At 58.6% G+C, this 42,012-nt stretch carries 40 protein-coding genes; 31 read left to right on the top strand and 9 right to left on the bottom strand.

All coding sequences use genetic code 11. The features are described from left to right. Positions 1 to 357 (bottom strand): zf-HC2 domain-containing protein (locus tag IIA05_10045; GenBank protein ID MCH9027445.1); only part of this gene is annotated, 357 nt, incomplete at its 3' end. Between the two features lie 89 nt (positions 358 to 446). Here IIA05_10045 and IIA05_10040 point away from each other — a divergent pair. The 18 genes from IIA05_10040 (at position 447) to IIA05_09955 (ending at position 14,672) form a co-directional block, all read left to right on the top strand. Then, entirely contained in the window at positions 447 to 950 is a 504-nt protein-coding gene (locus IIA05_10040; GenBank protein ID MCH9027444.1) for a sigma-70 family RNA polymerase sigma factor, read from the top strand. A gap of 3 nt (positions 951 to 953) precedes the next feature. Continuing rightward, positions 954 to 1,583 carry a hypothetical protein gene (locus IIA05_10035; GenBank protein MCH9027443.1) on the top strand — a complete coding sequence of 210 codons (630 nt, stop codon included), beginning with the start codon at positions 954 to 956 and terminating at the stop codon, positions 1,581 to 1,583. After that, a complete protein-coding gene (locus IIA05_10030; protein ID MCH9027442.1) occupies positions 1,580 to 2,557 on the top strand; it encodes a MucB/RseB C-terminal domain-containing protein in 978 nt (325 codons plus the stop codon). The genes IIA05_10035 and IIA05_10030 overlap by 4 nt, the downstream gene beginning before the upstream one ends. Then, a complete protein-coding gene (locus IIA05_10025) occupies positions 2,554 to 2,976 on the top strand; it encodes a SoxR reducing system RseC family protein (GenBank protein ID MCH9027441.1) in 423 nt (140 codons plus the stop codon). Before IIA05_10030 ends, IIA05_10025 begins: the two co-directional genes overlap by 4 nt. Before the next feature lie 31 nt (positions 2,977 to 3,007). Next, a complete protein-coding gene (locus IIA05_10020; GenBank protein ID MCH9027440.1) occupies positions 3,008 to 3,253 on the top strand; it encodes a glutaredoxin family protein in 246 nt (81 codons plus the stop codon). Between the two features lie 76 nt (positions 3,254 to 3,329). Then, positions 3,330 to 5,129, top strand: a complete 1,800-nt coding sequence (lepA, locus tag IIA05_10015; protein MCH9027439.1) for an elongation factor 4 — start codon at positions 3,330 to 3,332, stop codon at positions 5,127 to 5,129. Between the two features lie 36 nt (positions 5,130 to 5,165). Beyond that, positions 5,166 to 5,936 carry a signal peptidase I gene (gene lepB, locus IIA05_10010; protein MCH9027438.1) on the top strand — a complete coding sequence of 257 codons (771 nt, stop codon included), beginning with the start codon at positions 5,166 to 5,168 and terminating at the stop codon, positions 5,934 to 5,936. A 22-nt stretch (positions 5,937 to 5,958) separates the two neighbouring features. Further along, positions 5,959 to 6,327: a DUF4845 domain-containing protein gene (locus IIA05_10005; GenBank protein MCH9027437.1), complete on the top strand. Its 369-nt coding sequence runs from the start codon at positions 5,959 to 5,961 to the stop codon at positions 6,325 to 6,327. A 14-nt stretch (positions 6,328 to 6,341) separates the two neighbouring features. Next, positions 6,342 to 7,010 carry a ribonuclease III gene (gene rnc, locus IIA05_10000; protein ID MCH9027436.1) on the top strand — a complete coding sequence of 223 codons (669 nt, stop codon included), beginning with the start codon at positions 6,342 to 6,344 and terminating at the stop codon, positions 7,008 to 7,010. Beyond that, the gene (gene era, locus IIA05_09995) at positions 6,907 to 7,896 is read left to right on the top strand and encodes a GTPase Era (GenBank protein ID MCH9027435.1); all 990 of its coding nucleotides are present in this window, start codon (positions 6,907 to 6,909) and stop codon (positions 7,894 to 7,896) included. Before rnc ends, era begins: the two co-directional genes overlap by 104 nt. Further along, positions 7,896 to 8,612 (top strand): DNA repair protein RecO, encoded by a 717-nt coding sequence (gene recO, locus IIA05_09990; GenBank protein MCH9027434.1) that lies wholly within the window; start codon positions 7,896 to 7,898, stop codon positions 8,610 to 8,612. The genes era and recO overlap by 1 nt, the downstream gene beginning before the upstream one ends. Next, the gene (gene pdxJ / locus IIA05_09985; GenBank protein MCH9027433.1) at positions 8,606 to 9,361 is read left to right on the top strand and encodes a pyridoxine 5'-phosphate synthase; all 756 of its coding nucleotides are present in this window, start codon (positions 8,606 to 8,608) and stop codon (positions 9,359 to 9,361) included. The genes recO and pdxJ overlap by 7 nt, the downstream gene beginning before the upstream one ends. Then, positions 9,358 to 9,771: a holo-ACP synthase gene (acpS, locus tag IIA05_09980; GenBank protein ID MCH9027432.1), complete on the top strand. Its 414-nt coding sequence runs from the start codon at positions 9,358 to 9,360 to the stop codon at positions 9,769 to 9,771. The genes pdxJ and acpS overlap by 4 nt, the downstream gene beginning before the upstream one ends. After that, positions 9,764 to 10,552 (top strand): 3'-5' exonuclease, encoded by a 789-nt coding sequence (locus IIA05_09975; GenBank protein MCH9027431.1) that lies wholly within the window; start codon positions 9,764 to 9,766, stop codon positions 10,550 to 10,552. Before acpS ends, IIA05_09975 begins: the two co-directional genes overlap by 8 nt. Further along, positions 10,549 to 11,862 carry a 23S rRNA (uracil(1939)-C(5))-methyltransferase RlmD gene (gene rlmD, locus IIA05_09970; GenBank protein ID MCH9027430.1) on the top strand — a complete coding sequence of 438 codons (1,314 nt, stop codon included), beginning with the start codon at positions 10,549 to 10,551 and terminating at the stop codon, positions 11,860 to 11,862. The genes IIA05_09975 and rlmD overlap by 4 nt, the downstream gene beginning before the upstream one ends. A gap of 25 nt (positions 11,863 to 11,887) precedes the next feature. After that, complete coding sequence (gene nagZ / locus IIA05_09965; GenBank protein MCH9027429.1) at positions 11,888 to 12,931, top strand: beta-N-acetylhexosaminidase; 1,044 nt, start codon at positions 11,888 to 11,890, stop codon at positions 12,929 to 12,931. A gap of 48 nt (positions 12,932 to 12,979) precedes the next feature. Beyond that, a complete protein-coding gene (locus IIA05_09960; GenBank protein ID MCH9027428.1) occupies positions 12,980 to 13,714 on the top strand; it encodes an S-methyl-5'-thioinosine phosphorylase in 735 nt (244 codons plus the stop codon). Between the two features lie 28 nt (positions 13,715 to 13,742). After that, on the top strand, positions 13,743 to 14,672 hold the full coding sequence (locus tag IIA05_09955) for a diguanylate cyclase (GenBank protein MCH9027427.1): 930 nt from the start codon (positions 13,743 to 13,745) through the stop codon (positions 14,670 to 14,672). Here IIA05_09955 and IIA05_09950 read toward each other — a convergent pair. The 5 genes from IIA05_09950 to IIA05_09930 all read right to left on the bottom strand — a co-directional run bounded on the left by IIA05_09950 (position 14,662) and on the right by IIA05_09930 (position 21,494). After that, positions 14,662 to 15,513 carry a hypothetical protein gene (locus IIA05_09950; protein MCH9027426.1) on the bottom strand — a complete coding sequence of 284 codons (852 nt, stop codon included), beginning with the start codon at positions 15,511 to 15,513 and terminating at the stop codon, positions 14,662 to 14,664. The two genes, IIA05_09955 and IIA05_09950, sit on opposite strands and share 11 nt — an antisense overlap. A 133-nt stretch (positions 15,514 to 15,646) precedes the next feature. Beyond that, positions 15,647 to 19,126: a transcription-repair coupling factor gene (mfd, locus tag IIA05_09945; GenBank protein MCH9027425.1), complete on the bottom strand. Its 3,480-nt coding sequence runs from the start codon at positions 19,124 to 19,126 to the stop codon at positions 15,647 to 15,649. 65 nt (positions 19,127 to 19,191) lie between these two features. Then, the gene (locus tag IIA05_09940) at positions 19,192 to 20,088 is read right to left on the bottom strand and encodes a carbon-nitrogen hydrolase (GenBank protein MCH9027424.1); all 897 of its coding nucleotides are present in this window, start codon (positions 20,086 to 20,088) and stop codon (positions 19,192 to 19,194) included. After that, positions 20,085 to 21,158: an agmatine deiminase family protein gene (locus tag IIA05_09935; protein MCH9027423.1), complete on the bottom strand. Its 1,074-nt coding sequence runs from the start codon at positions 21,156 to 21,158 to the stop codon at positions 20,085 to 20,087. Before IIA05_09935 ends, IIA05_09940 begins: the two co-directional genes overlap by 4 nt. 54 nt (positions 21,159 to 21,212) lie before the next feature. Further along, the gene (locus IIA05_09930; protein MCH9027422.1) at positions 21,213 to 21,494 is read right to left on the bottom strand and encodes a hypothetical protein; all 282 of its coding nucleotides are present in this window, start codon (positions 21,492 to 21,494) and stop codon (positions 21,213 to 21,215) included. A gap of 227 nt (positions 21,495 to 21,721) precedes the next feature. On the opposite strand from IIA05_09930, the gene IIA05_09925 reads away from it, so the two are divergent. The 3 genes from IIA05_09925 to lolD are packed head-to-tail and all read left to right on the top strand — an operon-like array spanning position 21,722 to position 24,945. Next, entirely contained in the window at positions 21,722 to 22,975 is a 1,254-nt protein-coding gene (locus IIA05_09925) for a lipoprotein-releasing ABC transporter permease subunit (GenBank protein ID MCH9027421.1), read from the top strand. Continuing rightward, positions 22,968 to 24,236 carry a lipoprotein-releasing ABC transporter permease subunit gene (locus IIA05_09920; GenBank protein ID MCH9027420.1) on the top strand — a complete coding sequence of 423 codons (1,269 nt, stop codon included), beginning with the start codon at positions 22,968 to 22,970 and terminating at the stop codon, positions 24,234 to 24,236. Before IIA05_09925 ends, IIA05_09920 begins: the two co-directional genes overlap by 8 nt. Continuing rightward, positions 24,229 to 24,945 carry a lipoprotein-releasing ABC transporter ATP-binding protein LolD gene (gene lolD, locus IIA05_09915; GenBank protein ID MCH9027419.1) on the top strand — a complete coding sequence of 239 codons (717 nt, stop codon included), beginning with the start codon at positions 24,229 to 24,231 and terminating at the stop codon, positions 24,943 to 24,945. The genes IIA05_09920 and lolD overlap by 8 nt, the downstream gene beginning before the upstream one ends. Here the strand turns inward: lolD and IIA05_09910 are convergent, their stop codons facing one another. Further along, the gene (locus tag IIA05_09910) at positions 24,946 to 25,440 is read right to left on the bottom strand and encodes a DUF2062 domain-containing protein (protein MCH9027418.1); all 495 of its coding nucleotides are present in this window, start codon (positions 25,438 to 25,440) and stop codon (positions 24,946 to 24,948) included. Positions 25,441 to 25,519: 79 nt separating this feature from the next. On the opposite strand from IIA05_09910, the gene IIA05_09905 reads away from it, so the two are divergent. The 8 genes from IIA05_09905 to IIA05_09870 all read left to right on the top strand — a co-directional run bounded on the left by IIA05_09905 (position 25,520) and on the right by IIA05_09870 (position 35,562). Continuing rightward, entirely contained in the window at positions 25,520 to 27,880 is a 2,361-nt protein-coding gene (locus IIA05_09905; protein ID MCH9027417.1) for a DNA internalization-related competence protein ComEC/Rec2, read from the top strand. Positions 27,881 to 27,905: 25 nt separating this feature from the next. After that, positions 27,906 to 28,514: a MotA/TolQ/ExbB proton channel family protein gene (locus tag IIA05_09900; GenBank protein ID MCH9027416.1), complete on the top strand. Its 609-nt coding sequence runs from the start codon at positions 27,906 to 27,908 to the stop codon at positions 28,512 to 28,514. Next, positions 28,511 to 28,933, top strand: coding sequence for a biopolymer transporter ExbD (locus IIA05_09895; GenBank protein ID MCH9027415.1), 423 nt, complete (start codon positions 28,511 to 28,513; stop codon positions 28,931 to 28,933). Before IIA05_09900 ends, IIA05_09895 begins: the two co-directional genes overlap by 4 nt. Positions 28,934 to 28,938: 5 nt before the next feature. Beyond that, positions 28,939 to 30,693 carry a lipid A export permease/ATP-binding protein MsbA gene (gene msbA / locus IIA05_09890; GenBank protein MCH9027414.1) on the top strand — a complete coding sequence of 585 codons (1,755 nt, stop codon included), beginning with the start codon at positions 28,939 to 28,941 and terminating at the stop codon, positions 30,691 to 30,693. An 18-nt stretch (positions 30,694 to 30,711) separates the two neighbouring features. After that, complete coding sequence (locus IIA05_09885; protein MCH9027413.1) at positions 30,712 to 31,728, top strand: tetraacyldisaccharide 4'-kinase; 1,017 nt, start codon at positions 30,712 to 30,714, stop codon at positions 31,726 to 31,728. 2 nt (positions 31,729 to 31,730) lie between these two features. After that, positions 31,731 to 31,913, top strand: a complete 183-nt coding sequence (locus tag IIA05_09880; protein MCH9027412.1) for a Trm112 family protein — start codon at positions 31,731 to 31,733, stop codon at positions 31,911 to 31,913. Continuing rightward, complete coding sequence (gene kdsB, locus IIA05_09875) at positions 31,910 to 32,674, top strand: 3-deoxy-manno-octulosonate cytidylyltransferase (GenBank protein ID MCH9027411.1); 765 nt, start codon at positions 31,910 to 31,912, stop codon at positions 32,672 to 32,674. The genes IIA05_09880 and kdsB overlap by 4 nt, the downstream gene beginning before the upstream one ends. Positions 32,675 to 32,967: 293 nt before the next feature. After that, entirely contained in the window at positions 32,968 to 35,562 is a 2,595-nt protein-coding gene (locus IIA05_09870) for a TonB-dependent receptor (protein ID MCH9027410.1), read from the top strand. Between the two features lie 132 nt (positions 35,563 to 35,694). On the opposite strand, the gene IIA05_09865 is transcribed toward IIA05_09870, so the two are convergent. Then, on the bottom strand, positions 35,695 to 38,940 hold the full coding sequence (locus tag IIA05_09865; protein ID MCH9027409.1) for a cyclic nucleotide-binding domain-containing protein: 3,246 nt from the start codon (positions 38,938 to 38,940) through the stop codon (positions 35,695 to 35,697). A 333-nt stretch (positions 38,941 to 39,273) separates the two neighbouring features. On the opposite strand from IIA05_09865, the gene IIA05_09860 reads away from it, so the two are divergent. Together IIA05_09860 and IIA05_09855 are read left to right on the top strand one after the other, a co-directional pair. Next, positions 39,274 to 40,089, top strand: coding sequence for a hypothetical protein (locus IIA05_09860; GenBank protein ID MCH9027408.1), 816 nt, complete (start codon positions 39,274 to 39,276; stop codon positions 40,087 to 40,089). A gap of 458 nt (positions 40,090 to 40,547) precedes the next feature. Then, positions 40,548 to 41,039: a low molecular weight phosphotyrosine protein phosphatase gene (locus IIA05_09855; protein ID MCH9027407.1), complete on the top strand. Its 492-nt coding sequence runs from the start codon at positions 40,548 to 40,550 to the stop codon at positions 41,037 to 41,039. 62 nt (positions 41,040 to 41,101) lie between these two features. Here the strand turns inward: IIA05_09855 and IIA05_09850 are convergent. After that, the coding region (locus tag IIA05_09850; protein ID MCH9027406.1) for a hypothetical protein at positions 41,102 to 42,012 on the bottom strand (911 nt) is incomplete at its 5' end.

The raw sequence follows: 42,012 nt of genomic DNA, 5'->3' as shown, positions 1-42,012 counted from the left end.
GATCTGGCCTGCCTTCCAGGTCAGAGGCTGCGTATAGAACCAAAAGCTCACCATAATCACCAGCAACAGGGCTGCGGCCAGACCCATCCACTTGCGATAGGAGTGAGACAGTGATTGGAGCTCACCCCGGGCACTCTCGAGTGTTTTCGCGGCCAGATGGGGCGGGACTTCCACATTCCATCCCGCCTGGTGGATCCGTTTCACCAACATCCGTCGACCTTCCAATTTCCGAAGGCAGAGCGGGCAGTTGGAAAGATGTCGTTCCAGTGCAGATCGGGACTCCGAGCTGAGCTGTCCGTCCAGATAGAGATCGATGATCGACTCTAATTGTTTACACTCGTCCGTTTCCATTTTCATACTTCTCCTTAATAAAACTACTGCAAAATGACGTGAATTATTCCCGACCGACCTTGATCTTTCCCGACGAACGGTATTTATTGAAGATAATGACTGAAAGAAACTTCGAGAAGAAGGCTGCGCATTTTTTGAAAGACATCTACCGCTTCTTGTATCACCTTTGTGAAGACCCGCAAACGGCCGAGGATCTCACCCAGGAGACCTTTCTCCGCGCCTTTCGTTACCGCTCCTCATATAACCCTGATTTCTCGCTTAAGTCCTGGTTATTGAAAATAGCGCACAATCTCTATCGGGATTGGCTCAAAAAGAGCAGCTTGCGTTTTTCAATCGAGGACCCGGAATCGATCCCCAAAGAAGTCTCAACCCCTGCTTTCGAAGAGCGCCTGATGGAAAGAATCCCTGACAGGGAGGTTCTCCGAGCCATCACATCGCTCCCTGATGAATTCAGGGAGGTCGTCTTACTCCGAGACGTGGAAGGGATGAGTTACCAGGAGATCGCACAAACCATGGAGTGCCCGGTGGGCACGGTACGATCGAGGATATTCAGGGCCCGTGAGGCGATCGACAAGAAGATCAGGCCTTTGCTGGATTGAACAATGAACGAAAAACGGATCAAAAAAGACATGCAAACCAAGGAATTGGCCGGCGATCGATTGTCGGCGCTAATCGATGATGAACTGGCATCCCGGGAGCAGCCTTCGCTGCTTGCCCGGCTATGCCTCGATCCGGTCAGCCGCGGGAAATTCGGCCGTTACGCGCTGATCGGTAACGCGATGCGCGCGGGTAAACACGATTTGCTGGCGCTCGGCCTGGCCGACCGGGTAAACACTGAATTGGATGGCGAGGCTGCACACCAGGGCGGGCCGCGCATTGGCAATCACAAATTGATCCGGCCGCTGCTCGGTTTTGCGATCGCGGCCAGTGTTGCGGCGCTGGCGATCGTCAACCTGCCGGGTGCGGGTTGGTCGCAGGGGAATGGTTCGCCGGCTATCGCCGAGACGGCTGTGCCCAGTTACACGGTGCCGCCCGATTCCGGTTCGATCACCCGAGAGCCGCGCGTGTCGGCAAGGCTGGCGGGTTACCTGATGGATCACAGCGAGTTTTCGCCATCCCCGGTTCGGCGAAATGTCCTGTATGAGATCATCGGCCAGGAGGATGCTACCGCCGGTATTAACGAGCAGGCAGGCTCGGGGGCGGAGCCAAAGGATGAGAGTTCGGGTCGATGATCAGGATGCGCAGGATTCAATGGCTGGTATTGCTGTGTCTGTTGCCGTTTGCGGCGCCGGCCGAAGAAGCCGTTGACTGGCTGCGCAAAATGGATCACGCATTAAACACCCTGAATTATCAGGGCGTTTTCGTTCGCCTGCGTGACGGCAAGGTCGACCCGATGAAAGTCATCCACCGGGTACACGATGGCCATGCCGTAGAAAGGCTGATAGCACTGGATGGCATTGGCCGTGAAATTATTTCCAGTGGCGAAAAGGTCGTCTGTTTTTTCCCCGATTCGGAGTCGGTGGTCGTGGAGCAAAGAAGCGGGCACCAGCCATTGCTGGGTGCAATCCCTGCGCTCAGCGACGAGGTGTTGCAAAACTATTTGCTCAGCGTAAAAACCGGCAAGAGCGTGTTAAACCGTGCCGTCGTGATTGTCGATGTCAGCCCCAAGGATCATTTTCGATATGGGTACCGGTTGTGGCTGGACGAGCAGACCGGTCTGCCGCTGATCTCTCAGGTACGTGGTGGCCAGGGGCAGATTATCGAACAGATGAGGTTTGCCAGTATCGAGTTTCCGGATGAAATTCCGGAAGCTGCCGTGCAGTCCGGCATAGATGCCACCGGTTATCGCTGGAGCTATCCAGAGCGTCAGGAGAAGGAAACGCGGGGCGATGTGGTACAGGCCTGGCGGGCCGGCAATCTGCCCGCGGGCTTCGTCCTGGCAATGTATAGGCTGGACGCTCAGCCGCAGGCAAGCCAGCCGGTCGTCCACATGCTCTTTAGCGATGGCCTGGCGTCGGTTTCGGTCTTCGTGGAAAAGCCGGGGCCGGATGAGAAACCGCGCAGCGGACCATCCAGGCTGGGCGCAGCCAATGCGTACTCGTTGCTGGTCAAGGAGCACCTGGTAACCGCCATCGGCGAAGTCCCGCCGGTTACCGTTCGCGATATCGCCAGTTCGGTAGTAACAGGTTCGGCCATGAACCGATGATCAGGGAAAGCGGCTGCGTGGTGCGTATCGCCGGCCCGTTTGCCTGGGTCAGTTGTGAATCTCGTGCGGGGTGTGCACGCTGCGCCGAGGGTAAGGGTTGCGGAGGCGGCTTGCTCAGCAGGCTGCTTGGCGACCGGTTGTTTCAGTTGCGCGTACCGGTGTCCGCTGGTATCAGCGTGGGCGATCAGGTCCAGCTTGGCATTTCCGAGGGGGCGTTGCTTGGCGCCGCGTGCCTGATGTACTTGCTGCCATTGCTTGCCTTGATTGCCGGTGCGCTGATCGGCGATTTACTGGGCGGCGATGGTCCCGCGCTATTGCTCGGCGGTCTTGCCTTGCTCGCCAGTTTCGTCTTATTGCATGTCTTCAGGGAGCGGATCGCGCGCAGCCGCCGGTTTCAGCCGGTCATCCTGGAATCCTAGCTCGGCTTATTCATGAATAATCCGGGCTGACATGGGCGTGGAACTGGTCTTGTATAGCGGCAAGGCCTGCGGCCTTTGCGACCAGATGCTGGCTCGGCTGGAGCCGCTGTTACAGGCCCACCAAGCCAGCATCAGGGTCGTCGATATCGCCGGCGATGCCGAGTTGATGCACCGTTTTGGCACGCGTATACCGGTGTTGCTTTGCCACGGAGAAATCCTTTGCGAAGGGCATCTAGACCCGGACCTGGTCGCGCAAAGCCTGCGTCGCCACCGCTAAATAACGCGTATTCGAGCAGGTATGGCCACCAGCGTTTATAATCCCCGACTGTTGCCCTATTGGAGCGTTCTTCAGCATGGATCGCGAGCGCATCCGTAATTTTTCCATCATCGCGCATATTGACCACGGCAAGTCCACCCTCGCGGATCGGTTTATCCAGATCTGTGGCGCGCTCGATGACCGTGAAATGGCCGACCAGGTCCTGGATTCCATGGATCTGGAGCGGGAGCGCGGCATAACCATCAAGGCGCAGGCGGTTTCCCTGAATTACCTGGCCGACGATGGTCAGGAATACCTGCTGAATTTTATCGATACGCCCGGCCATGTGGATTTTTCCTATGAGGTCTCGCGATCGCTGTCGGCCTGTGAAGGCGCTTTGCTGGTGGTCGATGCTGCACAGGGTGTCGAGGCCCAGAGCGTCGCCAATTGTTATACCGCGGTAGAGCAGGGTCTTGAGGTCGTGCCGGTGCTCAACAAGCTGGATTTGCCATCGGCCGAACCGGAGCGGGTTATCCGGGAAATCGAGGAGATTATCGGCATCGAGGCCAGTGACGCGCTGCAAATCAGCGCAAAGACCGGTGCCGGCGTGCGCGAGGTGCTGGAACAATTGCTGGTGAGGGTGCCGCCACCCGGCGGCGACCCGGAAGCGCCATTGCAGGCGCTGATTATCGATTCCTGGTTCGATAATTATGTTGGCGTCGTCTCGCTGGTGCGCATCGTCAACGGCGTGTTGAGAAAAAAAGACAAGTTCAAGGTCATGTCGACCGGCAGAAGCCACCAGTTGGATCGAATCGGCCGGTTTACGCCGAAAATGTCGGACACCGACGAACTTGGACCGGGTGAAGTTGGCTATGTCATCGCCGGCATCAAGGAAGTGCACGGGGCTCCGGTCGGTGACACGCTGACGCTGGAGAAAAACCCCTGTGCGGAGCCGCTGGTGGGTTTCAAAAAGGTGCAGCCGCGGGTTTTTGCGGGCTTGTTCCCGATTTTATCAGACGATTACGGGAATTTTCGCGATGCGCTCGAAAAACTCGCCCTTAACGATTCCGCGCTGCATTACGAGCCGGAAAACTCAAGCGCCCTCGGGTTCGGTTTCCGTTGCGGGTTTCTCGGCATGCTGCATATGGAGATCATCCAGGAACGGCTGGAACGCGAATACGATCTGAGCCTGATAACGACCGCGCCTACAGTTATTTACGAAGTACTCACCAGCGCAGGGGAAACCTTGCGTATCGATAATCCGGCCCGCTTGCCTGAAAGTAACCTCGTCAGCGAGATTCGCGAACCGATTATTGAAGCAACCATACTGGTGCCGCCGGACCATGTCGGCGCGGTGATTAAACTTTGTATCGAAAAGCGGGGCGTACAGACCCGCATGCAATACCTCGGTAACCAGATTTCACTGGGTTACGAATTGCCGCTGGCTGAGGTGGTGCTGGATTTTTTCGATCGGCTGAAATCTGTCAGCCGGGGATATGCGTCGTTTGATTATCAGTTTGCGAGGTTTCAGGTTGCACCACTGGTCAAGCTGGACATCAAGATCAACAAGGAATGTGTCGATGCGCTGTCGGTTATCGTGCACCGCGATGCCGCCTATCGGCGAGGCCGGGCAGTGGTGGACAAGATGCGCAAACTTCTGCCTCGGCAAATGTTCGATTTCGCCGTGCAGGCATCGATCGGGAACAAGATAATCGCCAGTGCGTCGATCCGCGCGCTGAGAAAGAACGTGACCGCAAAATGCTACGGTGGAGACATCAGCCGCAAGCGTAAATTGCTGGAAAAACAGAAGGCCGGCAAGCGGAGAATGAAGCAGATCGGTTCGGTGGAAGTCCCGCAGGAAGCTTTTCTCGCAGTATTGCAGGTGGAGAAGAAATAGCCAATACTGCCCCGGAATCACGCAGAGGTTGCTTAGATGGTTTTTGATTTTGCCCTGATTTTGTCGATTGCCACGCTGTTTACCGGCGTCGTCTGGCTATTTGACGTGCTGGTTTTACGGTCCAGGCGGGCAGCCGTCGATGAGTCGGCGAACGAGCCGACACTGGTCGAATATTGCCGTACTTTTTTCCCGGTCATCCTTGTCGTCCTGCTGGTCCGGTCTTTCCTTTTCGAACCGTTCCGGATTCCTTCCGATTCGATGATGCCGACCTTGCTCGATGGCGATTTTATTTTTGTGAACAAGTACGCGTACGGCATACGTCTGCCAGTGATAAACAAGAAGATAGTCGAAATCGATGAACCCGAGCGTGGGGATGTGGTGGTATTCCGTCTGCCGGCGAAGCCAAATACGAATTACATCAAGCGCGTCGTTGGTCTGCCGGGCGATCGTATTGCGTATAGAGCAAACCGGCTGTATATCAACGGCGACCTGATGCCGACAAATATGCGTGGCGCCTACCGGGAATTTGGCTACCAGGCTAACCTGGTGGTGGAGTCGATTGGCGATATCGAGCATGAATTGCTCCTGGTGCCCCAACGATACAGCCGTGAAGGCGAATGGCAGGTTCCGGAGGGGCATTATTTTGTCATGGGAGACAATCGCAACAACAGCAGGGACAGCCGGTTTCCGGGTGTCGGCGCGATCCCCGAATCGCAGTTGGTCGGCAGGGCGGTCAGTATCTGGATGAACTGGAATTTCCCGGAGGATGGACCGCTTTGGCATCGCGTAGGCGAGAAAATAAAATAGTCGTTACCAACAGGAGAGAGTCATGCGTAACAAACAAAATGGAATGACCTTTCTTGGGTTCCTGGTGATTGGGATGCTGGCGGGCATGCTGGTTTTCGCAGGTCTCCGCCTGACGCCTGTGTACCTGGAATACATGAAAATCGTATCGGTCCTTGATGGCGCCAAGAAAGAATTCGATGGCACGTCGGTGGAACTGGGGATGTTGAGGCGTTCTATCCAGAGACGTTTTGACGTCGAAGCCGTATCGATTATTCGCGTTCAGGATATTCATCTGAGCAAGAGCGACACCGGTGGCTATATATTGCAGGTAAAATACGCGCACAAAGCGCCATATATTGCGAATATTAATTTTGTCGTGGATTTCAGCAAGACAGTAGAGATCGTGCGGTGATACAGGCGGCGGATCTGCCGGCCAAATGGTTAGCCCAGACATTCAATTACCGCTTTTCTGACGCCAGCCTGTTTCTGGCTGCGGTGACCCACCGCAGCGCGGGTGGTCACAACAATGAGCGGCTCGAGTATCTTGGCGATGCGATACTCGGTTTTTTGGTGGCAAAAAATCTCTATCATTTTTTTGCAGGGGCCAGTGAAGGAGAGCTGACGCGCCGGCGCGCGGCGTTGGTGCGCAGAGAAACGCTGGCTGAAATCGCCGTGGAACTGGATCTTGGCGCACAGCTCAGACTGGGCTCGGGCGAATTGAAATCAGGAGGTATAAGGCGGGATTCCATACTCGCAGACAGCCTGGAAGCTTTGTTTGGCGCAATATATCTCGATGGCGGGTTGGATGCGGTTGAAGAAATCGTCGATTCGCTTTTTTATCAGCGCATGGTGGATGGGTCGACCGGCGAACTAAAAGATCCCAAGACTCGCCTGCAGGAGTATTTGCAATCGAGAGGGTTGGCGTTGCCCGTTTACCAGATAACGGAGACAATGGGACAGGCGCACGAGCAGACTTTCCGGGTCAGTTGCAATGCTGCAGATCTCGGCCTGGCGGAATCTGGCACGGGTAGCAACAGGCGGCGCGCCGAACAGCGCGCGGCAGCGAATGTCCTGGAAAAAATCGATCATGGCTAAAGAATTTCGTTGTGGGTTCGTTGCGCTGGTAGGCCGGCCCAATGTCGGCAAGTCGACGTTGCTCAACCGCCTGGTCGGCCAAAAGATCAGCATCGTAACGCCGAAGGCGCAAACCACAAGGCACCGCATTTTGGGGATTGTCACCCGATCGGATGCGCAGTTGATCCTGGTCGACACGCCCGGTCTGCACCGCAACGACTCCAGCTATCTGAACCGGCTGATGAACCAAGCGGCGATAGCCGGGCTGGACGACGCTGACCTGGTTTTGTTCATGACCGAAGCTTTACGCTGGAATGAAAAGGATCAGCGGGTGCTGGAAATTCTGCAAAGCCGCGATCGGGACGTTATTCTGGTCATCAACAAGATCGACCAGGTTCGGGACAAGCGGCAGCTGCTGCCATTCATTGCGATGCTCAGCAAGAAAGCGGATTTCATCGCCATCGTACCAGTGTCGGCGAGGAAATCGATCGGCCTGGACAGCCTCAGCGCCGAAATTCTGCCAAGGCTGCCGATATCTCCAGCTTTGTTCGACAGTTCGCAGCTTACCGATCGCAGTCGCGAATTCCGGGCCGCGGAAATTATTCGCGAAAAGTTGATGCTGATGTTGCAGGAGGAAGTGCCCTACGGAACGACCGTGCAGATCGAGCGCTTTGAAAAAGGCGGCAAGGGATATGTAATTTCCGCCCTGGTCTGGGTAGCGCGGGCCGGACAGAAGAAAATAGTGATCGGGGCCAAAGGCAGTATGATGAAAAAAATCGGCGAAGCGGCACGCAAGGACCTGAAGCGCTTTGTCGGGGAACCGGTACACCTGGAACTGTGGGTCAAGGTCAAGGAAAAATGGGCGGACAATGAAATGGCGCTCAAAAGCATGGGGTATGAGTTGTAGTGAGTATTGGACGGCGCGGGCAACTGAATGCTGCGTTTGTACTACACCAAAGGCCATACCGGGACAGCAGTCGAATTGCCGATTTGCTGACCGCTGAATTTGGCCGGGTTAGCCTGGTCGCACGGGGTATCCGCTCCAGGCGCGGCGGTCAGGGGGCGTTGCTCCAGCCATTTCGGCCATTGCTGGTTTCCTGGTCCGGGCGCAGTGAAATGAAGACCTTGAATTCGGTAGAGGCTGCCGGCGAGGCCTTTGCATTAACCGGGTCAGTATTGTTTTCCGGCTATTACCTGAACGAACTTCTGCTCCGCCTTACCCAGAAACACGATCCTCACCCGGAATTGTTTGCGATATACCACGCCACGCTGGAGCGTCTGGACCAGGGTGAAAATCAATCCCGCGCCCTGAGAATATTCGAAAAAAGACTGTTGGAATGCCTGGGTTATGGCTTGAATCTGGAGCAGACCGCCGGTGACAGTCACCAGGTTGATGCGAGCCGCCAATACACATACCAGGTTGAGCGCGGGCCGCAACTTTCGGTGGCGGAAAATTCGGCCAGTTACGCTGGTCGTTCGTTGTTGTCACTGGCCAGAGAGGACCTCACGGATGCGCGCAGCCTGCAAGATGCAAGGCGCCTCCTGCGCCATACGCTGGATTATTACCTCGGTGATAAACCGCTGAAATCGAGGCAGATACTGTATTCTATGCGCTCATGGTAAGTACCAGTGACAAAAACCTGCGCGGCATTCTGCTTGGCGTCAATATCGATCATGTGGCGACTTTGCGCCAGGCGCGCGGCACCCGCTATCCAGACCCGGTTTATGCCGCGTTGATGGCGGAGCAGGCGGGGGCGGACAGCATTACTTTGCATTTGCGCGAAGACCGGCGGCATATCCAGGATCAGGACCTCGATAACCTCAAAGGCGTGCTGCAGACCCGCATGAACCTGGAAATGGCGGCGACCGAAGAAATGCTGGATATCGCCGAACGGACGAGGCCGGCCGACTGTTGCCTGGTGCCCGAGCGGCGCGAGGAACTGACCACGGAAGGGGGCCTTGATGTGTGCGCCCAAGTGGCATTGATCAAGGATGCGTGTGCGCGCCTGCGCGGTTATGGTATCAGGACCTCGCTGTTTATCGATCCTGATCAACGGCAGATAGAAGCGGCGCTGGAAGTCGGCGCTGAAGTCGTTGAGTTGCATACCGGGACCTACGCGGATAGCGGCGAAGAAGCCAGGCCCGGGGAGTTGCAACGACTGGTTACCGCGGCGGCGCAGGCGGCCAGTATGGGTCTGTCGGTGCATGCAGGTCACGGTCTGCATTATCACAATGTTGTGCCGGTAGCGGCGATCAAAGAACTTGCCGAATTGAATATCGGCCACTCGATAATTGCCCGGGCCGTTTTCGATGGTCTTGGCACTGCGGTTTCAGAAATGAAACACCTGATGATGGAAGCCCGCCACCGATGATTTTCGGTATCGGAACCGATTTGTTGAATACGCAACGGGTGGAGCATGTTTATCGCCGCTTCGGTGAACGCTTTGTCGATCGCCTGTTGTTGCCGGAAGAAAAAAAGCAGTTCCTCAAAGTCAAACGCAAGGCCCGTTTTCTGGCCATGCGTTTTGCCGGCAAGGAAGCGGTTGTCAAAGCGATGGGCACCGGTTTTTCCCATGGTGTATGGATACGCGATGTCGGCATCGTTCAGGATGCGCGGGGTAAGCCTGAGATTGTTTTTTCAGTGCGGGGTCTTGCGGTTTGCCGGCGCCTGGGTATAGGCGGTGGCTTTGTTTCCCTGAGCGATCAAGACGGCATGGTGCTGGCGATGGCGGTCCTGATGAAAGACCCGGATTACCAGGCGCCGGGAATCTCAAATGCTTGATTGCCTGGTGTTCGATATCGAGACTGTGCCGGACGTCGATCTGGGTCGCCGGCTATTCAGTCTCGATGGCCTGGGAGACGAAGAGATCGCGCAGGCGATGTTTCACCGGCAGGTGGAAAAATCCGGTAGTGAATTTTTGCCTCTGCATCAACACCGGGTCGTGGCCATTGCGGTCGCTATGCGCAACCGTTCGGGTTTCAGGGTATGGAGCCTGGGTGAAGAAGACTCAGACGAAAAAGAGATCATTACGCGTTTTTTCGACGGCATAGAACGATTCACACCGACAATCGTGTCATGGAATGGCGGTGGGTTCGATTTGCCGATCCTGCATTATCGCAGTTTGCTGCACGGCGTGAGTGCACCCAGGTACTGGGAAACCGGCGACGACGACCAGAGTTTCCGCTGGAATAATTACCAAAGCCGTTTTCATTGGCGGCATACCGATCTGATGGATGTCATTTCCGGGTACCAGCCCAGGGGCCGTGCCCCGTTGCAGGATATCGCGCTGATGCTAGGCTTTCCCGGTAAACTGGGGATGAGCGGGGACCAGGTCTGGCCATGTTTTGTCGATGGCGGGATCGTTAAAATCCGTCATTATTGTGAGGCCGATGTACTCAATACTTATCTCGTTTATCTGCAGTTTGAGATGATCAGGGGACGCATCGACGGCGCAAAGCTCGCCAGGGAGCACGAGTTGCTGGCAAAGGAACTGGCGGAATCCGGCCATCCGCATCTGAGCGAATTCCTGAGCGCCTGGCAAGCGAACGGCAAGCACCCATGAGCCGTGGTCTGGCGTCTCGTCCCGAGCAAACCGCTGATATTATTCGCCTCGACCACAAGGGGCGTGGTGTAGCCGATGTCCCTGGCCGGTCGGCCAGGGTGCACCATACGCTACCGGGCGAACGAGTCACTTTCAAGCGCCGGCGCCGCCGGCGCGGATTCGACGAAGCGGAAATTGTCGAACTGCTCAGACCTTCGGAGCACCGGGTCGAGCCGCGTTGCCCGCATTTCGGCAACTGCGGCGGTTGCACGATGCAGCATATAGACGCTCAGCAGCAGATCGTGCTCAAACAGGGCTGGTATCGTGAAATTCTCGCCGAACACGAGCTGGAGCCGGAACGCTGGCTTGAGCCTTTGTCCGGTCCACGGTGGGGTTACCGCCGTCGCGCCAGGCTGGGGGTCAAGAAAGTCGCCGGTAAGGGCAGGGTGCTGGTCGGCTTTCGCGAGGTCTACAAATCCTATGTCGCCGACATGGACGGCTGTGAAATTCTCGCGGGCAATGTCGGGCGGCTGATTGGCCCGCTGTGCCAGTTAATCGACGGGCTCAGCATCTGCGAGCGGATTCCGCAAATAGAAGTGGCGGTTGCGGATAATGCCACGGCGCTGGTTCTTCGTGTCCTCGATCCGCCAGAACCGGACGATCTCGAAGCACTGAGACAATTTGCCGAGCGCTACCAAGTGCGGTTTTACCTGCAGGAAGGTGGTCTCGACAGCGTGCAGGCCCTGATCGAGGGGCAAGACCCGTTGCGTTACCGCCTGCCGGCTTTCGACCTGGAACTGGAATTTTCGCCGGTCGATTTTATCCAGGTAAACGGGGCGCTCAACGAGAAAATGATCGAGCTGGCGCTCGAGTTGTTGTCGCCACGCGATAACGAGCAGGCGCTCGATCTTTTTTGCGGTCTTGGTAATTTCAGCCTGGCGCTGGCCCGGCACTGCGCCGGCGTAACCGGCATCGAAGGAGACATGGGCCTGGTCGAACGCGCCCACGGCAACGCGATCCGCAACCAGATCACTAATGCGGAATTTCTGCCGGCCGATTTGTTTTTTCCATCAGCCGAAGAGCCATGGATGACCGGCCAGTACCCTTGCGTGGTACTCGATCCGCCGCGCAGCGGAGCCGGTCAGATTATTCCGTTCCTGCCGTCTGTAGGGGCTCAGCGTATCGTCTATGTTTCGTGTAACCCCGCCAGCCTTGCGCGCGATGCCGCCAGCCTGGTGCAAATGGGATATGATTTCAAGGCGACAGGAATCATGGACATGTTTCCGCACACCAGTCATGCGGAGGCGATCGCGTTGTTTGTAAGGCGGTAGCAACCATTCCCGGGGAGAAAAAGCTGTGACGCTGGGCCCGCTGATGCTGGATATCGAAGGTCCCGAGTTGACCGCCGAGGATCGCGACCTGTTGGTCCATCCGCTGGTTGGCGGAGTAATTTTGTTCAGCCGGAATTACCTGGACCCCGATCAGTTGCAAATCCTGGGCGGTGACATTCACAGTTTGCGAACCCCGGCGTTGCTGATCGCAGTCGATCAGGAAGGCGGCCGGGTACAAAGGTTCCGCAAGGACTTGACTGGCTTGCCGGCCGCGCACCTGGTGGGCAGGCAATCCGATCTGGACCGGAAACAGGGGCTGTTGCTGGCAGAAAGTTGTGGCTGGGTTATGGCAGCCGAGCTCAGGGCCTGTGGCGTCGATCTTTCGTTTGCGCCGGTCCTCGATCTCGACTGGGGTCTGTCGGAGGTGATTGGCGACCGTTCGTTTCACAGCGACCCGAACCGCGTAGCCGAACTTGCCGGCGCCTATATGCGCGCGATGAAATCTGCGGGCATGGCGGCTGTGGGCAAACACTGGCCGGGTCACGGAGCGGTCAGCGCCGACTCGCACCTGGCATTGCCGCGGGACCGGCGCGAATATGGCGATGTACTCGAGGATATTCTTCCCTACCAAAAACTGACAGATCGCGGTCTGGCCGCGGTCATGACTGCGCATGTCGTGTATCCGCGGATGGATTTGCTGCCCGCGTCTTTTTCGAGCTACTGGATCAACGACGAACTCAGGGGGAAACTGCAATTTAACGGCGTCGTGTTTGCTGACGATCTATGCATGCAAGGCGCGGCCGGGGTTGGCGGTCTGCCAGATCGCGCGCGCGCCGCGTTGGCTGCCGGTGCGGACATGGTCCTGGTTTGTAACGATCGTCGCGGCGCAATTGGAGTTGTGGAAGAACTGTCAGTGTATGACAATCCCGTCAGCGCGTTGCGCCTGACCCGGTTGCACGGGCAAAACTGCGTGACCCGCGATGAGCTTTTTGCCAGCGAGCGCTGGCAGGAAGCGACAGCGATGATCAGCCGTACCGAGACTCAACCCGGGCTGAGGCTGGACGCCTGAGAAAAATACAGCGGGCAGCAACAACACATCGGACAGCCGGAGGATTTCGTGAGCGCCCTGGGCATTATTGGCAGTTCAGCGATGGACAATCTGCCGGGATTCGAGCGATCTCGTGCGAGCAGTGAAACGACCCCTTATGGTGAACCGTCGAATCGCCTGGTGCATGGGCAGCTTTTCGGCGAGCCGGTCATCTTCATGGCTCGCCACGGTAAGGGACAAAGCATCGCGCCTCACCTGATTAATTATCGAGCCAATCTCTGGGCTTTCCAGCATGCCGGGGTGGAGCGGGTACTCGCGGTCAATGCCGTCGGTGGCATCAGCGAGCGTTGCGTCAGCGGAAGCCTGATTATCCCGGACGACCTGATCGACTACACGCACGGGCGGGATCAGACCTTTTTCGATGGCGCCGGGCAGGATCTGCAGCATATAGAGTTTTCGCCGCCTTATGATGAGGAACTGAGACAGCGATTATGCGCCGCGGCATCGACTGCAGGCATAGGGATAATTCCCGATGGCATCCATGGCGTGGTGCAAGGTCCCCGGCTGGAAACGGCTGCGGAGATCAAAAGGCTCAAACGGGATGGTTGCGATATCGTCGGGATGACCGGCATGCCCGAGGCGGCGCTGGCCAGGGAAATCGGGGTCGCTTATGCTTGTTGCGGGATTGTCGTAAACCAGGCGGCGGGCATCGGCAGCGGGAGTATCCATATGGAAATCGAAGTGACAAAAGCCGAGGGAATGGCAATATTTATGCAACTTTTGCAGCAGTTTCTGGCGGGCTGATTTTGAACCTGAAGTCTGGAGCAGCCGGGTGAAGCAACTCACCGTTACCGCGCTGGAGGCAGTGATCGACGCCAGCGGCCAAGGCGTAATGGTTATCGATGTGAGCTCAGACGAGCGGCCGGTCGTATTTGTCAATGACGAACTAGCCAGGCTGACCGGCGTGCCAAAATCCGGTTTTCAGCACAACGGCCTGGATGAATTCGCCGGTATTTTCGCGGATACGGATATCGTTGCCGATTGTGAGCGTTGCCTGGGCAGCGATTCGTCGACCGATAAACTGATCAGCGGGGTCAGGCCGGATGGCCGCGCGATTCATGGCGCGATGCATATCAGTTGCATAGAGACCCGCAGTAACAAGGTTTCCCATATCGTGGTCTATATACGCGAGATCCACGATCCGGAGCTTGCCAGCGAGAACCTCGCGTCGGCCGATTTTGAATCGGCGATCCGTAACGACCGTTTGACCGGCTTGTATCAGCGTCGCTATTTTGAGCGCATCCTGAACCGTGAGTGGGGCAGCGCTATTCGGGACAAAGGGACGGTTGCGCTGTTTCTGATCCAGATTGACGAGTTTGGCGAGTACAGCAAGACCTTTGGCCGCCAGGCGGCCGATGCCTGCTTGCGGCAGATTGGCAGTGCCGTGAAAGCGGTCGCCAGGCGTTCAAGCGATCTGGCCGGCCGCTTCGAGAATGAAATTCTGGTCGCCATGGCCAGGAACATGGACGAGAGTCAGTGTGCGCAGCTTGGCCAGCGTTTTGTCGACCAGGTCAGTCGCTTGTGCATACACCACCCGCATTCGGCGGTTCACCATTATGTCAGTATCAGTGTCGGGGTGGTTAACGCATCGCCAGCCCCGGGGACTGTCCCCGGACAGGCGTTAGAAGAGGCCAGAGACGCGCTCGACGAGGCGATCTCCCGCGGAGGCAGACGCATATTGACCCGCCTGTTCAAGAACTAGCGACCGCCGCGGCATCGACCGGGTTACCGTCTTCATCCAGTTCCGGCTCGGCTTCTTCGACCCGGGTGATCAGCGCGACGACGCCAAACAGCGGGTGATCGAAATAATGGATAACGCCGCGCTGCATCAGGCGGCTTTCCCTGATCGAATACGGGGTCGGTCTTGCAATCAGGCCGGCAAGTCCCGGGTACAGTGCGAAACCCTCATTCATTTCCCGCGGCAACCAGTCGATTTCCACCAACAAATGCAAAAAACGGCTCAGGCTCAAAGTCGCAGTGCCCTCGAGCAAGCCCTCGTCATTGTTTAGGGTTGGCAATACGAAAGGCTCTGCTTCATCGAACAGGACGCCATCTTGCTGCCAGACTTGATAAGCCAATAGCTGGAAATCCCTCGAATTGTTGATGCGCTCGACGACATCTGCAAGTTGCCATTGTTCTTTATTTTCGATGATCTGCAGTTCTCTTCCAGGTTTCGGTTCTTCGGCTTCATCGAGGCCCGCCGCAAGCCTGCCGGATTTTCCGATTGCCAGATCTCCGCCGGTGAACCGTGCGTCGTCTTCATCGTTGCCGGGCGGAACCGACAGCGGGTCCGTAATGGCAGCGGGATCTGTCCAGGCGAAGCCATCAGGATCGCCGATCCCTGACAACAAGGCGTCGAGTTCAGCCAGCGAAGCGGTGGCAAACCGATCGTATGGCGGGGCGAATTGCTCGTTCCCTGGCGCCGGATCAAGCTGTCTGAAAACAACAAGCTCAACCTGGTACCGAGGTGGATATTCGATGGGTTCCGATGCCTGCGGATCGTTTTTTTGAGCCTGGCCGAACGCCAGGACGGGGATCGTCAAACATAAAGCCAGTGTGATCAGTGTTGGTGTGCGCGACCGATAGGACTTTGCATGCTGCATGCTGGTTATTATGGCCAAATCAGCCTTGAATCGATAGCCGAAGCGCGTGCAGCCACGATCGCGTGCGCAGCAATCAGGCTGCCAACAAAGACAAAATGGCTTCAAGCTCCGCAAAACGGCTTTCCTCGTCGGGCATGTCGACCGTGAAGCGCAGACGGTCCTGGCCGTCAAGACGATAACGGGATGGTTCCTTGCGGATTAGCTGGATCAGCGTCAGCGGCTCAACCGGCGTTTTGCCGGAAAACCAGAGACTGCCGCTTTTCGCGGTCGCTTCGAGTCTGCGAATCCCCAATGCCTGGGCGCGCAATTTGACTCTTGCCAGCCGGAACAGCGCTTTGCTTGGTGCTGGCAGCAGGCCGAAGCGATCGATCATTTCGACCTGAAGTTCCCGCAGAGCCTCCTCGCTGTCCGCGTTGGCGATGCGCTTGTAAAGGATCAGCCGCAAGTGGACATCGGGCAGGTAATCTTCGGGGATCAGCGCGGCCACGCGCAGTTCCGCTTCGATGCCCGGATTGGCATTCTCGTCCGCTGAAAGCGCTTGCCCGGAGCGCATCGCATGGACCGCTTTTTTCAGCATGTCCATGTATAGCGAAAAGCCCAGTTCGTGAATTTGTCCGCTTTGTTCCTCTCCGAGCAGTTCCCCGGCGCCCCGGATTTCCAGATCGTGGGTGGCCAGCGTGAAGCCGGCGCCCAGCTCTTCCAGCGATTCGATGGCTTCCAGCCGCCGCGCGGCATCACCGCTAATCGTCGAGAGGGGCGGGGCGATCAGGTAGGCGTAGGCACGATGATGGGAACGGCCCACGCGGCCCCGCAACTGGTGTAACTGGGCCAGGCCAAGCTTATCCGCGCGATTGATGACGATGGTGTTGGCGGCGGGCAAGTCGAGACCGCTTTCGATGATGGTCGTGCACAGCAACAGGCTGAAACGCTGGTGGTAGAAATCGAGCATGACCTGTTCCAGTTCTATTTCACGCATCTGGCCGTGGCCGATCCGAATGCTGAGATCGGGGAGCAGCCGGGCGAGCCTTGCCGCCATATTTTCAATCGTCCGGATTTCATTGTGGACAAAAAAGATCTGCCCGCCGCGGCGTACTTCTCGCATACAGGCTTCCTTGATCAGCGCGTCATCCCATTGACTGACAAAAGTCTTGATCGCGTGCCGCTCGGCGGGCGGTGTTGCGATCAGCGACATTTCCCGCAACCCGCCGATGGCCATGTTCAGCGTGCGCGGGATTGGCGTGGCAGTCAGGGTCAGCACATCGACTTCAGCGCGCAGGGACTTGAGCCGTTCCTTGTGGCGCACGCCGAAACGTTGTTCCTCATCGATAATGACCAGGCCCAGATTGGCAAAAGCGACTTCTGGCTGGAGCAGGCGATGCGTGCCGATCACGATATCGACGATGCCGCTTTTCAGTTCGGCGATGATTTCCCTGGCCTGCTTGCCTTTCCTGAATCGTGACAGCATTTCAACCTTGACCGGCCAGTCGGCAAAACGATCGCAAAAAGTCTGGTAGTGCTGTTGTGCAAGCAAGGTCGTCGGGACCAGCAAGGCGACCTGGCGGCCGCCGCTGATCGCGGCAAAAGTGGCGCGCAACGCGACCTCGGTCTTGCCAAAACCGACATCGCCGCAGACCACCCTGTCCATCGGTTTGCCATCGCGCAGGTCGCGCAGGACCTCGACGATCGCCTGCTCCTGGTCGGCGGTTTCCTCGAATGGGAATTCGGCGGAAAATGCGCGATAGTCGCGCTCATCGTATTCGCATCGATGGCCGGTTCGGGATTCGCGGGTCGCATAAAGTTCGAGCAGCTCGGCAGCGACATCGTGGATGCGCTCACGCGCCTTCTGGCGGATTCTTTGCCATTGGTTGCCGCCGAGCCGGTGCAAAGGGGCGGAATCCGGTGACCCGCCGGTATAACGGCTGATCAGTCGCAAGGCATGGACGGGGACGTAGAGTTTGTCGCCGCCGGCGTATTCGAGGACCAGCATTTCCAAGGGTGTCTGGTCGATGGTTTTTGTCACCAGCCCGAGATAGCGCCCGACACCGTAATCTTCGTGCACCACCGGGGACCCTGTCTGCAGATCGGTCAACTCGCGAATGATCTGTTCGGGATCGCGCGCGGCCCGTCGCCGGCGGCGGCTTTGCCGCACCCGTTCACCGAAAAGCTGGTCTTCGGCAATCAAAGCCAGTGCCGGCTGTTGAAGTTGCAGGCCCTGCTGGACCGGCGCCACCGTGACCGCCAGTTTCTGGCTGGAGGCGATGAATGCCTGCCAGTTCTCGCAAGCCGGCAGGCTGATGCCGTGGCCGGCGAGTATCTCGATCAAGGTTTCCCGCCTGCCCGCCGATTCGGCCGCGAACAGGATGCGCCCAGAGAAGGATGCGAGGTAGCGCTGCAATGCCGCGGCCGGCTCCACGGCCCTGGGGTCGAGGTTCAGCGCCGGTGGTTTGTTGCTCGCAAAATGCCAATTGCCCGGGTCTGCACCCGGCCATTCGAATGGTTGCCAGACGATACGTGGCATCGCCTGGAAAAGTTCCTGGAGTTCTTCCGGCGGGCAGCAGATTTCATCGGGTCTGAGGATGGGGCGCGCGGTATCGTGACGCCGCTGTTCGTATCTGTCGACGATTTCGCTCCACGCCGCGCCCAGCGCAGCGTCGAGATCCGCTGGCAGGATGGCCAGGGACCCGGCAGGCAGATAATTCAGCAGGGAACTCATTTGTTCGTGAAACAATGGCAAATAGTACTCGGTGCCGCCCGGCGCATTGCCCTTCGAAACTTCCTGATATAGCTGGCTGGCGCTGGGGTCGCCTTCGAACCGCTGCCGAAAACGTCGCCGAAAAAACCGTATGCCGTTTTCGTCCAGCGGAAATTCGCGCGCCGGCAACAACCGCACCCGGTTCACGCTTTCCGCGGATCGTTGCGTCTCTGCATTGAAGTAGCGCAAGGTGTCGATTTCGTCATCGAGCAGGTCTATCCGCAATGGAGAATGGCCGCCCATCGGAAACAGGTCGACCAGTGAACCGCGTATCGCAAACTCGCCGTGTTCGAATACCTGCGGCACGCGCCGGTAACCGGCCGCAACCAGCTCTTGTTGCAAGCTGCCGAGCTCCAGTTGCTGCCCCTTTTCGAGCAGCAAGGATCGCCCGCGTACCCACGCGGGTGTCGCCAGGCGCTGCATCAGCGTGGCGATGGGCACGACGATTACAGCGCGCTCCAGGCTGGGGATTTGCAGAAGCGTCGCGAGGCGTTCCGAAACAATGTCCTGGTGCGGCGAAAATACATCGTATGGCAGGGTTTCCCAGTCGGGGAACTGACTGACCGGCAAGTCCGGCGGGGCAAAAAACCGGAGCTCGTCACAGAGCTTCGCCGCTTCGGCCGCGCTATTGCAAACCACGATGACCGGTTTGCCGTGCTTATCGGCAGCGGCACTGATTGCCAGCGCCGGCGCCGCCCCATAAAGACGGCCCCAGCGAACTACCGAGGCAGGCAATGCCGGTAGTTGTGGGGAGAAAATATCGCTGTATGTCTTTCCATCGCTCACGGCAATGCGATCCAAACCAGTGCTGGGGCTGGCGATTATTGCACAGGCCGGGCAGGCCGAGCGGGGGAGTTTGATGGGCCCTACTTGTGTACCCGGCGGCGTTTCACAAGATCTCCGTACAAATCGGTTCGCCGGTCGCGGAAAAAGGGCCAGACGCGGTCGAGTTCTTCGTTGCGGCCGAGATCCACATTGGCCAACAGCACCTGATCGGCATTGGCTGCGCGGGCGAGCATCTCGCCCTGCGGACCGCAGACAAAACTGGAGCCCCAGAATTCGATGTTTGAACCCGAATCGTCTGCTGCCCATTCTGTACCCGGCCGGTTGCAGCAAAGGAGCGGCAACTGATTGGCTATCGCGTGGCCACGTTGAACCGTAACCCATGCTTCCAGCTGACGCTCTTTTTCGTCCGCTTGGTCACTGGCGTCCCAGCCGATCGCCGAGGGATAGAGCAGCAGTTGCGCTCCATCCAGCGCCATCAGCCTGGCCGCTTCCGGATACCACTGATCCCAGCACACCAGGACGCCAAGACGGCCCACTGGCGTTTCGATCGCGTGGATACCGAGATCGCCTGGCGTGAAATAGAATTTCTCTGCATACCCCGGGTCGTCCGGAATATGGGTTTTCCGGTAATTTCCAGCCAGTGTTCCATCGGGGTTCAAAACCACGGCAGTGTTGTGGAAAAGACCGGCTGCGCACTTTTCAAAGACCGAGCCGACGATGACGATGCCCAGTTCTTTGGCGAGGTTCCCCAGGAGGTCGCTGGTTGGGCCCGGCACAGTTTCAGCCATCTCAAAGACCCGGCTATCCACTGTCTGGCAAAAATAGACCGAGGTATGCAGTTCCTGCAACAGCACCAGCCTGGCGCCATCTGCCGCCGCCTGCCGGATACCGCGCTGACTGCGCTCAAGATTCTCTTCCCGGCTGGCGGTGCAGGCATGCTGGACCAGGCCGACCGGCAAATGTTTACCGTTATTCATTGCGGGTTCTCCGGCCGGTCTAGCAATCCGGCAGGCAATTGCATTGCTGCACAGTGCAATCCGCCACCTTCGATAATCAATGGCAGACAGTCGATGCTGACCGCCTGCCGGTCCGGGAAACAGCGAGAGATCAGTTCGCGCGCTTCCTGGTCAGCCGGACACCCGAATCCGGGGACCAGGACGTGCGTATCGGTGAGCAGAAAATTTGCATAACTGGCGGGCAGGCGGTTTCCGTGCGGCCCGGTTATTTTGCCTGGAAAGGGTAGCGGGTGCACAACAAAGGCTTGTCCGTCTTTACGACGCAGTTCTCGCAACTCGTTCCCCAGGGCTTGCAGGCTTTGATAATGAGGATCATCTGGCTGGTCGCAGGATTGGTACAGCAGGGTCTCCGCATCTGCGAACCGGACCAGCATATCCACATGGCCATCGCTGTCGTCGCCGTGTATTTCCCCATCCTGCAAGATAATAAAATGTTGAATATCAAAAAGTTGTGAGATAAATTTAATGTAATTCATTAAAAGTTGGCGGTCCGGGCAGCAACGCTGCAGCCAGCGCCGGGTGCTGATCAGGGTTCCCTCGCCGTCCGTCTCGATAGCGCCGCCTTCCAGCACCTGGTCCACGGTCAGCATTTCGGCGTTGCCAAAGCCACTGGCAGCGTGCACCACCTCGTTAATCGCGTTATCCTGGCTTGCCGGAAATTTTTTCCCCCAGCCGTCGAAACGAAAATTCAATAGCAGCGGGCGGCCCTGTTGAATAATGGTCACCGGGCCGTGATCCCTGGCCCAGATGTCATCGGCAGGCGCCTCGATGAAGTTGACTCTGCCGGCAGAGCCGCCGGCTTCGTCGATCAGGACGCTCAGCCGGGCTGCCATGCCCTGGTCTTCTATAATCAGCAGTACGCGTTTATGCCGGCTGGCAAGCGCCGCAATTTTCAGCAAAGAGACCTCGGCACCGCGCAACCGGTCGTTGCCGGCACGGGCAAAATCCCCGTCCTGACGTGGCCAGGTCAGCATGATGCCGGACTGCGGTTCCCATTCCGCTGGCAAACGGCCGGACAGGGCAACGCTCATCCCGCCGCGCCCGGCGGCGCAGCTTGCAGGCTCGAATGGCTGGTGTTCCGCGGCTCAGCCGGATTTTTTCTTCGAGACCGAATGGATGACGTAGCGGTACTCAAAATAAACCACAAAGTCTGCGTACTCCCAGCGGGTGATCGGCGGGTCGCCAACGGATGCGTATCGGTAGCTCGGTGTGCCGTAACGGGTTTCCACCTGTTCCATGCTCATGCCGCGGCCGGGACCGGTTGCAGACTGGGCGATAGTTTCTGCGGAAACCGCGGTGGCCATAATGAGCGGGCCGGCCATGCCAAGTCCAAGTAAAGTGGCGAGTACAATCGTCCGTTTGTTCATGGCGTCTCTCCTTGAGTCCCTGTGCGCGAATATAACACTGTGGCCAGAGAAAAAAAATGCGTGAAATATCATTGCTTTCCACCAGTTTTGAGGAGATTGACCGGTATCGGGCGGCAATCGCCGGGTGGCGGTTTCCTACAGTGGCGGAGGTGAGGAGGCGGCTCCGCGCCGGGCTATCGATGGGCCGCGTTATTCAGAACTGCGCCATTGTGATTTAATCGCGGGCCATGTTCCAACCATTGGAAATTTTCATTGGTCTGCGTTATTTGCGCACCAGGCAACAAAACAGCTTTGTTTCGTTTATCACGCTGGCCTCCCTGATCGGCGTAGCGCTTGGCGTCGCCGCCCTGATCGTCGTGCTGTCGATCATGAACGGATTCGAAAACGAGTTGCGCGGCCGCCTGTTGTCGATGACCTCTCATGCGACGGTGGCGGCCGCTCGCGGCGGTATCAGCGATTGGCGGGAACTCATCGCCAGCGCGCAGCAGCAGCAGAATGTGGTTGGCGCGGCTCCCTACGTGCAGTTGCAGGGGATGCTGGCAAATGGTTCGAAGCTGAACGGCGCGCTGGTGCGTGGGATAAACCCGCGGCTGGAAAAGACCGTGGACCGGATCGACAGCTTCATGCTGCGGGGATCCCTGGACAACCTGAATACTGCTGGCAACAACATCGTGCTTGGGCGCTTGCTGGCATTGCGCCTCGGCGTCGATGTCGGCGACCGGGTGAATTTGCTGGTGCCGCGAACCGGTCTCGCCGCAGGTGACATCAGGCCCAGAATAAGTCGTTTTACGGTCAGCGGGATTTTTGAAGCCGGCATCCAGGAACACGATGGATCACTGGCGCTGGTCAATATTGACGATGCGGCAAGGCTGGTCGGGCTCGGTGATTCGGTCACTGGCATACGGCTGCAATTTGACGATGTGTTTGCCGCACCGGCCGGGATAAAAACCTTCGCCGGCAGTCTGGCCAGCGCCGACCGCTACCGGTTCAGCGACTGGACCGTGGAGAACGCCAGTTACTTCCGCGCAATTCGCATCGAAAAAACCATGATGAGCATTATTTTGCTGCTGGTGGTCGCGGTTGCCGTTTTCAACATAGTCGCTACCTTGATGATGGTGGTGACCGACAAGCGAGCGGAGATCGCGATCCTGCGCACGCTGGGGCTGAGAGCCGAATCCGTGGTCAGGATTTTCATGATCCAGGGCCTGGTAATCGGTTGGGTCGGGGCGCTGAGCGGAGTCGCGCTCGGCGTAGTCCTGGCCCTCAATGTTGGCGTCATCATGCCAAGACTGGAGGCCTGGTTCGGTTTCCAGGTCATGCCCTCGGATGTTTACTACATCAGCCAGTTGCCATCCGATCTGCATACCGCCGATGTGCTGTTTATTGCCGCGGCCGCCCTGGTGTTGTCGACACTGGCAACCGTTTTCCCGGCCCGCCGCGCCGCCAGGGTCGAGCCAGCCGAGGCGTTGCGCTATGACTAGCTCGCGTCCCAAGCTCCAGCTCCGGTATGAGTATTTTATTGGTCTGCGGTATATCCGCTCGCACGGCGGCAACCGCTTTATTTCGTTTATCTCGATGATCTCCATGCTCGGGATCGCACTGGGAGTCGCGGTGCTGATCGTTGTGCTGTCGGTCATGAACGGCTTTGAGGAAGAGCTGCGCAGCCGCATTCTGTCGATGACGGCGCACGCGACCGTATCCGGCGGTGAGCAGGGACTCGATGACTGGGAGAGCGCCATTACCCTGGTCGAACAGGATCCGCGCGTGCGCTCGGCGGCGCCGTTCATAGAAGGCGAGGCGATGCTGGTCGGCGCTGACCAGGTCAGCGGCGTGCTGGTCAGGGGAATCGTGCCGGAGCGTGAGCGGGAAGTGTCCGCCGTGGCGAACTTGCTGGTGCAAGGAAGCCTGGACGACCTGCAGGCGGGCAGTTACCGGATCGTGCTCGGCAGCGATCTTGCGCGACACCTGGCAACCGAGGTGGGCGACCACGTGATCATGGTCATCCCCCGCGGCCGCGTGACACCGGCCGGCGTGATTCCGCCTGTGAGAAGATTCCGGGTCAGCGGAATTTTTCATGCCGGCATGTACGAGTACGACCGCAATCAGGCTTTCATCCACATGAGCGATGCGGCCCGGCTTTATCAACTGGGCGAACGGGTAAGCGGCGTCCGTCTCAGCATCATCGACCCGCTGATCGCGCCGGAGGTCGTCCGCGATGTGGCCCCGCGCCTCGATGGCGCCATGTACATTTCCGACTGGACCCGCAGCCATGCCAATTTTTTTCGCTCCATCCAGATTACCAAGTCGATGATGTTCGCGATCCTGCTCCTGATCATGGGCGTTGCCGCGTTCAACATCGTATCGACGCTGGTTATGGTGGTCAGGGACAAGCAAGGCGATATTTCCATTTTGCGGACCATGGGCGCACGATCGTTCAGTGTGATGAAGGTATTCATGGTGCAGGGCGTCCTGATCGGTGTTCTGGGTACCTTGGGCGGGCTGCTTCTTGGCATCCTGATCGCGGTCAACCTCGAATACCTGATCCAGGGTGTGGAAACCCTGCTGAAGACCGATCTGCTGGCCGCGGATGTGTATTTCATCGGTGATCTGCCCGCGCGCGTGCATGTAACCGACCTGATAAGGATTTGTACGACCGCTCTCGGCCTGTCATTTTTGTCGACCTTGTACCCGGCCTGGAGAGCGGCCCGGATTCAGCCCGCTGAGGTGTTGCGATATGAGTGAAGGCCGGTCGGAGACCGACAGCAGTACCCCGGTACTCGAATGCCGGGGCCTGGTAAAGAACTTCCGCCAGGGCCACAAGACAGTGGAAGTATTGCGCGGTATCGATTTCAAGGTGGCGGCGGGTGAGACGGTCGCGATCGTCGGCGCATCGGGTTCCGGCAAGACCACCCTGCTGCAATTACTCGGCGGGCTGGATGCGCCGAGTTCCGGCACCGTCAGCATTGCCGGCCACAATATGACCGAATTGAATGATGCCGAAAAAGGCGATCTGCGCAACGCTGCGGTCGGCTTCGTTTACCAGTTTCACCATTTGTTGCCGGAATTCAGTGCGCTGGAAAATGTGGCGATGCCGCTGCTGATACGCCGGGAGCCGCCGGCCAAAGCGCGCAACGCGGCGCGCGAACTCCTGCAGCGGGTTGGTCTCGGCGAGCGGCTGGACCATCGTCCTGGCGCGCTCTCCGGCGGTGAACGCCAGCGCGCGGCGGTTGCCAGGGCGCTGGTCAGCCGGCCGCGGATTCTGCTGGCGGACGAACCCACCGGGAACCTGGATGGGCGGACCGGCGAGCGGGTATTTTCCCTGCTGCTCGAGTTGAACCAGGAATTGATGACCAGCCTGGTCCTGGTCACCCACGACCTGGCCATAGCGCGTCGCATGAGCCGGGTCATGACCCTTCGCGACGGCCGCTTGCAAGAAGGGCTCAGCGAATAATCAGGTTGCTTTGCGGCGCCGTTTCAAACGCGAGGCCATCGACCAGCGCCAGAACGCGTTCAGGCCAAAATAGCTCAGCAACGCCAGCAGCGACCCCAGGCACAGCAGGCCGGCCAACATTGGCCACAGGCCTTCAGCAATCAGGACCTGCCAGTCCGTGGTTGCCGGCGGCGGCTGGCCAAGCAAAAACGACCCCAGCACATAACCAGAATAGTATATCGGCGCGATCGTCAGCGGGTTATTGATCCAGACTACAACCAGGGCGATCGGCAGGTTCACCCGCATCAAAATGGCGCCGCCAGCCGTGAGCAGCGGGTGTATGGGCAGAGGAATGAACGCCACGAAAATGCCCAGCGCCACCGCCGGGACCACGGCCTTTCGATGGGTGGCCCAAAGCGCCGGGTCATGGATCAGTGCCTGGAAAGGGCGCAGGTACCACGCTTCCTTGATGTCTTTGTATTTCGGTGAAATTCGTTTGAAAAACCGGCGTGGCATAGCAGAAATGGCTCATGCGTTGGCAAAGATGCCTGATTAAGATCAGGGCTCTCGGGATTATCTCCGTTCCAGGACGCCGTTGACAGTGCTGCTGGTCGCATTTTCCTTACTGGCCGGCAACCTGCTCGGCCTGATGGTGCTTTGGCCTGGGTCCGCGGTTTTCCCGTTGCTGTCCGGGTTGCTCGTTGGTGTCTGGGTTTTTCAGCGCCAGGCCGTTTTCGTTTTTGCGCTGGGATTCGCGTTGGCAATTGCGGCGGTCGACCAGCGGCTGGACGACCGCCTGGCCCCCTCCACGGACCGCGGGACCACGGTGGTCACCGGCGTGGTTGACAGCATGCCGATGAAGCTGCCCGGCGCATATCGCTTCGAATTCCGGCCTTTGTCCGCGGCCCGGAAAGTACCGGAGCGCCTGGTGGTGTCCTGGTATCGAAGCGAGTTCGCGCCGGCGCCGGGCGAGATCTGGCAGTTGGGGTTGCGCCTGCGACCGCCAAGAGGCGGCGTCAATCCCGGCGGGTTCGACTATGAAGGGTGGCTATTCAGAAAAAATATCGGCGCGACCGCCTATGTCGACAACAAGGCGGACAACCGCAAGCTGGCGGATGACGGTAGTGCGTCCAGCCGTTGGCTGGCGTTCAGGTTCCGGCTCGCGCATAAATTGAAACAGTACCCGGTGGCAGCGGAATGGCACGGACTGGTCAATGGGCTTGCGCTCGGGGACCGGCGCGACATCAGTGAACGCCAATGGCAGGTGTTGCGAGCCACCGGCACCGTGCACCTGATGGCGATTTCCGGTCTGCATATCGGTATCGCGGCCGCGGTCGGCGGCTTCGGCGGCGCGGCTTTGTGGATGCTGATACCGATGCTGAGCCGGCGGCTTGCCCGCCGCGACATGAGCTTGATGACAGGGTTCGCAATTGCTGTGGTTTATGCGTTGCTGGCCGGCTTGAGCCTGCCGACCCAGCGCGCATTGATCATGCTGCTATCGATCGGGCTATCCTTGTGGTGGCGACGCTCGACGAGCGTGGGGCAGGGCATGGCGCTCGCCCTGATCGTTATTCTGCTGCTCGATCCGCTGGCCGCGATCGAGCCGGGGTTCTGGCTTTCTTTCGGTGCCGTTGCCAGTTTGTTGCTGGTGTTGTCGGGCCGCGCGTCAAAAACGGCCTGGTGGCGTGGCTTGCTGCGGGCTCAGGCCGCGGTGTTTGTCGGGCTGCTGCCGGTGGGCCTGGCTGTTTTCGCTTTGTCGGCGCCGGCGGGGCTCGTTGCCAACTTGGTATTCATACCGTTGTTCACGGTTTGCCTGGTCCCGCTGATCCTGCTTTCGGTTGCCGCCGCGCTCGCCGGTCTCGACAGTCTGGCGGCAGTCGTGCTGAAACTCGTCGGTGAAATTTTTGCGTTTTCCTGGCCATGGCTGGAATGGCTGGCGGCCAACATTCCACCGCTGACATTTCCTGCCAGCCAGCCCCAGTTTTTGCTGTTGGCGGCGCTGGGAACGGTTTACCTGCTGGCGCCGGGCTGGCCGGGCCGTTGGCTGGGGTTGTTCATGCTTTTACCGATCTTGCTGCCGGTGACAGAAAGGCTGCCGGCGGGCGCTGCCCGGATCGTGTTTCTCGATGTCGGCCAGGGACTGTCGGTCATCGTCGAGACGTCGAGCCATCTGCTGGTTTACGACCCGGGGCCGCGTTATGGATCCGGCGCCGATGCCGGAAGCCGGACGGTCATCCCGTACCTGGTCAGCCGCGGGCAGCGCACGGTGGACCTGATCATGGTCAGTCATGGCGATGCCGATCACAGCGGCGGGCTCGACTCGTTGCGAGACGCGTACCCCGAGGCGCGGATCCTGGCCGGTGGCGGCGACCGGCGACCGGCCGCGACCGAGCCGTGCATGCTCGGCCAACGCTGGCAATGGGACGGTGTCGATTTTCAGGTCCTCCACCCGGATAGCCCAGCCTGGCAAGGCAATGATGCATCCTGTGTGCTGCTGATACGCACCGCCGCTGGCAGCGCATTGCTCGCCGGAGACATACAGGCGCCAGCCGAAAAATACCTGCTGGACATGGTCGGGCGGACCGATGTGGTGCTGGTAACCCACCACGGCAGTTCAGGCTCATCCACCGCGGCCTGGGTGTCTGCCCTGTGTGCAAAGCTGGCTGTGGTTTCGAGCGGTTATCGTAATCGTTGGGGGTTTCCAAAACCGGATGTAGTCAGCCGCTGGCGCAACGCGGGGGCCGAGGTGCTGGACACCGGCCATTCCGGAGCGATCAGCCTGCTCCTGCCAGCAGCCGGCAGTTTTCTGCGCATACGCAGAGCGCGCGCAGACAGCCTGCCGGTGTGGCGAATCGCAGAAGAGGAATTGTACCCGGCCGACCGTGGCAACGCGGGTATCGAGGTTTCCGGCTCCGCTTCGGGTGCGGTATCATGCCGCGAATTCGAGCCAAGCTGATACAGCGCGACCAACACGAGGGACTATGTTTGAAATCGTGAAGTCGGGCGGGTTGCTGATGATCCCGATACTGGGTTGTTCGGTAGTCGCCGCCGCCATCATCATTGAGCGTTTGTGGACGTTGCAGCAGAAAAGAGTGTTGCCGGACAATCTTTCCCGCACGGTCTGGAAATGGGTCGACAAGAAACAGCTCAACGAAAAAAACATCAAGGCGCTTGACGAAAGTTCGCCACTGGGAGCGATATTGGCTGCCGGCTTGATGAACAGGGATCGTGATCGCATAGTGATGAAGGAGCGTATCGAAGATATCGGACGGCATGTCATCCATGATCTCGAGCGCTTCCTCAATTCGCTGGGAACCATTGCCGCGATCACGCCATTGCTCGGCTTGCTCGGTACCGTTATCGGTATGATCAAGGTATTCGCCGCGATCACCACGCATGGGGTCGGTGATCCATCCGTGCTTGCACAGGGCATTTCCGAGGCGCTGATCACGACCGGCGCCGGCCTGTCGGTCGCCATACCGGCGCTGATCGGTTACCGCTACCTGAGCAGCCGGGTCGATAGCCTCGTCATCCAGATGGAAAAAGAGGCGATGCGGTTGGTTGACACGCTGGAAGGTAACCACAAGTGAACCTTCGACGGCAGCTGACCGATGAGCCCGAGGTCAACCTGACATCGCTGATCGATGTGGTGCTGTTGTTGCTGGTGTTTTTTATGGTTTCCACAAGTTTCGTGCGCCAGGCACAGTTGAAGGTGCGTTTGCCGGCAGCGAGCAGCGAAGTCGAACCGGCCCAGATGATACCGTTGCTGGAAATTATCATTACCGCGGATGGCGATTTTTGGGTGAACGACCGGCAACTGATCAACAACGACCCGAAGACGCTGCGCATTGCGTTGGCCGAAATCGCGGGCAAAGACCGAGAACTGCCGGTGACGATCAGGGCCGATGCCCGTGCTACCCATCAGGATGTCGTTACTGCGATGGACGTGATCGCACGCTTGGGATTCAGCCAGGTCAACATCGCCACGAGTAACGAGCAGGAACCATAGTTTCCATGCAGCAAAATACCCTGGGCAGCGGGGGTTGGGCGGTCTACAAGCGGCTGTTTTCCTACGCGGCGGGTTATTGGCCGATGTTTATTCTGGCCGGCATCGGCATGGTGGCGTACGCGCTCTCCGAAGCGGCTTTCGCCGCGCTGATGAAACCCTTGCTCGATGGCGGCTTTGTCGAGCGTGACTCCGCGGTCATCCGCTGGTTGCCCTGGGCGATCGTCGCGATTTTCATGATCCGTGGCTTTGCCGGTTTTGCCTCGGGTTACTGCCTGGGCTGGATAGGGCGCCAGGCCATCAAGAATCTGCGTCAGCAATTGTTTGTTCATTACCTGAACATGCCAACTGCCTATTACGATCAGAGTGCGTCCGGCGTGTTGCTGTCAAAAATCACTTTCAACATCGAGCAGATCGCGAATTCAACGACCGATGTCGTCAAGACGCTGGTCCAGGACACGCTGACCATCCTGGCCCTGCTTGGACTGATGTTTTATTACAACCCTTTCCTGACCCTGTTCATGGTGGTTATCGCCCCGCTGATAGCTGTCCTGATGCGCTATTTGAGTCACAAGTTCAGGTCCTACAGCAGCCGCATACAAAATTCCATGGGGGAGGTCACCCGGGTTGCAGACGAGGCCGTGGACGGACATCGAGTCATCAAAGTATTCAATGGCCAGGAATACGAGCGCGACCGGTTCGAAGTGGCTAACGAGTACAACCGGCGGATGAACATGAAACTGATTACCGCCCGCACCGGTAGCATGCCGGTCGTCCAGCTTCTCGCGGCGTGCGGGATCGCGGGGGTGGTCTATGTTGCGATTTCCGATATCCTGAGCGAGCCGATCGAGGTTGGCACCTTTGTCTCGTTTCTCGGTGCTGTCCTGTTGTTGATGGCGCCGCTGAAACGGCTGACCAATATCAACGCGCCCTTGCAACAGGGTATTGCGGCCGGGCAGAGCATATTCGAGGTCCTGGACCAGCCGGTGGAGGATTGCGGTGGCGATGTGCCGCTGGGGAAAGCCCGTGGGGAGCTGGAGTTCGTCGAGGTCACGTTCAGATACCCATCGAGCCGGGAGAAGGTCCTCGATCGGTTGTCGCTGACCATCAGCGCCGGCGAAACGCTGGCCATAGTGGGCAGATCAGGCAGCGGGAAATCGACCCTGGTCAGCCTATTGCCGCGTTTCTACGATCCCGATGATGGCAGCGTCAGGCTGGATGGTTTCGATATTCGCGACTACGCGTTGTCGGATTTGCGCGCCCAGATCAGCCTGGTCAGCCAGGATGTGGTGTTGTTCAACGACACCATCGCAAACAATATTGCCTATGGCGCGCTTGGCGTTGCCAGTGAGGGGCAGATACGCCAGGCGGCCGCGGCCGCGCATGTGATGGAGTTTGTCGACGACATGCCGGCTGGCCTCGATACCATGGTCGGCGACAAGGGCGTGTTGTTGTCGGGCGGCCAGCGGCAGAGAATTGCGATCGCGCGCGCCTTGTTGCGCAACGCACCCGTGTTGCTCCTGGATGAGGCGACCTCGGCGCTGGACACGGAGTCGGAAAGAAAAATTCAACAAGCGCTGGACCAGCTCATGCACGACAGGACCACGCTGGTTATTGCGCACCGGCTGTCAACCGTTGAAAACGCCGATCGCATCCTGGTGCTGGACAAGGGGCGGATCGTGGAAATCGGCAGTCACCAGGAGTTGCTGGCCCGGGAAGGGCACTATGCGGCGCTATACCAGATGCAGTTCCACGAGGTTTGAGCGCGAGCGCGCGTAGCCATGCACCGATGGCTTAACGGGATCTGGTATTCCGACAGGAACATCGGCTGGCTGTTGTTGCTGCCATTCAGCGGACTTTACACATTGTTGTCCTGGCTGCATCGCTCTCTCTGGCGCGCAGGTATCCTGCGACCGGAACCGCTGTCGGTGCCGCTTATCGTGGTCGGCAACTTGACAGCCGGCGGGACCGGCAAGACCCCGCTGGTCATGTGGCTGGCCGCTTGCCTGCAGGCAATGGGTACGCGGCCGGGTATCATCAGTCGCGGTTATGGCGGACGGGTTGGCAAAGGGCCTGTTCGAGTCAGCCCTGACATGGAGCCGGATTATTGCGGCGATGAGCCGGCGATGATGGTGCGCCGGCTCGGTTGCCCGGTCGTCGTGGGCAGCGACCGGGTTGCCGCGGCGAAAGAGCTGATCGGTCTTGGCTGTGACGTATTGATTGCCGACGATGGCTTGCAACACCATCGCCTGGTCCGCGATTTCGAAATCCTGGTCATCGATGGCCGGCGCGGATTCGGTAATGGCAGCCGGCTGCCCGCCGGTCCGCTGCGCGAATCGCCAAAACGCGCTCGTAGCGTTGATTGCGTAGTGGTAAACGGGTCAGGCGAAGGGCCTGGCTACGATGGCCCGGTTTACCGGATGAAGCTGGTTGGCGACAAATTTCACCGGCTTGATGATTCGGAAAAAATCGACCTGGATGCCTGGTCGGGACCGGTTCACGCCGTCGCCGGTATCGGTAATCCGAACCGGTTTTTTGCAGGCCTGGAGCAGGCCGGTTTGACGATCGAGCGCCATGCTTTTGCCGATCACTTCAGCTATCGTCAAAAGGATTTGGTATTTGCCGGGGACTTTGCCATCGTAATGACCGAAAAAGATGCCGTGAAGTGTCGCGGGTTTGAACTCGGCAACGCCTGGTACCTGCCGGTACGCACGCAATTTTCAGAGGATGGGGAAGAAAAAATACGCAAGCAGCTCAACGAAATGCTTCGCTCGCATCAAACACCTGCCGGAGAATGACCATGGATAAGAAACTGCTCGATATCATTGCCTGCCCGCTGTGCAAAGGGCCGGTCGAGTACCGGGCCGAGCCCGAAGCGCTGATCTGCAAGTTCGACCGTCTCGCCTTTCCGATTCGCGACGAGATACCCGTAATGCTGGAAGAAGAAGCGCAGCCATTGGAATCCGCAGACCCGCCTGCATGAAGTTTTCCGTCATCATTCCCGCACGCTTTGCCTCCCAGCGGCTGCCCGGCAAGCCATTGCTGGATATCGGCGGCAAGCCGATGATCTGGCATACCTGGCAGCGCGCCATCGAAAGCGGGGCGGACCGGGTGGTGATTGCGACCGATGACCCCCGTATAGAGCAGGCGGCGACCGGTTTCGGCGCGGAGGTCATCATGACCGGTGCGCAACACCGCTCTGGAACCGACCGGGTTGCAGAAGCAGCGGCGCAGATGGGTCTGGGCGACGACGAGATCATCGTCAATCTGCAAGGCGACGAACCCATGATGCCGCCGGGGCTTATACGCCAGGCGGCAGAAACTCTTTTGCACCAGCCGGACGCGCAGCTCGCCACGCTGGCGACAGCGGTGCATTCTGTCAGCGAATTCCTGGATACCAATGTCGTCAAGCTGGTCATCGATGAAACGGGACGCGCATTGTATTTTTCCCGTGCGCCGATACCCTGGCAACGAGACGGGGCCGGCGGTGACCTGCTGTCGCAACAATGCCACGGGCAGGCGCTGCGCCATCTAGGTATATACGCCTACCGCGGAGCGGCCCTGCAATCCCTGGCGCAAACGCCGGCGACCCCGATGGAAGACGCGGAGCGTCTTGAACAACTAAGGGCGCTGTGGATCAATATGCGTATCCAGGTCGCGATTGCCGCAGAGCCGATGGGGCCCGGTGTGGATAGCGCCGAGGATCTGGACAGGGCGCGCTCACTGCTCGCAGCGCGGCGTTGAAGAAAGCGGCACGGGCGCCGGCAGTACAAAGTATGGTGCGGCCTTTATCGATAAATGACTCTAGAAAGTAATAGTATATAACTGAAAATAAACAATAAATGAGTGACCAGATCTCATCGGTGGAGGCCATTTGAGAAACCTCCGGACAATCCGCCAGCCAAGTGTCTGTACACCACCCTTTTTTTTGCGTATAAAAAGTCATTGAGTCATATTGCAGGCTCTGCACAGGGGATGGCATTCCTTTCATCATGTTCGCTTGCTATTTCCCTGGTCGTGAAAACTTGGAGACATCAATGAAACTAATTACAAAATTTGAATCTTGCGCATTATCGTTGGTCGTTGCCGCGTCCGTTGCAATGTCGCCCTCGACGGTGTTGTCCCAGGAAGCCGAAGGGGCCGATCAAATCGAGGAGGTTGTGGTTACCGGTACGCGCAAAGAAGGGCAATCGCCAACGGAAACCCTTTCGCCTATCGATGTGTTCGGTGGCGCGGAACTGGCCAATCAAGCCACCTTCGATATGACCGAAAGTCTGGCGAAAATTTCGCCATCGATCAATACCCAGCGCTTTCCGATCGCTGACGGCACTGCATTCATTCGCCCGGTGACCCTGCGCAATCTGTCGCCGGATCAAACCCTGGTGCTGGTCAACGGTACCCGGCGCCATCGCTCGGCACTGGTCAATCTGCAATTGGCCCCCCTGGGCACGGTAAACCAGGGTGCGCAGGCGGTGGATTTCTCCGCACTGCCTTCTGGTGCGATCAAGCGAGTTGAGGTTTTGCGCGATGGTGCGTCGGCACAGTATGGCTCCGATGCCATCGCCGGCGTGATTAACGTGATTTTGAAAGACGCTGACGAAGGCGTCACCGTTTTTGCACAAACGGGTGAATATTATGAGGGCGACGGTGCTCGCACGACCATTGGCGCCAACGCGGGCTTCAGCCTGGGTGGCAAAGGTTTTTTGAACACCACCATTGAATATTCGACGGCCGACAAAACCTCACGCGGTGTCGCTCGTCCCGATGCGGTGCAAGTGGCAGGGGTTGTCGGAGCTTCGCTGGTGCCGTTGAATGGTTTGGGTCAGCGTTGGGGTGACCCGGACGTGGAGACTATCAAGCTTTTTGTCAACGGTGCTTATGAACTCAATGACAATGTGGAACTGTACGGCAATATCGGCTATTCAGACAATGACACGATTTCCGATTTCTTCTATCGGGGTCCGGTGTTGCCGCCGGCAGAGATGTTTGCTGCACGCACGACCCTGCAAACCGATAACGATGGGGATTTTTTGCCCGATCCGGCGCCGCAATCGCTGGTCGACGACATTATTGCCGCCGGTCTGACCCCGTCCAATTACTTGACGGCCGATGTGGCCAGCCCCAGCGGTTTCGTGCTGCTCAATCCGATCCACACCATGTTCCCGGGTGGCTACAACCCGAATTTCGGGGCGACTATCAAGGACCAGTCCTATGTATTCGGTATCCGCGGCGAGTCCGCCGGTGGTCTGAGGTGGGATATCCGCGGGCGCATTGCGGAAAGCGAAGTGGATTACATCATCTCCGAGACCATCAACCCGAGCCTGGGTTCGCTGTCGCCGACCAGCTTCCGTCCCGGGACGCTGACCCAGGAAGAGACCGGCATCAACGTCGATTTTGTGAAAACATTCGATGTCGATGGCCTGGTGTCACCGCTGAACGTGGCCTTTGGCGCTGAGTTTCGCGACGAAACCTACATCATCGGCGCGGGCGACCAGGCTTCGATAGAAGCGGGGCCGACAGCGGCGTTCTTTGGCGTCGGATCGGACGGCTTCCAGGGATTCCCGGTCGAATCTTCCGGCAGCTTCGACAGCGAGAGTTTCGCAGGCTATATCGATGTGGAGGCGGACTTCACCGATCAATTCTCGGCTGGCGCGGCAATTCGTTTTGAGGATTACGACGAGTTTGGTTCCTCTACCGATTTTAAAATATCCGCAAGGCTGGAGGTGAGCGATACCGTGGCGATTCGTTCGACTTTCAGCACCGGGTTCCGCGCGCCCACCCCGGGCCAGGTGAACACGCTCAACATCACCACCAGCGCCGATACCGCCGGTAACCTGATTCCCAGCGGCGTCTACCCGGTCAGTCATCCGGTTGCCATCGTCCTGGGGTCTCAGCCGCTGAAGCCGGAAGAATCCACCAGCTTCACGCTGGGCCTGGTGTATTTGCCATCGGACAACACCAGCGTGACGGTCGATTATTACGATATCAACATCGAAGACCGGCTGGCGTTGCTCAATAACACCATTACTGCGGCTGATGTGGTGTTGTTGACAGCCGCGGGCATACCCAACGCGAACCTGCTCGATGGCAGCATTGCCAACTTTTTTGTCAATGGCTTCGAGTCCGATGTCAGCGGTTTGGATCTCGCGATCACGACCGATTTCGAACTGGCAACCGGTGTGTTGACCGCGGATTTGCGGCACAACATCAACGACCAGGATGTCAGTAATGTTGCGCCGGGTTCGATCAATGCCTCACGGGTATTCGACCTGGAAAACCAGGTGCCGGAAAACAGGACGACGTTGACGCTCGATTACGACACCGGCGGGTTGTTCGGTGGTTACGTGCGCTTCAACCGTTATGGCGAATGGAAAACCACCGGCGGTCTGTTCAGCCCGGGCGATGCCTCCGATGTTTCGTCTTACGGTGCTGAAATTCTGGTCGATATCGAAGCGAGATTTTCGTTCCAGGATAACTTCACCATTACCATCGGTGGGGAAAACATCTTCGATAACGCACCGGATGCCGAGCAAGACCCGGTCTTGCAATTTCTGGGTGTGACGGGATCGCTGACCTCACCATTTGGTTTCAATGGCGGTTTCTGGTACGCGAGAATTTCGGCTGCTTTCTGATTCACCCCAAGACTGCACCGGTGTTGCCAGGCACCGGTGCAGTTTTCTCCAGTTTGGATAGATGGCCTTGGCCAAAGAAATAAGCGAGTTCCTCCTGTTAGCGTGATTCAGGCGGATGGCGGCAACGGCCTGTTATCCTGATCGCGCTGCCTTGACCTGTTGGCGGACCGTTGCCAACCAGGTTTCCACCTCAGCGACGATCTGCCAGAACTCGGCTTCGTCATGGAGGCTGACCAGGAAAGGATCGCTCTTGAGATAGTTGAACTGTTCAGGATCGAACCTCTGCCAGCGGCGGAGTGCGGCGATTGCCGCGTCCACCCGCCCCTCGATCGCCAGCAGCTCTGCCTCCCGGTAAAGAAGCTGGTGGTCGCCTGTGCCGTCGACCGAGTCGAATTTTTGCCGCCGGGCGGCAATTTCGCGCTCGATCAGGGCGGCCATTTCTTGCGCCATGTCCTGCTGACCGGTTTGCCGGTATGCATAAAGCAGCGCCAGCGATGGCGACGATTTCCGGCTCCAGCTCAGATACGCGGAATAAGTTTTGGACCAGAAAAGCTCTGTATCTCCAAAGGGCAACTTCGGGCGGGCTCGATCAAAGAACTCGATCGCCTGCTCGTAGTTGCCGGCGAGAACCTCGAGCTCTCCCCGCGCGATGAGATATTCGGGTGCATCGAACGAGTTGGCAAAAGATTCCAAAACGATCTGACGAACCTTGTCGTATTCACCCAGATAAGCATACGGACCGGCGGCACGGATCCTCGGCTGTATGCTATCCAGGTCCACGTCCTTAAGGCCAAACCAGAGATCGAGGTAATTGCCATAGGGGCGACCGAGGATGCTCAAATCTATGGCTTGTACGACCTCTCCGCGAGCCAGTGCAATAGCTGCCAGCAGCGAGCTTGCCGGGCGGGGATTGGCGCTCAGGGTCCTGGCCCGGTCAGCCATCGCCCAGGCCTCATCCAATCTGCCCGCTTGGCGGAGACCCATTGCGTAGCTCATCAGCACTCTTATGGAGATGGGTTCCAGGCGTATCAATCTGTCCAGAATCTCCAGGGCAGCGGCCCAATCGTCAGCGGTCGAACGAACTATACGCAGCGCCCAGAGGGCGTCCGGATCGTTGCCATTTGCGGCCACGGCGCGCTCCGCCATTTGCCGCGCGCCTTCGTGATCACCGTCTCTGGCCATAATGCGCGAGGCCGCGGCAAGCACTTTCGACGAATTCGGCTGCAGTGACAAAGCCCTGGCCAGCGCTGCATTGCTCCGCTTGGTTCGTTCCTGCAGATCGAAGGGCAACGATTCATCTGCCGGCGCCAAACCGTGATAAATGATGGCAAGCAGAGCATGGGCTTCCGCAAATTCAGGATCGAGCTCGATGGCCCGGTCGAGGAGCGGCAGGGCTTTCAGCGCATCCGCCTGCATGAGTAAACCAAAAAGATACCGCGCCTGGAGAAAAAGCATATAGGCTTCGGAGTCGCTCGTCAGCGGCAATGTGCGGTTGCTCTGACCAGGGGCGTCGAGGCGCATTTCCAAGACCTGCGCTACATTGCTGGCAATTTTTCGCTGGACTGCGAAGATGTTGTCCGCATCGCTGTCGTAGGTCCCGGACCAGGCGCGAAAGCCGTTCGCGACCTGGGTCAACTGTGCCGTAACGCGAATGTTATCCCCCAGTTTCCTGACGCTGCCCTCGAGCACATAGGCAACCTGCAGCATCTTGCCGATCGTGCCTATATCGTCGTCGCGCCCCTTGTAGTACTGCACCGAATTGCGCCCCGTGACCTTGAGACCCTCGAGGCCCATCAGCTCGCGGGTAAGTTCCTCGGACAGGCCGTCGGCCAGGAAGGCATCCTCCGGGGCCGCGCTCAGGTTTTCGAACGGCAGCACGGCGACGGACTGAGTCGGAACCGTCGCCAGGGCGTCTTGCTGAAATTGCTGTGCCGCCACCCAGACCACCGCCATCAGCACCACGGCGGCGCCAAGCGCCGCCGCCGGCCGCAGCCGACGGCTGAGCAGGGAATCGACACGCGTCCAAAGCCATCTGGAAACGGGAACCGGTTGGGCCGAATAAATCGGTACCGACTGCTCGATACCCCGAAACCTTTGCTTGCCGAGAAAGCGGAACTCAATGCGGGACGCTGCCTTGACTTGTTCCCGCACGACTCCGGAAAGGTAGACATCGCCGGGTTCCGCATACTGGGCGACGCGCAGGGCGATGCTGATGGCCGGGCCTACGTACCTGTCGCCGTCGACGACGATATCGCCGGCGTGCACGCCCAGGCGGAACAGGGCAAGCGCTTGCGTCTTTGCGGCGGGCGCGGTCGCCGAGCGGGGCGCAATTTTTTTCTGGATCGATTTCGCTGCGCGCAAAGCCGCCAATGCATCGGGGAACCTGGCGATGATGCTGTCGCCGGCTTGGCCGATGACGGTGCCGCCGCAATCGCGTACGGCTTTATAGATGCTCGCGATACCGGTCGACAGGGATTTCAGCGTACCCGCGGCGTCGGCCATCATGGCGCGGGAATAATCGCTGACCACCACCGCCATCAGACCCACGTTGCGCATATCACGGATGGTTCGCGCATGCATTGGGGAGACGGCCGCGGACTTGCCGCCACGGTGCTCCGGCAGCCCATCCGGAACCTTGAACATGAGCCGCTTGCCGGCAATGCCGTTGCTGCTGTCCGTCGGCGCGGCCAACGACGCCAATGCGGCCAGGTCGTTGATTTCAATTTGTCGGCGTTTGAGCGTGAGCCAGCCTTGCTTCTCCCATGCCCGCAGGTGTCGATTCACGGCTTCGCGGTTGACCCCGATCAAGCGCGCCAGCTCGCTTTGCGAAATGCGCAATACAGCCGCCCCGGCAATCGCCGCCTTCCCGGCCGGGCCGGCGCCATGGTTTGCGGCCAGGGCCGTCAGCCTTTTGGCCAGGCGCGCGGGAAATTTCTGCAAGGCTGCCTCTTCGAGGGCATTGCTGGTGCCGCGCAAGTGCGAACACAACAGCGCGAACACCCGGAAACACAGTTCCGGGCTGGTCTGCAACAGCTCAAGAAACTGACGGCGTTTGATCCGAAACAGCGAGCTGTCCTCGGCGGCAACCGCCTCGAAACGCCGCGGGCCCCAATCGAGGACGGCAACCTCGGCAAAAACCTGCCCCGGCTCAATGACATCAACGGTCATTTCGCGGCCGTCCTCGTTGCGCATCGTCTGTGTGATGCGGCCCGACAACACGCCCCAGACGGCATCCGCCGGGTCGCCTTGCTGGAACAGAATTTCGCCGGCGCTGAGGCTCGTCCGCTGTGCGACGTCAGCAATTTTGCGCAGCAATATCGGATCGAGCCCGGCGAACAGCTCGCTTTGTCCGATCACGCGCAATATATGCTCAGCCATCAGCCCCACACCCATGCCGCTTGTAGAAGTACGCTGCAACCGGGCTACAGCCCGGCCCCAGGACTGGTTCAGATCATACTACCCTGACTTTTCGCTGAATGTGCGCGCGCGCATAGTCGGAAAGTGTGGGCTTTGGTAGCTTGCACCAATCGCGGACAGGACGAACTACTTTTATTCTGCTTTGTTTTGCGTGCGGAAGCGGACGGGCGAGAAACGCGATTGACGATACTTCTTATCAAGCGGGGGACCGACTCGGCACTAAACTGGTGCGAAGACACGCTCTGAATATTGGCTTGATGATTTTATAATTTGTGCGAGAAAAGGGATACTACGATGAAAAACACGAAAATTGCGCAGGTCACATCCTTGTTTGTGGCAGCGTTTCTGCTGGCGGCGGTCAATATTATTGTCGTGCCGGACACGGCGCTTGCCGCGCCGAAATCCGACTGTAAGGGAAAGAAAGCGGACCGCCCGATCGAATGCGATGATGATAGCGAAAGCGGGAACCTGCAGGCTAAGTTTGATCTAACTATAGAAACAACAACACCTAACATTAGTGGCGGTCCTTATCAGGACAGTAAGAGGGGACACGTCAGTATTTCTACTGGTTCCGGTGATGGTTTCCGTTTTGACACCAATACGCAAAACGTAAACAAATTATCACGATGGAGGAGTGCGGAGGTGGTGTCTATGTCGGTTCCTCGTGCGGCTCCTAGTGGCAGTGACATCGCAGATTATGAAATCGACTTTCGCTTCAATCAGACAACTGGTCTCGATCTTGGTTCGTTAGAAGCGGGCCGTGCTTCGGGTACCGTTGCGGCGGCGTTCAAGTATTTTGGCGGTCATCCGGTGGATGGTTTCGATGTATCAAACCACGGTGTTCTCGGGTTTATGGAACTGACTACATCGCCTCCAATTTCGCCTGATGATAATACATGTCTTGAAGATACGCGCCCGATAGAAGTAAAACGAAATGGCGATGATACATGGACGCTTAGATCAACCGGTGACCATCTGGCTTGTGCATTCGCAATTGACGCGAATGGCGACATAGAGTGTACACATTCGACCCCATGTTCTAGTAACGGCGGCGATGGGCCCGAAGCCATTCCATTCGAATTCGAATTTACATTGACGCAACAGCCATAAGTACGGGCATCTCTGTTTACGCTGAGGCTGCTTTAGGCATTGATTTGGCACGGACGTGTCGGGTGCGAATTACAAAATCATGGGGCATCACACCCATCATCAGTAATTCGCACCCGATAGCCTGTCGCTGGTGAATTGATATTCACGCAGCGGTTGGCGTATGGAACAGTTCGCAACCCTGTGTTTTCGATCGATAGTCTGCCACGCTGGCCCTCCCGTTGTTTTAAAACCAGTGCTATCCTCCCCGGATTGAAAGGGATGGACTATTCTTCCGCTTGCGGAAATACAGTCCTCTGCCGCCGGAGGCCATGGCGTTCCCCGGTTTCTTTGTCAGCGCTTTGACTTTGCTTGCCGTTAACATTTGCCGCATGAAATCACTGTCGCGCTACAAGCGGAACCGGATGTCCATGGCCTTCGGTGGATTCGTATGAACTAAAAACCCTTAAAAACAGGAAGTTATGAACGATAAGCCACGGTGTAGCGTACTTTTTGTGTGCATGGGCAATATCTGCCGCTCACCGACGGCGGAGGGGGTGTTCCGCCATTTGCTGGGTCGCGAGGCACCGGAGCTGGACGTGGAGATAGACTCCGCCGGCACCCACGCCTACCACATCGGCGACCAGCCGGATCGGCGTGCCCAGGCCGCGGCAATCCGGCGCGGCATCGATTTGAGTACGATCCGGGCGCGCAAGGTTAGCGCGAACGATTTTGCCCGTTTCGACCTGATCCTGGCGATGGATGAGGACAACCTGGCGTTGCTGGTCGATTTCTGCCCGCCGGATCAGCGCCACAAACTGCGCCTGTTCCTGGAATACGCGGTCGAAGCGGGCGTGGAAAACGTTCCCGATCCGTATTATGGCGGCGCGAACGGTTTTGAGCAGGTGCTCGACCTGGTCGAAGTCGCTGCGTTGGGACTGATCAGCGAGCTGCGCGCAGGACAGGCTGCCTGATATCAGGGAAAAAAAAGGCCGGCATTATCGCCGGCCTATTTTGCTGATATCAAACCACCGGGTTACCAATCGTCACGACGGCCCGGGCCGCTTCTCTCCCCCGTCGGACTGGAGGTGTATACGGTGCGGGTCTGTTTTTTCTCCGTTTCGACGGGTTTTGGCTCGGCTGCCTGGCTTTCTGTTTGCGTGGCGCTGACCGGCTGAGCAGCCCTGGCGGCAGTTTCCATGTCTGCCTGGCTTTTCTGCGCCACCGGTTCCGGTGTCCGCTTTGCAACCGCTTCGGTTTTCGTATCCGCGGTCTTTTCATCTGCGGCCGGACGGCTTTCGGGCGTGGATTCTTGGCTGACCGCCGGTTGTGGTGACGCTGACTCCGTCGCTGCTGCCTTGGGGGCCGCCGGTCTATCGGCAGGGGTCTTGCCGCCGGCTTTGCGCTCGCCTGCCTGATCCGTGCCGGCCAGTGGCATGGGCTTGGGGCTCTCGTGCTTTTTCAGCGGCTGGGTGTCGGTGAAATCCGTTGCCTGGCTGGCAGTCTGTGTGGCGTCAGGCGTGGCAGCGGCCGGGGAGGATTCCGGTTTTTCAGATTTGCGGCGTTCAGTCTGACTTCGGCTGCGGTCGCCGCGCGTGGTCCGTCCGGGCCCGCGCTGTGGCCTGCGTGAGCGGCTCTCGCTCCGTTCCTTGCCGTCCTGCTCACTGGGCGTCGATGGCTGCGTCTTGCTGGCCTGGCCCTGGCTGTCCTGCGCACTGCCCCCACGGCCACGGCGGCCACGGCGGCGTGAGGCTTTTTTGGGCCGGCTTTTGTCGTCTGCTTTTTCTGCGGTGCCCGCCGTTCTTTGACGGTCGCTTTTTGCGGCTGTTCGGCTGCCGCCTGACTGCCGGTCGTCACGGCGCGCAGCGCCGGACTGACCCCGTCCGCGAGTACCGCCGGTGCGTCCGCCCGTCGGTTTCTTCCGGCTGCTGGATCGTCTGCCGCTGC

The sequence above is a fragment of the Pseudomonadota bacterium genome (genome assembly GCA_022572885.1).
Taxonomy (GTDB): domain Bacteria; phylum Pseudomonadota; class Gammaproteobacteria; order Steroidobacterales; family MnTg04; genus MnTg04.
The sequence above is the reverse complement of the archived record's forward strand: the minus strand, read 5'-3'. Positions and strand labels throughout refer to the sequence as shown.

Bases quoted from the DNA above. Each gene is read 5' to 3' on its own strand.
- IIA05_10040 (MCH9027444.1), top strand. From the start codon at position 447: ATGACTGAAAGAAACTTCGAGAAGAAGGCTGCGCATTTTTTGAAAGAC.
- IIA05_10035 (MCH9027443.1), top strand. From the start codon at position 954: ATGAACGAAAAACGGATCAAAAAAGACATGCAAACCAAGGAATTGGCC.
- IIA05_10030 (MCH9027442.1), top strand. From the start codon at position 1,580: ATGATCAGGATGCGCAGGATTCAATGGCTGGTATTGCTGTGTCTGTTG.
- IIA05_10025 (MCH9027441.1), top strand. From the start codon at position 2,554: ATGATCAGGGAAAGCGGCTGCGTGGTGCGTATCGCCGGCCCGTTTGCC.
- IIA05_10020 (MCH9027440.1), top strand. From the start codon at position 3,008: ATGGGCGTGGAACTGGTCTTGTATAGCGGCAAGGCCTGCGGCCTTTGC.
- lepA (MCH9027439.1), top strand. From the start codon at position 3,330: ATGGATCGCGAGCGCATCCGTAATTTTTCCATCATCGCGCATATTGAC.
- lepB (MCH9027438.1), top strand. From the start codon at position 5,166: ATGGTTTTTGATTTTGCCCTGATTTTGTCGATTGCCACGCTGTTTACC.
- IIA05_10005 (MCH9027437.1), top strand. From the start codon at position 5,959: ATGCGTAACAAACAAAATGGAATGACCTTTCTTGGGTTCCTGGTGATT.
- era (MCH9027435.1), top strand. From the start codon at position 6,907: ATGCTGCAGATCTCGGCCTGGCGGAATCTGGCACGGGTAGCAACAGGC.
- pdxJ (MCH9027433.1), top strand. From the start codon at position 8,606: ATGGTAAGTACCAGTGACAAAAACCTGCGCGGCATTCTGCTTGGCGTC.
- acpS (MCH9027432.1), top strand. From the start codon at position 9,358: ATGATTTTCGGTATCGGAACCGATTTGTTGAATACGCAACGGGTGGAG.
- IIA05_09975 (MCH9027431.1), top strand. From the start codon at position 9,764: ATGCTTGATTGCCTGGTGTTCGATATCGAGACTGTGCCGGACGTCGAT.
- rlmD (MCH9027430.1), top strand. From the start codon at position 10,549: ATGAGCCGTGGTCTGGCGTCTCGTCCCGAGCAAACCGCTGATATTATT.
- IIA05_09940 (MCH9027424.1), bottom strand. From the start codon at position 20,088: ATGAATAACGGTAAACATTTGCCGGTCGGCCTGGTCCAGCATGCCTGC.
- IIA05_09935 (MCH9027423.1), bottom strand. From the start codon at position 21,158: ATGAGCGTTGCCCTGTCCGGCCGTTTGCCAGCGGAATGGGAACCGCAG.
- IIA05_09930 (MCH9027422.1), bottom strand. From the start codon at position 21,494: ATGAACAAACGGACGATTGTACTCGCCACTTTACTTGGACTTGGCATG.
- IIA05_09925 (MCH9027421.1), top strand. From the start codon at position 21,722: ATGTTCCAACCATTGGAAATTTTCATTGGTCTGCGTTATTTGCGCACC.
- IIA05_09920 (MCH9027420.1), top strand. From the start codon at position 22,968: ATGACTAGCTCGCGTCCCAAGCTCCAGCTCCGGTATGAGTATTTTATT.
- lolD (MCH9027419.1), top strand. From the start codon at position 24,229: ATGAGTGAAGGCCGGTCGGAGACCGACAGCAGTACCCCGGTACTCGAA.
- IIA05_09910 (MCH9027418.1), bottom strand. From the start codon at position 25,440: ATGCCACGCCGGTTTTTCAAACGAATTTCACCGAAATACAAAGACATC.
- IIA05_09900 (MCH9027416.1), top strand. From the start codon at position 27,906: ATGTTTGAAATCGTGAAGTCGGGCGGGTTGCTGATGATCCCGATACTG.
- msbA (MCH9027414.1), top strand. From the start codon at position 28,939: ATGCAGCAAAATACCCTGGGCAGCGGGGGTTGGGCGGTCTACAAGCGG.
- IIA05_09885 (MCH9027413.1), top strand. From the start codon at position 30,712: ATGCACCGATGGCTTAACGGGATCTGGTATTCCGACAGGAACATCGGC.
- IIA05_09880 (MCH9027412.1), top strand. From the start codon at position 31,731: ATGGATAAGAAACTGCTCGATATCATTGCCTGCCCGCTGTGCAAAGGG.
- kdsB (MCH9027411.1), top strand. From the start codon at position 31,910: ATGAAGTTTTCCGTCATCATTCCCGCACGCTTTGCCTCCCAGCGGCTG.
- IIA05_09870 (MCH9027410.1), top strand. From the start codon at position 32,968: ATGAAACTAATTACAAAATTTGAATCTTGCGCATTATCGTTGGTCGTT.
- IIA05_09865 (MCH9027409.1), bottom strand. From the start codon at position 38,940: ATGGCTGAGCATATATTGCGCGTGATCGGACAAAGCGAGCTGTTCGCC.
- IIA05_09860 (MCH9027408.1), top strand. From the start codon at position 39,274: ATGAAAAACACGAAAATTGCGCAGGTCACATCCTTGTTTGTGGCAGCG.
- IIA05_09855 (MCH9027407.1), top strand. From the start codon at position 40,548: ATGAACGATAAGCCACGGTGTAGCGTACTTTTTGTGTGCATGGGCAAT.